The 56,168-nt window shown below is 60.4% G+C and carries 58 protein-coding genes (2 of these 58 cut by a window edge); 28 read left to right on the forward strand and 30 right to left on the reverse strand.

The window, feature by feature from the left end:
- Positions 1–407 carry the beginning of an EAL domain-containing protein gene (locus tag HZ993_RS01595; protein ID WP_371816958.1) on the reverse strand. The gene continues 2,332 nt to the left of window position 1, outside the view, so the window shows 407 of its 2,739 coding nt (coding positions 1–407); it begins with the start codon at positions 405–407; the stop codon falls past the left edge of the window.
- 5 nt (positions 408–412) lie between these two features.
- Positions 413–1,207: an ABC transporter substrate-binding protein gene (locus tag HZ993_RS01600; protein WP_209395532.1), complete on the reverse strand. Its 795-nt coding sequence runs from the start codon at positions 1,205–1,207 to the stop codon at positions 413–415.
- A 139-nt stretch (positions 1,208–1,346) separates the two neighbouring features.
- On the opposite strand from HZ993_RS01600, the gene HZ993_RS01605 reads away from it, so the two are divergent.
- Together HZ993_RS01605 and HZ993_RS01610 are read left to right on the forward strand one after the other, a co-directional pair.
- On the forward strand, positions 1,347–1,670 hold the full coding sequence (locus HZ993_RS01605; protein WP_209395534.1) for a cupin domain-containing protein: 324 nt from the start codon (positions 1,347–1,349) through the stop codon (positions 1,668–1,670).
- 11 nt (positions 1,671–1,681) lie between these two features.
- Positions 1,682–2,170, forward strand: a complete 489-nt coding sequence (locus HZ993_RS01610) for a YciI family protein (protein ID WP_209395535.1) — start codon at positions 1,682–1,684, stop codon at positions 2,168–2,170.
- Here HZ993_RS01610 and HZ993_RS01615 read toward each other — a convergent pair.
- Positions 2,167–2,586, reverse strand: coding sequence for a hypothetical protein (locus HZ993_RS01615; protein WP_209395536.1), 420 nt, complete (start codon positions 2,584–2,586; stop codon positions 2,167–2,169). The two genes, HZ993_RS01610 and HZ993_RS01615, sit on opposite strands and share 4 nt — an antisense overlap.
- Positions 2,587–2,767: 181 nt before the next feature.
- Here HZ993_RS01615 and HZ993_RS01620 point away from each other — a divergent pair, with 181 nt between their 5' ends.
- From HZ993_RS01620 to HZ993_RS24920, 3 genes are read left to right on the forward strand one after another with little or no spacing between them, the layout of a single operon-like run.
- Positions 2,768–3,271: a helix-turn-helix domain-containing protein gene (locus HZ993_RS01620; RefSeq protein WP_209395537.1), complete on the forward strand. Its 504-nt coding sequence runs from the start codon at positions 2,768–2,770 to the stop codon at positions 3,269–3,271.
- Complete coding sequence (locus tag HZ993_RS01625) at positions 3,229–3,447, forward strand: hypothetical protein (protein WP_256440985.1); 219 nt, start codon at positions 3,229–3,231, stop codon at positions 3,445–3,447. Before HZ993_RS01620 ends, HZ993_RS01625 begins: the two co-directional genes overlap by 43 nt.
- Positions 3,448–3,496: 49 nt before the next feature.
- Complete coding sequence (locus HZ993_RS24920) at positions 3,497–3,754, forward strand: IS30 family transposase (protein ID WP_371816959.1); 258 nt, start codon at positions 3,497–3,499, stop codon at positions 3,752–3,754.
- A 52-nt stretch (positions 3,755–3,806) separates the two neighbouring features.
- Here HZ993_RS24920 and HZ993_RS01635 read toward each other — a convergent pair whose 3' ends face one another.
- The 9 genes from HZ993_RS01635 to HZ993_RS01675 form a co-directional block, all read right to left on the reverse strand.
- Positions 3,807–4,190: a hypothetical protein gene (locus tag HZ993_RS01635; RefSeq protein WP_209395539.1), complete on the reverse strand. Its 384-nt coding sequence runs from the start codon at positions 4,188–4,190 to the stop codon at positions 3,807–3,809.
- 111 nt (positions 4,191–4,301) lie between these two features.
- Positions 4,302–5,099: a plasmid replication/partition related protein gene (locus tag HZ993_RS01640; RefSeq protein WP_209395540.1), complete on the reverse strand. Its 798-nt coding sequence runs from the start codon at positions 5,097–5,099 to the stop codon at positions 4,302–4,304.
- 100 nt (positions 5,100–5,199) lie between these two features.
- On the reverse strand, positions 5,200–6,135 hold the full coding sequence (locus HZ993_RS01645) for an acyltransferase (protein ID WP_209395541.1): 936 nt from the start codon (positions 6,133–6,135) through the stop codon (positions 5,200–5,202).
- Between the two features lie 56 nt (positions 6,136–6,191).
- On the reverse strand, positions 6,192–7,601 hold the full coding sequence (locus tag HZ993_RS01650; RefSeq protein ID WP_209395544.1) for a diguanylate cyclase domain-containing protein: 1,410 nt from the start codon (positions 7,599–7,601) through the stop codon (positions 6,192–6,194).
- Positions 7,602–7,620: 19 nt separating this feature from the next.
- A complete protein-coding gene (locus HZ993_RS01655; protein WP_209395545.1) occupies positions 7,621–8,397 on the reverse strand; it encodes an ABC transporter ATP-binding protein in 777 nt (258 codons plus the stop codon).
- A 7-nt stretch (positions 8,398–8,404) separates the two neighbouring features.
- Positions 8,405–9,538: a M14 family metallopeptidase gene (locus HZ993_RS01660; RefSeq protein WP_209395546.1), complete on the reverse strand. Its 1,134-nt coding sequence runs from the start codon at positions 9,536–9,538 to the stop codon at positions 8,405–8,407.
- Between the two features lie 50 nt (positions 9,539–9,588).
- Positions 9,589–10,302, reverse strand: a complete 714-nt coding sequence (locus tag HZ993_RS01665; protein ID WP_209395548.1) for an ABC transporter permease — start codon at positions 10,300–10,302, stop codon at positions 9,589–9,591.
- A complete protein-coding gene (locus tag HZ993_RS01670; protein WP_209395549.1) occupies positions 10,303–10,989 on the reverse strand; it encodes an ABC transporter permease in 687 nt (228 codons plus the stop codon). It lies immediately after the preceding gene.
- A gap of 4 nt (positions 10,990–10,993) precedes the next feature.
- On the reverse strand, positions 10,994–11,758 hold the full coding sequence (locus HZ993_RS01675; protein WP_209395550.1) for a transporter substrate-binding domain-containing protein: 765 nt from the start codon (positions 11,756–11,758) through the stop codon (positions 10,994–10,996).
- A 137-nt stretch (positions 11,759–11,895) separates the two neighbouring features.
- Here HZ993_RS01675 and HZ993_RS01680 point away from each other — a divergent pair, with 137 nt between their 5' ends.
- The gene (locus HZ993_RS01680) at positions 11,896–14,322 is read left to right on the forward strand and encodes a YgiQ family radical SAM protein (protein WP_209395551.1); all 2,427 of its coding nucleotides are present in this window, start codon (positions 11,896–11,898) and stop codon (positions 14,320–14,322) included.
- Positions 14,323–14,371: 49 nt separating this feature from the next.
- Positions 14,372–15,139, forward strand: a complete 768-nt coding sequence (locus tag HZ993_RS01685) for an ABC transporter substrate-binding protein (RefSeq protein ID WP_209395552.1) — start codon at positions 14,372–14,374, stop codon at positions 15,137–15,139.
- Here the strand turns inward: HZ993_RS01685 and HZ993_RS01690 are convergent.
- The 3 genes from HZ993_RS01690 to HZ993_RS01700 form a co-directional block, all read right to left on the reverse strand.
- Complete coding sequence (locus HZ993_RS01690) at positions 15,129–16,025, reverse strand: alpha/beta fold hydrolase (RefSeq protein ID WP_209395553.1); 897 nt, start codon at positions 16,023–16,025, stop codon at positions 15,129–15,131. The genes HZ993_RS01685 and HZ993_RS01690 overlap by 11 nt on opposite strands.
- Before the next feature lie 22 nt (positions 16,026–16,047).
- Entirely contained in the window at positions 16,048–16,668 is a 621-nt protein-coding gene (locus HZ993_RS01695; RefSeq protein WP_245213779.1) for a TetR/AcrR family transcriptional regulator, read from the reverse strand.
- A 100-nt stretch (positions 16,669–16,768) separates the two neighbouring features.
- Positions 16,769–17,692 (reverse strand): CoA transferase, encoded by a 924-nt coding sequence (locus HZ993_RS01700; protein ID WP_209395554.1) that lies wholly within the window; start codon positions 17,690–17,692, stop codon positions 16,769–16,771.
- Between the two features lie 181 nt (positions 17,693–17,873).
- Here HZ993_RS01700 and HZ993_RS01705 point away from each other — a divergent pair, with 181 nt between their 5' ends.
- The gene (locus HZ993_RS01705; protein WP_209395555.1) at positions 17,874–18,962 is read left to right on the forward strand and encodes a 3'-5' exonuclease; all 1,089 of its coding nucleotides are present in this window, start codon (positions 17,874–17,876) and stop codon (positions 18,960–18,962) included.
- Positions 18,963–18,976: 14 nt separating this feature from the next.
- On the forward strand, positions 18,977–19,567 hold the full coding sequence (locus tag HZ993_RS01710) for an MOSC domain-containing protein (RefSeq protein ID WP_245213780.1): 591 nt from the start codon (positions 18,977–18,979) through the stop codon (positions 19,565–19,567).
- A 36-nt stretch (positions 19,568–19,603) separates the two neighbouring features.
- On the opposite strand, the gene HZ993_RS01715 is transcribed toward HZ993_RS01710, so the two are convergent.
- The 14 genes from HZ993_RS01715 to HZ993_RS01780 all read right to left on the reverse strand — a co-directional run bounded on the left by HZ993_RS01715 (position 19,604) and on the right by HZ993_RS01780 (position 30,660).
- Positions 19,604–20,017 carry a hypothetical protein gene (locus tag HZ993_RS01715; protein WP_209395557.1) on the reverse strand — a complete coding sequence of 138 codons (414 nt, stop codon included), beginning with the start codon at positions 20,015–20,017 and terminating at the stop codon, positions 19,604–19,606.
- Positions 20,018–20,028: 11 nt separating this feature from the next.
- A complete protein-coding gene (locus HZ993_RS01720; RefSeq protein WP_209395558.1) occupies positions 20,029–20,397 on the reverse strand; it encodes a hypothetical protein in 369 nt (122 codons plus the stop codon).
- Positions 20,397–20,777: a VOC family protein gene (locus tag HZ993_RS01725; RefSeq protein ID WP_209395559.1), complete on the reverse strand. Its 381-nt coding sequence runs from the start codon at positions 20,775–20,777 to the stop codon at positions 20,397–20,399. Before HZ993_RS01725 ends, HZ993_RS01720 begins: the two co-directional genes overlap by 1 nt.
- A gap of 32 nt (positions 20,778–20,809) precedes the next feature.
- Positions 20,810–21,553 (reverse strand): GNAT family N-acetyltransferase, encoded by a 744-nt coding sequence (locus HZ993_RS01730; RefSeq protein ID WP_209395560.1) that lies wholly within the window; start codon positions 21,551–21,553, stop codon positions 20,810–20,812.
- A gap of 68 nt (positions 21,554–21,621) precedes the next feature.
- A complete protein-coding gene (locus tag HZ993_RS01735; RefSeq protein WP_209395562.1) occupies positions 21,622–21,900 on the reverse strand; it encodes a hypothetical protein in 279 nt (92 codons plus the stop codon).
- Positions 21,901–22,068: 168 nt separating this feature from the next.
- Complete coding sequence (locus tag HZ993_RS01740) at positions 22,069–24,102, reverse strand: U32 family peptidase (protein WP_209395564.1); 2,034 nt, start codon at positions 24,100–24,102, stop codon at positions 22,069–22,071.
- 129 nt (positions 24,103–24,231) lie between these two features.
- Entirely contained in the window at positions 24,232–25,086 is an 855-nt protein-coding gene (locus HZ993_RS01745) for a fumarylacetoacetate hydrolase family protein (protein WP_209395565.1), read from the reverse strand.
- A gap of 96 nt (positions 25,087–25,182) precedes the next feature.
- Positions 25,183–25,968, reverse strand: a complete 786-nt coding sequence (locus HZ993_RS01750) for a peptidylprolyl isomerase (protein WP_209395566.1) — start codon at positions 25,966–25,968, stop codon at positions 25,183–25,185.
- Between the two features lie 54 nt (positions 25,969–26,022).
- Positions 26,023–26,325, reverse strand: a complete 303-nt coding sequence (locus tag HZ993_RS01755) for a BolA family transcriptional regulator (protein ID WP_245213783.1) — start codon at positions 26,323–26,325, stop codon at positions 26,023–26,025.
- Entirely contained in the window at positions 26,322–26,885 is a 564-nt protein-coding gene (locus HZ993_RS01760; protein WP_209395567.1) for a septation protein A, read from the reverse strand. The genes HZ993_RS01755 and HZ993_RS01760 overlap by 4 nt, the downstream gene beginning before the upstream one ends.
- Positions 26,882–27,292, reverse strand: coding sequence for a peptide-methionine (R)-S-oxide reductase MsrB (msrB, locus tag HZ993_RS01765; protein ID WP_209395568.1), 411 nt, complete (start codon positions 27,290–27,292; stop codon positions 26,882–26,884). Before msrB ends, HZ993_RS01760 begins: the two co-directional genes overlap by 4 nt.
- Before the next feature lie 49 nt (positions 27,293–27,341).
- Positions 27,342–28,862, reverse strand: coding sequence for a YdiU family protein (locus HZ993_RS01770; RefSeq protein ID WP_209395569.1), 1,521 nt, complete (start codon positions 28,860–28,862; stop codon positions 27,342–27,344).
- 70 nt (positions 28,863–28,932) lie between these two features.
- Positions 28,933–29,610 carry a Crp/Fnr family transcriptional regulator gene (locus HZ993_RS01775; RefSeq protein WP_209395571.1) on the reverse strand — a complete coding sequence of 226 codons (678 nt, stop codon included), beginning with the start codon at positions 29,608–29,610 and terminating at the stop codon, positions 28,933–28,935.
- Between the two features lie 6 nt (positions 29,611–29,616).
- On the reverse strand, positions 29,617–30,660 hold the full coding sequence (locus HZ993_RS01780; protein ID WP_245213784.1) for an AraC family transcriptional regulator: 1,044 nt from the start codon (positions 30,658–30,660) through the stop codon (positions 29,617–29,619).
- A 169-nt stretch (positions 30,661–30,829) separates the two neighbouring features.
- On the opposite strand from HZ993_RS01780, the gene HZ993_RS01785 reads away from it, so the two are divergent.
- From HZ993_RS01785 to HZ993_RS01840, 12 genes are all read left to right on the forward strand, one after another.
- Positions 30,830–32,548, forward strand: a complete 1,719-nt coding sequence (locus HZ993_RS01785; protein WP_209395572.1) for a carboxylesterase/lipase family protein — start codon at positions 30,830–30,832, stop codon at positions 32,546–32,548.
- Positions 32,549–32,665: 117 nt separating this feature from the next.
- Complete coding sequence (locus tag HZ993_RS01790; protein WP_209395573.1) at positions 32,666–33,820, forward strand: ABC transporter substrate-binding protein; 1,155 nt, start codon at positions 32,666–32,668, stop codon at positions 33,818–33,820.
- A gap of 88 nt (positions 33,821–33,908) precedes the next feature.
- A complete protein-coding gene (locus HZ993_RS01795; RefSeq protein WP_209395574.1) occupies positions 33,909–35,537 on the forward strand; it encodes a 3-(methylthio)propionyl-CoA ligase in 1,629 nt (542 codons plus the stop codon).
- Positions 35,538–35,654: 117 nt separating this feature from the next.
- Positions 35,655–36,887, forward strand: a complete 1,233-nt coding sequence (locus HZ993_RS01800) for a branched-chain amino acid ABC transporter substrate-binding protein (protein ID WP_209395575.1) — start codon at positions 35,655–35,657, stop codon at positions 36,885–36,887.
- Positions 36,888–36,994: 107 nt separating this feature from the next.
- A complete protein-coding gene (locus HZ993_RS01805; RefSeq protein ID WP_209395576.1) occupies positions 36,995–38,029 on the forward strand; it encodes a branched-chain amino acid ABC transporter permease in 1,035 nt (344 codons plus the stop codon).
- A 4-nt stretch (positions 38,030–38,033) separates the two neighbouring features.
- Complete coding sequence (locus HZ993_RS01810) at positions 38,034–39,326, forward strand: branched-chain amino acid ABC transporter permease (protein WP_209395577.1); 1,293 nt, start codon at positions 38,034–38,036, stop codon at positions 39,324–39,326.
- A complete protein-coding gene (locus tag HZ993_RS01815; RefSeq protein WP_209395578.1) occupies positions 39,323–40,108 on the forward strand; it encodes an ABC transporter ATP-binding protein in 786 nt (261 codons plus the stop codon). Before HZ993_RS01810 ends, HZ993_RS01815 begins: the two co-directional genes overlap by 4 nt.
- A 90-nt stretch (positions 40,109–40,198) precedes the next feature.
- Positions 40,199–40,894, forward strand: a complete 696-nt coding sequence (locus tag HZ993_RS01820) for an ABC transporter ATP-binding protein (RefSeq protein WP_209395579.1) — start codon at positions 40,199–40,201, stop codon at positions 40,892–40,894.
- A gap of 206 nt (positions 40,895–41,100) precedes the next feature.
- Positions 41,101–43,200 carry a 3-hydroxyacyl-CoA dehydrogenase NAD-binding domain-containing protein gene (locus tag HZ993_RS01825; protein WP_209395580.1) on the forward strand — a complete coding sequence of 700 codons (2,100 nt, stop codon included), beginning with the start codon at positions 41,101–41,103 and terminating at the stop codon, positions 43,198–43,200.
- A 33-nt stretch (positions 43,201–43,233) separates the two neighbouring features.
- Positions 43,234–44,409, forward strand: coding sequence for an acetyl-CoA C-acyltransferase (locus HZ993_RS01830; RefSeq protein ID WP_209395581.1), 1,176 nt, complete (start codon positions 43,234–43,236; stop codon positions 44,407–44,409).
- A gap of 158 nt (positions 44,410–44,567) precedes the next feature.
- Positions 44,568–44,999, forward strand: coding sequence for a GNAT family N-acetyltransferase (locus HZ993_RS01835; protein WP_209395582.1), 432 nt, complete (start codon positions 44,568–44,570; stop codon positions 44,997–44,999).
- A 9-nt stretch (positions 45,000–45,008) separates the two neighbouring features.
- The gene (locus tag HZ993_RS01840) at positions 45,009–45,629 is read left to right on the forward strand and encodes a hypothetical protein (protein WP_209395583.1); all 621 of its coding nucleotides are present in this window, start codon (positions 45,009–45,011) and stop codon (positions 45,627–45,629) included.
- 29 nt (positions 45,630–45,658) lie between these two features.
- Here the strand turns inward: HZ993_RS01840 and HZ993_RS24820 are convergent, their stop codons facing one another.
- Positions 45,659–47,362 carry a methyl-accepting chemotaxis protein gene (locus tag HZ993_RS24820; protein ID WP_305847092.1) on the reverse strand — a complete coding sequence of 568 codons (1,704 nt, stop codon included), beginning with the start codon at positions 47,360–47,362 and terminating at the stop codon, positions 45,659–45,661.
- A gap of 169 nt (positions 47,363–47,531) precedes the next feature.
- On the opposite strand from HZ993_RS24820, the gene HZ993_RS01850 reads away from it, so the two are divergent.
- The 7 genes from HZ993_RS01850 to HZ993_RS01880 form a co-directional block, all read left to right on the forward strand.
- On the forward strand, positions 47,532–48,230 hold the full coding sequence (locus HZ993_RS01850) for a YceI family protein (protein WP_209395584.1): 699 nt from the start codon (positions 47,532–47,534) through the stop codon (positions 48,228–48,230).
- Positions 48,227–48,901, forward strand: coding sequence for a CatA-like O-acetyltransferase (locus HZ993_RS01855; RefSeq protein WP_209395585.1), 675 nt, complete (start codon positions 48,227–48,229; stop codon positions 48,899–48,901). The genes HZ993_RS01850 and HZ993_RS01855 overlap by 4 nt, the downstream gene beginning before the upstream one ends.
- 277 nt (positions 48,902–49,178) lie before the next feature.
- Positions 49,179–52,070 (forward strand): 2-oxoglutarate dehydrogenase E1 component, encoded by a 2,892-nt coding sequence (locus HZ993_RS01860; RefSeq protein WP_209395586.1) that lies wholly within the window; start codon positions 49,179–49,181, stop codon positions 52,068–52,070.
- Positions 52,071–52,115: 45 nt separating this feature from the next.
- Complete coding sequence (gene odhB / locus HZ993_RS01865) at positions 52,116–53,378, forward strand: 2-oxoglutarate dehydrogenase complex dihydrolipoyllysine-residue succinyltransferase (protein ID WP_209395587.1); 1,263 nt, start codon at positions 52,116–52,118, stop codon at positions 53,376–53,378.
- A gap of 120 nt (positions 53,379–53,498) precedes the next feature.
- Positions 53,499–54,926: a dihydrolipoyl dehydrogenase gene (gene lpdA, locus HZ993_RS01870; protein ID WP_209395588.1), complete on the forward strand. Its 1,428-nt coding sequence runs from the start codon at positions 53,499–53,501 to the stop codon at positions 54,924–54,926.
- Between the two features lie 83 nt (positions 54,927–55,009).
- Positions 55,010–56,110, forward strand: a complete 1,101-nt coding sequence (zapE, locus tag HZ993_RS01875) for a cell division protein ZapE (RefSeq protein WP_209395589.1) — start codon at positions 55,010–55,012, stop codon at positions 56,108–56,110.
- Positions 56,107–56,168, forward strand: the beginning of a protein-coding gene (locus HZ993_RS01880) for a hypothetical protein (RefSeq protein WP_209395590.1). The gene runs 550 nt beyond the window's last position; the window shows 62 of its 612 coding nt (coding positions 1–62); its start codon is at positions 56,107–56,109; its stop codon lies off the right edge, out of view. The genes zapE and HZ993_RS01880 overlap by 4 nt, the downstream gene beginning before the upstream one ends.

The raw sequence follows: 56,168 nt of genomic DNA on the forward strand, positions 1-56,168 counted from the left end.
TACACATCCCGCTGTCCGCTCGGCAGAATTTCATAACGTGGCCAGCCGTTTTGGCGCATGGCAGCCACATGCGCATGCTTGTTTTGCGCGGGTACGTGCTCTACAAAACCGATTACCCGAATCCCTGGAAAACTCGCACCAGCGGGCAGCATCTCCAGGTAGTCATGCAGGCGTGCACGATCCGGCGCCGCGGTGGAAAACAGTGCCTGCACCCCCCGCAACATTTGCTCATAACTGGCTACGCGTTGCTCGACACGGTTAACCGTCTCACGCAGTGCGAAATCGAACTGGGAATGCAGTTCTTTGCTGTTGGCCTGGCGCTCATGGTCAAACACCAGCCAGGTTGTGCTGAGTGCAGCGCCCAGCGTCAGCAGGGGAACCAGTAGCCAGCGCGCACTGTTCACCATGCTGCCTAGAAACTGACCAGCTTGGTGGCGAGGTCTGCTTTGAAATACTTTTCGAAGATACGCCCCACGGTCCCGTCGGCGCGCATGGTGTTCACAATCGCGCGCCACTTTTCCTGCTCAGTCGGCGAAATGGCTTTGTTCGACATGATGAGCCCGTGCGGCACAGGCGGGTCATTGAACTCAATGATGTTGGAGACCTCGCGGATAGCCCTCTCGTCCAGCGCCGGGTAGTCAAACGGCTCAATGATCATGCCCTGGATGCGGTTGAGCATCAGCGTCTGGTACAGCGGGTCCAGTCCGCCTGCCTGGCTTACCCGGTTGGCAAGCTGCAAGGTATCGACCAGCCGGTTGGCACTTTCGCTGTAGCGAAAGCTCCGAATGACACCCATTTTGAGTGCGGGGTTGCGCTCAAAATCGCCCAGACTGGTAACACCAGAATCCTTGCGTACCAACAGGTAGTATTTGTTGCTGAAATACCAGGCAAAGCCCGCAAAGCGCTCGCGTTGCGCATTGCTGATGCCCGAGGTGCTGAAATCCAGCGCACCAGACTCGATGAGTTGCCATATACGGGCCCTGGGAAGGAAGCTGACCGTTACTTTGCATCCACTTCGGCGGATCAGCTCATCCGCGAAATCCTTGTCAATGCCAGTGTCGGAGTTTGCCGAATACAGCAACCCATGGTCGTGCAGGGCCAAGGTGAAAGGCCGCGTGCACTCGGGCCCGGCGGCGGCCGCAGTGCCCGCACCCAAAGCCATGACTGCGAGCAAGAAGCCGATGCAAAACAAGCGTTGCGATTTCATCACTGGCATGTGTGGTACCAAAAGCTTTACGGTACACACACTATATGCCTTGTATGTCTGCCGTGGGTGGGACGATTCGCGCCATTGGCGCTATAGTGCCAAGCAAAGCATGCACCGCAGGCCCAGGAGGTAACCCACCATGGCTATCCAACACGCCGTATCCGGCGAACCCGTCAGTGTCCTTCCGCCCGCAAGCGACCGACAGACGGTCGCGCTCTTCAAAACCAGCGAACTCGAAGTGATGCGTGTGGTGCTGCCCAAGGGCAAATCCATGCCCCCGCACAAGGTGGCGGGTGACATCACCGTGCAGTGTCTGGAAGGCTCCATCCGTTTCAACAGCGATGGCAAGGACCAGGTGCTGGCCGCGGGTGACATGCTGTACCTGGCCGGTGGTGTGGTGCACAGCCTGACCGGTGTGGAAGATGCCTGTGCCTTGGTCCACATTGTGTTGCGCAAACCATGAGGGCGAAGGCTATGCCATCACCCTGGGTCCAGTCCGTGGCGGCCCTGCTTTTGGCTGCGTGCACATGCCATCTCTCGTATGCGCAGCAGCCCCCTGCGGTTGAAGCAGCACCTGCGGGTTTTGATGCCGAGTTGGCCCAACAACTAGGGGCTGACGAACGGGGCATGAGACCTTATGTGCTGGTGATTCTGAAAACCGGACCCAACAAGGTTCCCGCGGGTGCCGAGCGGGACGCCATGTTCAAAGGCCATTTCGCCAATATGGGCCGTCTCGCTGCCGAGAAAAAACTGGCGCTGGCCGGGCCTCTGGATAGTGTGGACGGCTGGCGTGGTCTGTTTGTACTGGCCGTTGCCAACATTGAAGAGGCCAAGGCCCTGGTCGCCACGGACCCGGTCATCATCCAGGGTGAAATGGTGGCCGAGTACCACAAGTACTACGGTTCGGCCGGCTTGATGATGGTTAACGACATCCACAAAAAAGTGGCCAAGAAAACCTTTTAGTTGGGCCGGGTACAACGCTGTGGAAAACGCTGCATAAAGTCACATTCTTTTGCGCGCATAAATTGTTGAATGGCCTGGGTGCGGGCCGAGCCTTCAGTCACCCCATAGTCAGACCGCGTGCAATAGGCCGGGTTGGTGGGGCAGACGCCGGTGTTGATGCCAATGGGCTGCTCGCCATCAGCACTGGCCGCAGCCTGCACCCGTGCGGTTTGCACCGACGCGGCAGGGCTGTGGTTGCCCTTCATCATCTTGACCGCGGTATCGCCCTTGTCGCACTTGCTGGCATCTGCGTATTTGATGCCGTCTGGCGTGGTGCAATTCCAGAAGAAATCTGCTGCGGCGAAGGCCGGCCAAGCAGGGACGCAGAGCAGCAGTGCGAGCGCGAGGTGGGAGGCGAGTCGGTGGGAGCGTGTCATGGTTGTTCCTGTTCAGGGGCAGCTACGGCGCACTATAGGGCATGAACCGCTCCGAGCTTGCTGCCAGCAACAGGCATACTGGTGGGCGGATTCAAGTACGAAGTGCAACGTTTTAGAAACGGGTTGGGCCAAGAGTGAATAGGATGCACTTTTGTGACCGGCCAGTCCCAAACGTTGCACCATGACCTATACACACTTGACCCAAGAAGAACGATACCAAATTCACAACCTCACGCGCCAAGGCATTCATCTGTCGCAAATTGCAGCAGAGCTTGGACGTAGCAGCTCGACGATCAGCCGCGAGCTCAGGCGCAATGCCAGTGCCCGGGGCTACCAACCTGCACTGGCCCAAGACAAAGCGACTCAGAGACAGACACAGCGTCGCAATGCCCGCCAGTTCGATCCAGAGCAGTGGCAACTCGTGGAGTTGTATCTGCGCCTGAGCTTGTCTCCCCAGCAAGTCAGTGACCGCCTGGCTTTAGAGGATCGTTTGTCGATTAGCACCGAAGCCATCTACCAATACGCCTATGCCAACAAAGCCCAGGGCGGTGATTTAGTCGGGTACTTGCGCTGTCAAAACTTCGTAGAAAGCGCTATGCCAGTGGTCGAGAGCGCCGTGGGGTACTCAAGAACCGGGTCGGAATTGAACATCGCCCCGCAGTGGTGGATAGCAAGAAGCGCATAGGCGACTGGGAGGGCGATACGGTGATCGGCGGGGGGCGCAAAGGCGTGTTGGTGACACTGGTGGAACGCAAGTCCCGCTATACCTTGGCGCATCCACTACGCTCCAAGCACAGTGCGGGGGTGACGCAGGCCATTGTCGATTTGCTGCGCCCCACAGACATGCCTGCAAGACACTGACCTTGACAACGGCAAGGAGTTCGCTGAGCACGAATTCATTGCAAGTTGTTTGAGGGCGAAGGTGTACTTTGCCAAGCCCTACTGCTCATGGCAGCGTGGGCTCAATGAGAACACCAACGGGCTGCTGCGACAGTTCTTTCCAAAGGGGTGCAGTTTGCTCAAGGTGACACAGGCTCAGGTCGATGAAGCTGTGTACTTACTCAATCATCGGCCTCGTAAGTGCCTGGGCTATCGCACACCGCATGAGGTCTTCTACAACCTACCCGTCAGACCTCTTACACTGCATTCCGTTGCGCTTTGTACTTGAATCCGCCGCGAAATGTGCCCCTAGTCCCCGAGAAATATCACTACTGCGCTACTTAATCTATAGCATTCTGGTTTGGGCCGACTAAGAGTTTGCAGTTCTTTTTCTTGGCCGCGGCTGCGATGGCTTCACGGTAGGCCGTGAGCTCGGCCAGGTTGGTCTTTGCGTCTGCCTGGTCGTCCCAGCTGAAAAACCCCAGCCCGAAAACAGCCAGTGTGGCGACGCCAACCACATTGCCAGCTGTGGTGTTGTTGCTGGTCTGGCGGATTTCCTCAGCCAGCTTTTTCTCGGCGGCTGCAAAATTGGCGTGCTCTTTGACGAGCTCTTCACAGCTCGCCGCATCAATCAACTTTTGGTCCTCCGGCGTAACGTTGGCCCAGGCGTTAGATCCGCACAGTGCAAGCGTCGCGGCGAGGATGAAGGTGGGGAGGGTGCGCATAGCCGTTGCCCTTCTGCAAACAGTGGATGGGGGAAATCCAAACGCTCGGCAATGAATCTAGCGCCGGCCCCGTGACCTGTCAATCAAGGGATTCTGGGGCCAAAGACCCCCTCAAGCGGCGAGGGCGGCCAATTCTTCGCGCAACCTGGCGTTCTCGGTTTCCAGCTCTCGGATGCGCAACTTCAGCGCTTCCACGCTGTCTTGCGCTGGTTCTGCGGACGTGTTGTTGTCGGCCGTGGCGCGCTTCTTGGTCTCGCGCACACGTTTGGCGGCTTGCCGCAGCTGTTCTTTGCCACCCAGCGCCGCAGCCACCTGTTCATCTTCTGGCAGGCTCGATACAGCGGCGGCGGCGTTGAGGGAAATGGCGCCGGACTTGACCGCGGCCACCACTTCGGCGGCTGCCTGTTTTTGAATTTTTTCGATCAGCACAACCTGGTTGCTGCTCAGGCGGGCGACCTTGGCAATGTCTTCGCGGCTCTTCAGCGGGTCTGCGGCCGTTGCGGTGGAGGCCGAAGCGGGCAGAGATTCCGCTTGAGCAGCGGAAGATGCGTCTGCTGCTTCGGTGGCCGAAGCAGACTGGAGCCGCCGGTCGTTCAAAATCTCGCGTTTGCGCAGCGCAAGCACGCCGCGCTGGAAGTCCGACACACTGCGCCGCCCCAGGTGCTGGTCAATCATCCACAGATGGACATCTTCCATGGTCTTGAACTGCTTGCTTTGCAGGGTCTGGAAGGCAATGCCATGTTTTTGGCAGATGCCATATCGGTTGTGACCATCCACCAGCACATCACCCCACAGTACCAGGGCATCGCGGCAGCCTTCGGCCAACAGGCTGCGCTCCAGCGCGTCGTGCTCGTCGGGGGTCAGGGGATCGATATAGGCTTTGAGGTCGGGGTTGACAACGATGTTCATGGCTGGGAGGAGGAGGCTGGATGCGGGCAAAGGGCGTGATTGTAGGTGGCACCAGCATGGCTATCCCAACGGGGCAGACCGCAGCGCCCAACTGCCAACATCACTGGTTTGCTTGTGCTGGACCCGTCCCAGTCGCCTTGTTCGCTTGCGTCAACAACGCCTCAATCTGCGCATCCTTCTCCCGCCAAAGCTGCTGCACCCACTGCGAAAACGCCTCGCGAAACGCAGGGTCTTGTGCATAGTCGCCAGACATCAAATGCTGCGGGATGGGCAGGCTGCGCACGCGCACAATGACGCGGCGCAGTTTGCCGCGCAGGAAGTCGGTGAAGCTGATGGGGCCGTCCGGGTAGACGATGGTCACGTCCAGAATCGCCTGGAACTTGTCCCCCATGGCGTTGAGCGCCATGGCCATGCCGCCGGCCTTGGGTTTGAGCAGATGGCGGTAGGGCGATTGTTGTTTGGCGTGTTTGGCGGGCGTGAAGCGTGTGCCTTCGAGAAAATTCATGACGCTGGTGGGGATCAGCGCGTATTTTTCGCAAGCCTTGCGTGTCGTTTCCTGGTCCTTGCCACGCATTTCGGGGTGTTTCTTCAGATATTCCTCAGTGTGGCGACGCATGAAGGGGAACTCCAGTGCCCACCAGGCCAGGCCCATGACCGGTACCCAGATCAACTGCTGCTTGAGGAAAAATTTCAGCAGTGGGATACGCCGGTTCAGCAAATGCTGCAGGACCAGAATGTCGACCCACGACTGGTGGTTGCTGTTGACCATGTACCAGCTGTGCGGGTCGAGGCCGTCCAGGCCCTGCACGTCCCAATGGGTGCGCTGGGTTAACGCCATCCAGGCGCTATTGCCCCAAATCCAGTTTTCGGCAATGCCCAACAGAATGGGGTCTATGCGCAGGCGCACGGCTTTGAACGGCAGTATCAGCTTCAGCGAAGAAAACACCAGCAGTATGGGCACCCAGAACAGCGCGTTGATTGCCATCAGCAAGGTCGCGATAGTGAAGGTTATGGGAGATGGCAGGAAGGAGAGCATGGTGGAATCGATGGTTGCTATAGATGTAGTAGCGAGATGTTGAATACCGACGGGGGCTAGAGGCCATTTTCTTTGAAGAAGCACATGGTATTGCGGCCTTTGGCCTTGGCTTCGTACATGGCCAGGTCGGCTTGTTTGAGCAGTTCGGCTCCGTCTAATGCATGGCCCATGAAGAGCGTAGCGCCAATGCTGGGCGTGATACGGTGCACCACATCCTTGAGCAGGTAGGGTTCGTTCAGGCTGGCCAGGATTTTGTGCCCCACCGTGCTGGCGTGTAATTTGGCATCGTCGACCGAGCCGCTCAGGTTCTGGATCAGCAGCACAAATTCATCTCCGCCCAGACGGGCCACCGTGTCCACGGCGCGTATGCAGTGGACCAGGCGCTGCGCGACCTCTTGCAGCATCAGGTCACCCACGTCGTGGCCAAAGGAATCATTTAGCGCCTTGAACTTGTCCAGGTCCAGAAACAGCAGGGCGCCATGGGTCTGGTTGCGTTGGCTGGCCGCCAGTGCGGTCTCCAGCCGGTCGATCAGCATGCGCCGGTTGGGCAGACCGGTCAGCGTGTCGTGGAAGGCCAGGTGTTCGATCGCTTTGAGCGTGGATTGCAACTCAGCCTGTGTGGCCAGCAGCTCGCCTTCTACCCGTTTGCGTTTGGAGATATCCATCAGCGTGCCCACCATGCGCAGGGGTTTGCCGCTGTCGCTGACCTGCACCACCTTGCCCCGGTTGCCCAGCCACACCCAATGGCCCGCCATGTGGCGTGCGCGGTACTCCGCTTCGTACGCTGGCAGATCGCCGCTCAGGTGCGCGCGCATGGCATCCAGCGTGCCGGGCAGGTCGTCGGGGTGTATCAGGTGGCCCCAAGCGCGCCCGTGTGTACTCTCGGCCGGCTCGCGGCCCAGCATGGCGCAGGAGCGCTCGTCCAGGTAGTAGCCTTTTTCCACGCTGAGGTCATGGTCCCAGCGGCCCAGGTCGGCGCCCATCAACGCCAGCTCCAGTTGTTCGGTGGCGTCGCGCAGTCGGGCTTCGGTGTCTTTGCGGGCCTGGATATTGCGGCCCATGCCCAGCACGCCAATGATGTTGCCGTTGGCGTCACGCATGGGGGTTTTGATGACCTCGTAAACGCTGGGGTCGTTATGCTGGGCGGATGGCATGGTGCCTTCCAGCGTCAGCGATTGCCCGGTCTGGATGACGATGCGGTCGGCTCTGAGGAATTCTTCCGCGAGTGCCTTGCCAAACCAATGGGCATCGTCGGTACCCACGATCTGCGCGGTGGTGGCACCCACGTGCTCCGCAAAGGCGGCGTTGCAGGCCAGGTGTATGCCGTGGGTGTCTTTGAGCCAGATGCGGTCGGGAATGGTCTCCAGCAGGTTGCGCAACAGGTTCTCGCTGAGCTGCAGCGCCAGGGTCGCAGCGTCGTTGTTGTGCAAGCGTTCCAGGGGCTGGGAAGGATCGTCGATGGCCATGTTGCGGACCCCGCGCCTCTTACTTGAGGCTGCCCGACAAAAACTGCTGCAGGCGTTCGCTCTTGGGTGCGGCCAGCACCGTGGCGGGGTGGCCCTGTTCCTCGATAAGGCCCTTGTGCAAAAAGATCAGGTGTTTGGAGACTTCCCGGGCAAAACCCATCTCGTGGGTGACCACGACCATGGTGCGGCCTTCCTGTGCCAGGTTTTGCATGACCTTGAGCACCTCGGACACCAGCTCGGGGTCCAGCGCGCTGGTGGGCTCGTCAAACAGCATCACCTCCGGCTCCATGGCCAGCGCCCTGGCAATCGCCACGCGTTGTTGCTGGCCGCCGCTCAGGTGGGCGGGGTAGCTGTCTTCCTTGCCGGGCAGGCCTACCTTGGCCAGGTATTTGCGCGCGGTTTCTATGGCCTGTTCCTTGGGCACACCCAGCACATGCACGGGCGCCTCGATGATGTTTTGCAACACCGTCATGTGGGCCCAGAGGTTGAAGTGCTGGAACACCATGGCCAATTTTGTGCGCAGGCGGGCCAGTTGCGTTGGGTCGGCCGCGCCCAGTTCGCCGTTGGATTGTTTGACCAGGTTCAGCGCTTCGCCCGCGACGGCAATGCTGCCTTCGTGCGGCTTTTCCAGCAGGTTGATGCAGCGCAAAAACGTGCTCTTGCCGGAGCCGGAGCTGCCAATGATGCTGATGACATCACCCGCGTGGGCCGAGAGTGATACGCCCTTGAGCACCTCGTTGGTGCCAAAACGCTTGTGGATGTTGTCGACGTGGAGTTTGAGTGCTGGAGGTGTCATAGAAAATTTAAGCGCCCAGCAGCTCGCCGGTCTTGAAGGCCTTAGCGCCGGCAATCTTGCCCAGCTCGCCACCGGCCGTTACATAACGATCACGCACACGCGCATACAGCGGGCCGGCTACACCGGCCAGTACACGCTGGCTGTGGTTGGCAATGGGGTCGATCACTTCAGCCACTAGGTCGCCGACTTGCAGGATTTGCCCCGGCTGCGCGGCAAACACCACAACGCCGGGCGAGGGTGCTACCAGGGTTTCGGACCCGGCCAAAGGTGTTGCCTGGCACCGCGCCGGCGGCACCACGGGCGGCTGCGCACAGGCAAGCACCTGCAGATGTTGCAGGTAGGACAACAGGGCCTGTGCATCGGTTTGCGCCAGTGCATGGCTGACATCGGTCTCGCCGCGCAGTTCAATGGTGGTGCTGCAGCAGCCTTGAGGCAACGGGGCGGGGTTGCCGGCTGAGGCCAGGTTGTCGGCCAACCGCCACCAGACCCCGGACAGGCACTCGTCAAACGGGCCACTTCCAGAATTCTTGGCCAGCAACACGGCCTGGCATTGCAAAAAGCGCGTCAGCGGCTCAAACCGCGGCCAGCAGGCTTCTTCGGTGTAGAAGTGCATGACGGACTCACAATCGCAGTGCAGGTCCAGCACAAAGTCGGCGTCATGGGACAGGCTCAGCAGGCGGTGGCGCAGGCTTTGCAGTTCAGTGTCGGGTTTCCAGTCCTGCTGGAGGTAATGGCCTATAGCGCTGCGCACGGTTTTCACGTTCGTTGCTGCGTCGGCAACCATAGTGTCTTGCACCACCGGCCAGACAACCTTGGCCAGGTCGGGGTAATGGCGGTTGAAGTTTTCCGACGTGTCCAGGTCGAAGCGGCCCATGGCTTTGTGGTCCACGCGCTGGGCCAGGCCAATGGGATTGGCCACGGGCACCAGCACGACTTCACCCAGCACTTGACCGGCGGCGTCTGCGGCTTCCAGTAGGGCGCGCAAATGGTGGGCGACCAGCATGCCCGGCAATTCTTCAGCATGCAGGCTGGCCTGGATGTAGACCTTGGGGCCGCGCCCCGGTGTTCCAAAGTGGAAGCTGGTCAGCGTCTTGTGGCTGCCCAGGCTGGGGGATAACAGAGGATGGTCTATGCGTTGCATTTCTAATCAGTTTGGGACAGAGCTGCGCTGCGGTCTGTCCCACAAGGTTATCAGTTTGTTCTTGGCGCCAGATAGGCCAGCAAATGCCGTTCACCCAGCTTGAACAGGCCAATCAGGCAGAACGAGGCCACCAGGTAGATAGCCGCGGCAGCCAGATAGGCTTCAAACGGCAGGTAGTACTGGGAATAAATACTGCTGGCCGCGGCGGTCACGTCTACTAATGACGGCACGGCGCTGGCCAGGCTGGTGGCGTGCAACATCATGACCACTTCGTTGCTGTAGGCGGGCAGGGTGCGGCGCAACGCGCTGGGCAAAACAATACGCAGCATGACCTGGAAGCGGCCCATGCCATAGGCCTGTGCGGCTTCTATCTCGCCCGCACTGGTTTCGCGGATGGCGCCTGCCAGCATCTCGGCGGTGTAAGCGGCCGTGTTGAGTGCAAAGGCCAGTAGCGCGCAAAAGAATGGTTCCTTGAAGTGTGTCCACGGCCACACGTCGTCCCAGCGCGCCTGGATCCATTCCAGTTGGCCCAACCCGTAGTAGATCAGGTAGACCTGAATCAGCAGTGGTGTGCCGCGTATCACATAGGTGTAAGAGGCCACCAGCCAGCGCAGCGGCGCCCAAGGCCCGGTCAACAGCAGCGCAAACACCAGCGCCAGCACCGAGCCCACAGCCAGCGACGCAAACAGCAGTGTCAGCGTGGTGGCAATGCCGGTGCCAAACAGCGCAAGGTTTTGCGCCTCAAAGATCACTGCAAAGTTCATTTACAGCGTCCCCCGCTTGGTGCCCAGGCTGAAGCGGGCATTGAGCCTGCGCAACACGAACAGCGAAACCGTGGTGTAGAGCAAAAACAGGCCCGCTGTGAACAAAAAGAACATAAACGGTGAGCGTGTTGCCGCGCTGGCTTGTTTGGCGGCGTAGGTCATCTCTTGCAGGCCGATCAGGCTGACCAATGCCGTGGCCTTGATCAGCACCAGCCAGTTGTTGGTAAAACCGGGCAGTGCGTAACGAACCATCTGCGGCGCGGTGATGCGAAAAAACGTCTGGGTGCGGCCCATGCCGAAGGCCCAGGCAGCTTCGGCCTGGCCTTTGGGGATGGACAACATCGCACCTCTAAAGGTCTCGGTCATGTAGGCGCCGTAGATAAAACCCAGCGTGAGCACACCGGCCACAAAGGGGTTGATGTCCACCGTGGCCTCGCTGCCCATCCACTCCAACGCATTGTTCAGGCCAATGGTGCCGCCGTAAAAGATCAGCAGCATCAGCACCAGGTCGGGTATGCCGCGGATGACGGTGGTGTAGGCCGTGGCCAGCCCCACCCAGACCGGTCGGCCCGATAACTTGGCACCGGCGCCCAGCAGGCCCAGCGCGATGGATACCAGCAGGGCCGCAACCGAAACCCCAACGGTCAGTACCGCGCCCTGCAAAATGGCCGAGACATAGGCGCTCATTCGCTCACTTGCCGTAGACGTCAAACTTGAAGTACTTGTCGTTGATCTTCTTGTAGACGCCGTTGCCACGTATGGTTTTGATGGCGGCGCTCAGCTCGGTCTTGAGTGCGTCCTGGCCCTTGCGCAGGCCAATACCGGCGCCCGCGCCAAAGTATTTGGGGATAAACAACTCGTCGCCCTTGAGCTCGTAGTCTTTGCCCTCGGGCTTGCCCAAAAAGCCGCCGGTCACTTCCACATGGTCGGCCACGGTGCCGTCCAGGCGACCGGCGCGGATGTCCAGGTAGACCTGGTCTTGCGCTTCGTAAGACACCACGTCCACACCCACGGTTTTGAGTTCACCCAGGGCGTATTTCTCTTGGGTGCTGGCCTTGAGTACGCCAATTTTCTTGCCCTTCAGGGACGCCGGGCCGGTGTAGTTGAAGGCCTTCTTGGTCACCACACGGCTGGGGGTGTTGTAGTACTTGTCGGTGAAGTCGATCTGCTTCATGCGGTCTTCGGTGATCGACATCGAGCTGATGATGACGTCGTACTTGCGGGCCATCAGGCCGGGAATCATGCTGTCCCAGCTTTGTTCCACAAACACACACTTGCGTTTGATCTGCTCACACAGCGCATTGGCAATGTCCACGTCAAAACCGGCGGGTTTGCCGTCTACCTTGTAGGTGAAGGGCTCGTAGGTGGGGTCGATGGCGACTTTGAGGTCTTTGCCTTGAGCAAAAGACACCGTGCCCAATGCACCCAAAACAACAGCCAGCAGTAGTTTCTTCATCGATTCATCCTCGAATAAGCAAAATTTCATTCTACGGGCTGTGCCCCACCCAATTTGCCGGGGTTTTCAGCAGGTGAACCTTTAGGGTGCGCTGTTGGGCATAAAACCTTAAAATAGGGGGTTACCCCGAAAGCACCATGAACGCCCCAGTCGACGTCTCCTTTTTCGCGCGCGCCGCAAAGCCGCTGACCAGCTACCGCAAGTACTGGGCCGCACGCTTCGGCACGGCACCCATTTTGCCCATGAGCCGGGCCGAAATGGAGAAGCTCGGCTGGGACAGCTGCGACATCGTTCTGGTCACCGGCGACGCCTATGTGGACCACCCCAGCTTTGGCATGGCGGTCATCGGCCGTATGCTGGAGGCCCAGGGTTTTCGGGTGGGCATCATCGCCCAGCCCGACTGGACCAGTGCCGAGGCCTTCAAGGCCCTGGGCAAGCCCAACCTGTTTTGGGGCGTGACCAGCGGCAACATGGATTCCATGATCAACCGCTACACCGCCGACCGCAAGATCCGCAGTGACGACGCCTACACCCCCGGTGACGTGGGCGGCAAACGCCCCGACCGCGCGGCCATTGTCTATAGCCAGCGTTGCCGCGAAGCGTTCAAGGACGTGCCGATTGTGCTGGGTGGCATTGAAGGCAGCCTGCGCCGCATCGCCCATTACGACTATTGGAGCGACAAAGTGCGCCGCTCTATCGTGGTGGACGCCAAATGTGACCTGCTGCTGTATGGCAATGCTGAACGCGCCATTGTCGAAATCGCCCACCGCCTGGCGGCCAAGGAGCCTGTCGAAAAAATCACCGATGTGCGCGGCACCGCCTTTGTGCGCCGCCCGGACGACGAGACCGGCAAGGGCTGGATCGAGATCAACTCCACCAGCGTGGACGCGCCGGGCCGGGTGGAATCCCACATCAACCCCTATATGACCACCTCCGAGCAGGCGGCAGAGCAGGGCAGCACCTGTGCCAAGGAAGATGCCGAAAAGGATGGTACTGCAAGTGCTATTAAAATAGTAACATCTGTGTCAACATCCGCGGGGGCTACAGGCCAAAATGGCTTAAATACTCCGCCGGTCAACGACAGCATCAAGCCGCTGACCTTTGTGCCCAACCCCAACCTCCAGCCCAAGCTGCACGGCCTGGGCAGCTACAAGGTTCCGCCCCGCGACCGCTCGGTCATCCGTCTGCCCAGCTATGAGCAGGTGCGCTCCGACCCCATCCTCTACGCCCACGCCAACCGCGTGCTGCACCTGGAGACCAACCCTGGCAATGCCCGCGCGCTGGTGCAGGCCCATGGCGAAGGCGTCACCGCACGCGACGTGTGGATCACGCCGCCACCCATCCCGCTGACCACGGCCGAAATGGACTTTGTGTTCGATTTGCCCTACGCCCGCAGTCCCCACCCCAGCTATGCGGACGAAAACGGCAGCCACGACCACGCGACCAAGATCCCGGCTTGGGAAATGATCCGGTTCAGCGTCAACATCATGCGCGGCTGCTTCGGCGGTTGCACCTTCTGCTCGATCACCGAGCATGAGGGCCGGATCATCCAGAGCCGCTCCGAAGAATCCATCATCAAGGAAGTGGAAGACATCCGCGACAAGGTCAAGGGTTTCACCGGCACCATTTCCGACCTGGGTGGCCCCACGGCCAATATGTACCGCCTGGGCTGCAAGAGCCCCGAGATTGAAGCCGCCTGCCGCAAGCCCAGCTGCGTCTACCCCGGTATCTGCCAGAACCTGACCACGGACCACGGCCCGCTGATCAAGATCTACCGCCGTGCCCGTGCGCTCAAAGGCGTCAAGAAAATCCTGATTGGCTCCGGCCTGCGCTACGACCTGGCGGTCAAGAGCCCCGAATACGTCAAGGAACTGGTGCAGCACCATGTGGGTGGCTACCTCAAGATTGCGCCTGAGCACACCGAGCAGGGCCCGCTGACCAAGATGATGAAGCCCGGCATCGGCAGCTATGACAAGTTCAAGACCCTGTTTGAAAAGTTCAGCGCCGAGGTTGGCAAGAAGCAGTTTTTGATTCCCTACTTCATCGCCGCCCACCCCGGCACCACGGATGAAGACATGATGAACCTGGCCATCTGGCTCAAGAAGAACGGTTTTCGCGCCGACCAGGTACAAACCTTCTACCCCAGCCCCATGGCCACGGCCACGGCGATGTACCACAGCGGACGCAACACCTTGCGCAAGGTGCACCGCACAGCCGAGAGTGATGACGAGACGGTGGACATCGTGCGCGGTGAAAAACGCCGCCGCCTGCACAAGGCGTTTTTGCGCTACCACGATCCCAACAACTGGCCGCTGTTGCGCGAGGCCTTGAAGGCCATGGGCCGTGCCGACCTGGTCGGTAACGGCAAGCACCACCTGATTCCCACCTTCCAGCCGCTGGGTGATGGGGGTTACCAGAGTGCGCGCAAGAAGAATTCGACCGTCGCGCCGGCCAAACCGGTTAAACCAACCAAGGGCCTGATATTGACCCGCCACACTGGCTTGCCGCCGCGGGTGACGGGCTCTGCAAAACCGTCCTCCAAGCCCGCACGTAAAGGCTCGTAGCGCTGGCGCGATTGCGCTAGGATGCGGTCTCCAACTGTTGGAGTACGCCGTGGCCAATCGCCGTTCCTTCCTACAGACCGCAGCGGCCCTTGGCCTGGGTGTGGCCTTGCCCGTGTATGCGGCGCCGCCTTTGCGGATGGCCTACTTTGAGACCTACAGCCCCTTGAGTTTTGGGCAGGACGGCCAACTGCGCGGAATCCTGCTGGACGTGATCCAGGAGGTGGCCGGGCGGCGCTTGGGCCTGGTGGTGGAACACACCGGCTACCCCTGGAACCGCGCCCAGGCCCTGGTTCAAACTGGTGAGCAGGACGCCATCTGCACCATCGCCACACCCGAGCGGCTGGAGTACGCGGTGGCCGCGCAAGAGCCCGTGGTGTCCGCACCCCGCCGAATCTTTGTGCACAAGGACAACACCTTGCTGGCCAAGCTGCAAAAGGTGCGCAATCTGGATGAACTGCACAAACTGAATCCGGTGGTTATTTCTTACCAGGGCAATGGCTGGGCCAAGGCCAACCTGGGGCACTTCAAGGTAGACAACGGCAGAAACTTTGACAGCGCCGTCAAGATGTTGTTGGCCAACCGTGGCGATGTGATGGTGGACAACGCGTTGACCATGCAGTACGCGCTGCAACAGGCACAGGGCAGTAGTGATGTGGTGATGCTGGGTGCGGATCTGGATGAATCCCACTTTCAGCTGCTGGTGGGCAAAAAATCGCCCCACGTGGGCATGCTGCCGGCATTCGATGCGGCGCTGCGCCAGTTCAAGCGCAGCCCAGATTACGCCAAGGTGCTGCAGAAATACGGGGTCAAGCTGTAGCCGCTGCTACGGGCTTTCGGTATTCCCCAAACCAGCCCAACGCGTCTTCCCACAGCGGTTGCGCCTGGCGGCGGAAGTAACCCATGTGGCCGATGGCGCCCAGGCCGCGGCCCTTGGGGTCAATGTCCACGGCCTGCATGTCGGTGTAGCGGTAGCCGGCCATGAAGGCATCACGTGAGGCGGGCGGTGCCCACAGGTCGTCCGTGGCATTGGCGGCGACGATGGGGGTGGTCACACCGTCAAACAGGTCTTGCACCTGCAGGCCCATGGCGGGGTCGTCAAAGAAGTAACGCGGGTAGCTGCACCAGTGTTTCCACTCCTGGTAAACGCCCAACGGCAGGTCTTCACCCATGCCCAGTTTGCTCCAGGGCAGATAACCCTTCCACCAGGTCATCAGCGGGCCGATGACGCCCCACATCAGTTTCACTTTCAACTGCTCTAGACCTGGCATCCAGCCATGCCAGCCGGCGCCCGTGGCAAAGGTGTAGAAGCGGGCGACACGTCGGTGGTTGGGCAGCAGGCCAAAGGCATGGCCGCCAAACGAGTGGCCAATCATGAACAGCGGCACCGAGTCACTGGCCATCACATCCACCGCGGCGCTCAGGTCCTGGCGCGCCCAGTCGAGGTAACGCATGCGAAAACCGCGCAAGGTTTTGGGTTTGGACAGCCCAATGCCGCGGTAATCCAGCGTCAACGTGGTGTAGCCTTGGGCTGCCGCAAAGGCTGCAAAGTTGCGGTAGAAACCTTGCGGCACGCCGGTAGCACCGGCGACGACCAGGTTGCCACGCAAGGGCGCCGTGGCCGCATACCGCAGGGCGGTGATGGCGTAACCGTCATCCGTCTGCAATATGAGGGTTTCGGGTTGGGATGTGTTGGGTTGGGTCATGGATGTTCTCCAGTGAAAGGGGTTAGGCGCTCTGCGCCCGAGGAGGAAGGCTCAAACGGACCAGGTCCAGCAAGGCCTGTGAGGTGGCCTGCATGGCATCGACATTGCCGGCCACGCGGGCCTGCACCAGTGCACCTTCGTAAGCGGATACGGTCAGCGCGGCCAGGCTGTGGGCACGGCTGGTTTCAATGCCGGCTTGTTGCAGCGTGTGGCCCAGGCGTTCACGAATGGCAGCAAAACCTTTGGCCAGGGTCTCGCGGATGGCGACATCATCTGGCGCGGATTCAAGTGCAATGGTGGCCAGCGGGCAGCCGCGTTCGTAGCCGCTGACGGCCAATGCCTTTTGTGCAGACGCCATCCAGGCCTCTAGTGCCTGCACCACGTCGGGGTAACGCTGCGTCAGTTTGTCCAGGCCAGTGGTGATCTGTGCGATGACGGCTTCGATGCTGGCCACGGCCAGCTCGGCCTTGCCGCCAGGGAAGTGGTGGTACAGCACGCCTTTGGGGGCCTGGGCCACGTCCAGAATTTCTTTCAGGCCCACGCCGTGGTAACCCTTGTGGCGCAGGGCGTCTTGCATGGCGGCGATCAGCCGCTCGCGGGTGGTGCGTGTGTCGTCGTCGGGAAAGGGAGGTGGTGCAGGCATGGCATGAAGTCTATAGACCGGTCGGTCTAGTGTCAAGCCCCAAAAAAACCGCCCGCGATGGACGGCAGGGTTTGGGTGATTCGGGCTTCGCCCCTGCGATCTAGGTCAGTGTGTGCAGCGGGATGTCATTGTCAGAGGCCAGCTGGTCCAGCTGCTGACGAGTATGCGTGAGCAGGAAGGCGGCAATTGCCGCATGGGTCTCAGGCGCAAACATGGCCATGATGTTGGACGCCTTCAGCCCCACTACAGCCGCCAGCGCGGCGGCAAAGTGGGGCTCCAGGGCGGCCACAGCCACACGCCCGTCTTTGCACGGGTAGACGCGGTAACCCGCATGGCCGCCGCCCACCGCGGCTCCGGGCGTGGTCAGCCCCCAGCTGCGCGGCAGGGCCAGATAGCCCGCGGCATCCGACAGAGCAATGTCCAGCCGCACACCTTTTCCCTTTTGCAGTTGCAACAGGCGTGCCTTGAGCACGGCCTCGGACGCCATCAGCGAGCCACCCATGTCGGCGTAGAGCGTGGGGGGTAGATCCAGCCCGTTCACCAGATGGTTCTCAGCCAGGTAGGTCAGGTCATGGCCGGGTTCTTCGGCCCGCGCGCCCGGGGCGCCGAAGATGGCGACCAGAGAGAGGGTGGGGTAAAGCTTGTGCAATGCCTTCCACTCCAGTCCCAGCTTTTGCAGGGCCGAGGGGCGGAAGGATGTGAGCAGCACATCGGCCTTGGCCAGCTCGCGGTGCAAGGCCTTTTGGCCTTTTTCAGATTTCAGATCAACCTGCGCTGTGCGCATGCCTTCGTGCAGCGTGGCATAGGCCTTGGGGTTGTACAAACCCATGGGGTCGCCCGATGTGCCCTTGGGCGCAGTGTGGTAGGCGGGTGGCTCCAGCTTGACGCAGGTTGCACCCATCTGCTGGCAGCGCATCAGTGCGGCGGGGCCGGGCAGGTTCAGCGCCAGGCTGAGGATGCGCACGCCTTTGAGCGGCAGCAGGGGTTTGGCGGTGGGTGGGGTGCTGGGGGTCTTGGTGGCCATGGGTAAATTAACTATGAAATTAATAGCGACTGAAGTCCATTTTACGGGGGCTACAGGCCATTTTGGCTTAAGCTGATCCGGGGAGCGGGGTGCCAGCCTGTAGGCCCATGATAATGGGCGCCTCAGCCAGTACTGATACCCGCCATCTCGGATGGCACAACAGACCGCACAGGGTAGCCCTTTGACACCAAACCAGCTTGACTTTGCCTTTGTGGCAGAGCTTCCCACCCTCGCGCCCGTGGCGAAAAAGCGCGCCCCACGCGGCAAGGCTGCGCCCGCCCCAGCGCCAGCGATGATGGAACGTACTGCTGCGCCGCCAGCGCCCGCAGTAGCCCAGCCACTTGCCGCCATACCGCCCGGGGGCTGCGACGACCTGGAGCCGCTGGCCATGACCCTGGAGGCACACCCCGACTACCGCGTTCTGCGCCGCCTCAAACCCCGCCTGCAATGGCCGTCCGCGACCGGCGACGGCATCTGCCGCGTGGTGGTGCTGGACACCGAAACCACGGGCCTGGACCACAGCCGCGACAAGATCATCGAACTGGCCCTGCTGCGGGTGGATATCGACCTGGCCACCGGCCTGCCCGTGGGTGAAGTGCAGGTGTATGACGAGCTGGAAGACCCCGGCATGCCCATCCCCAAGGAGGTGCAAGACATCACCGGCATCAACAACGCCATGGTGGCAGGCCAGCGCCTGGATGAGGCCGGTATTGCCACCCTGCTGGAGGGTGTTGACCTGGTGATCGCCCACAACGCCGGGTTCGATCGCCCCTTTTGCGAAGCGCGGCTGGCGGCCTTCAGCCACCTGGCCTGGGCCTGTTCCTTAGCCGACATTCCCTGGCGGGAGCAGGGCAAACGTTCATCCAAGCTGGAAAACTTGGCGCAGGACCTGGGCTGCTTCTACGACGCCCACCGGGCCGAAATGGATTGCCACGCGCTGCTCGCAGTGCTGGCCGCCAAGCTGCCTCTACTGCCGCACACCGGCCTGGCCCATGTGGTCGATCAGGCCCACAAACCCAGCTACCGCCTGATGGCAACCAACGCACCCTTTGACGCCAAAGACAAGCTCAAGGCGAGGGGCTACCGCTGGAGCGCCGAGCAAAAGGTGTGGAGCACCCGCATCGGCGACAGCAAGGCGCTGGAGGCCGAATTTGCCTGGCTCAAGGAAAACGCCTACCACCAGCGCGCTGTGGTGGTGCAGTTTGAGAAGCTGGACGCCCATGTGCGCTACTCCAGCCGCCCGGGCGAAATGTTGTACCACCAGCTGTAACGGGGAGCACCGCCGTGTCTGCCCATGTGTATTCCGTAGCCAGCGTCCAGGTGGGCCAGGCCCGCAAAGTTGCCATCGCCGGGCGCTCCATCCTGACCGCCATCCACAAGACCGCCGTGCAGGGCCCCGTCGGTGTTAAACCGCTGGGCCTGCAGGGCGATGAGCAAGCCGACCCGACGGTACACGGCGGCTTGGAGAAGGCAGTTTATGCCTACCCGGCCGAACACTACGCCTTCTGGGTTGAGGCCCGCCGCGCTGCGGGGGTGGCCGGTATCGACACCGCCTTGCCCCACGGCACGATGGGCGAAAACCTGACCCTCAATGGCCTGCTGGAAACCGACGTGTGGGTGGGCGATGTGCTGCGCTTTCCCCACTGCGTGTTGCGTGTGGTGCAGCCGCGCGAACCCTGCTACAAATTCAATGCCGCCATGGGTTTCAACACCGCGGTCAAGGCCATGGCGCAGAGCGGTTTTTGCGGTTTCTATCTGGCGGTGGACACCCCTGGCACCGTGCAGGCGGGGGAACCGTTTGAACTGCTGCCCGGGCCGCGGCATATGCGCATTCCAGAGCGATTCCAGGCCAAGATGTTCAAACACATGCGCTGAGCGCGCGTACGACGAATGGCCGGGTGGCCGCCTGCATCACTTGGGAAGTTTTTCGATGCGCGCGCGTTGTTCGTCCGTCAGGTCGTTGACAAGCTGTGTGCAGGTGTCGACCCTGCGCTTGTAGAAGTTTTCTAGCGCCGAATCGGTTTGTTCAATGGTTCCGAGCACGAGCTTGAGCGAAGACTTGGTGGCGCGCAACAATCGCTGCGCATCATCTTCGCCCGCCAGCGCTATGGCCGCTTGTTGGTGCAGGGCTTGCAGCTTTTCGGCCGTCACCTTGGCGTCCGGGTCTTTGTTGTCCTGCATGCGCTCCAGAATGGCGCTGTAGGTGTTGGCACAACCTGCATGTTTGCGCGCGGTGTCGCGGTCGGTGGTGGGTGTTTGCGCCGATGCCACAGCAGAGGCTCCGAGAATCAGCAGCGAGAGAAAAGTGTGAGTAGTGATTTTCATGGGGGCGTATCTTATTCGACGAGCTTGCCCCCAAAAGCCTGGCGGCCAGCCGCGGCCGCGGCGTACTGCACATGCACCCGTTCCGCGGGCCGCCCAACGCAGGCCGCAACCGCCTCGGTGACCGCCATCACTTCGGCGGCCAGGGCAGCACCCTGGGCCGGGTGCGCCTGTAGAACGGTGACAAAAACCGGGAGTTCGTGTGCACCGACCAGGGCCTCGTTCTCGGCGTACGCGGTACTGTCCAGCGTCTGAACGCGAACCCAGGTGCGTCCGGGTGCAGAGCCCAGGGCCCGACCCAGGACGTCAGCCAGTGCCTGTGTCGGGACGGGCGGGGTATCGTGCCCCTCTTGGCAGACCAGTTGGATGTCGACGATGGGCATTAACGGATGGCCTCGGGCGCGTGGCACACCGCCTCAATGTTGTGCCCGTCTGGATCCAAGACGAAGGCCGCATAGTAGTTCGCGTGGTATTGCGGACGCAGACCCGGTGGACCGTTGTCTGTGCCACCTGCCGCCAGTGCCGCGCGGTAGAAGGCATCCACTTGCTTGCGACTCTCCGCCACGAAGGCTATGTGCAGATGTGCCGGTTTTTCTTCGGTTTGGAACAGGCACAAGGAAACTGAACCCTGCGGCTGGCTAATCTCAACACCATTCGGCGGCCACTCCGTGACAACGGTTGCGCCAAGTGGTTCCAGGACCTTGAGATAAAACGCTTTGCTGACTGTGTATTTGCTGACGCCAAATTTCACGTGGTCGAACATGGGGTCTCCTCGGGGTTGGGGTTGTGCAGTCGCTAGCCCTTTGGTATCAGTACCGAGCGAACACCCGCAGCTACGTAACCGTATTTCTCGTACAAACCGAATGCTTCAACTTCCTGGCCGGGGGCGAGACAGGTATGGGTCGCGCCCAACGAGAGTGCCTTGCTTTCGATCGCAGCCAGGACGTCAGCGCAAAGGCCCTTATTGCGGTGCTCAGGTTTGGTAAACATGTCGGACACATAGGCAACAGAGCCGGAACAGTAGACCAGCTGTCCCTTGGCGAGCACTTCACCACTACTTGTGGCGAAGAAATTGTGGATGGATGCGTCTCGTGCCAAGCCCGGGTTCGAGATACCTGGGAGGGATGCGTAGCGCACCATGTCTGCCGACGATGCCACTTCATGGATTTCCGTACCGGTAACGTCAGGTTGGTTCCAACGACGGTCGAGGTCATGCCCGAGTAGCCTGCTCCGCCAAGCCTCCACATATCCCGCAGCCTCGAAATGCGGAACTTCGGCGTCCAGTTCTGCCGAGAAGAAATTGATGACGTGCTCTTCCGTGGTTGCTATCAGACTGCGGATTACTTGCAGACACTCGGTTGAAGATGCTTGCGAAAAGAACTCTCGCGTGTAGGTGAACTGGCGCGGCCAAGGCCATTCCATTGCCGAGGGGTATCGGATTTCCGCGGTTTCACCCGCGCTAGGTGTCGTGGCCCCAGCCTCGACTTGTTCTCTATGGGCAAGTGACTGGATGAAGGCGCGGACAATTTTGTGTTGCATCGTGTAGGGGATTGCGGTGTGTTGTGTTGGCTGTGCGATTGGGGAACACGCCGTATGGCCGCTTACGCTTACGGGAGACGGACGCTGCCTTGTCCCACTAGTTTGCCACCCTCGAACATGCCGAACTCCGGTTTGCTGCGTGCCACCTCCACAGGGGCGTCACAGGTTAGTGAAGCCTCGGTGGTTTGGCCGGGGTCGAGGGTTTGCGAACTGGCGGGTAAGGTGACCGCACAGGTGGTTTCCACCGCGCCGCGTGGGAACCGGACCTGGGGGCGGTAGTTGTTGCCGATGGGGCTGCTGCGGCCACGTTGCGCGTCCGCCTTGAGCAGTGTCAGGCTGACCGCCATGGGAGACTCCTTTGTAAAGGTAGAAACCTCTGGCGGCTTCTTGCTGCAGCCATTCACGGTGGTGAGTAGCGTGACGGAGGTGATGGTAAGTGCAGTGAGGCGAAGGATGTTTGTGGGCATTGGTAGCGTGCAGGGGGTTGCCTGGGATTTCCAGATTGGGGCGGAATGCTAATGCAAAGGTCGCACCTTGTGAAACGTCAGCGGCGCAGCCGCCACATCTCCCGCCGCCGCCTTGCTCAGCTGGTTCAACACACTGGTTTTCATCTTGCCCACCACATGCATCTCGCAGGGTTTGCAGTCAAAACGCAGCGTCAGTTTTTCCTTGCCGTTGATCAACTGCAGCGGCTCGGCCTTGACCTGGCCCTGCACACCGACCACACCCTTGGCCTGTTTGGGACACAGGCTGAGCGAAAAACGCACGCAATGTTTGGTGATCATCAGACTGACTTCGCCCAGTTCCTGGTTGTCCTCATACGCTGCGTAAATCACCTTGACGCCGTGTTTGGCGTAGAAGGCGTGGGCCGCCTGGTTGTGCACATTGGCCAGGTAACTCAGGCTGTCCTGCGGGTAGGGCACGGGGGGCTCCACCGGCGCTGCGCGTGGCAGGCGGTGCACGGCCAGGGCGCGTGCGGCTTCGAGGTCGGCTATGGCATCACGGCGCAGTGTGTTCAGCAATGATGCTTGAACAAATAGGCCACTAGCCCCCGTCAAATCTATCTCAAGCGCTTCAAAAATAGTAGCGCCCAGTTTGCCAACGTGGGTGCGGTTGTTGGTATCGGCGCTGGCGGGATCCTTGGCCTGTTCGTGGTCCAGCGCGGCCTGGGCTTGTCCCACGCAGCCGTCTTCGTCGGTGTAGGCCAGGGTGATGCCGTTGGCGGTGCGGGTCAGGGTGGCCCACACGCCTATGCGCCGGTCGCTGGATTTTTTGTCCAGCACACGCATCCAGTTCATATCGCGGTTGCGGTTGACCTGGGTGCCCTTGCGCAGGTCTTTGAGGCCGGCCATGTCGTCCTTGGGGAACACGCGCCAGCGCTGCTGTGTGCCGTCGGCCTTGGGTTTGCCCACGGCTTCGGCGCGGTTGATGGCCAGGCCCATCAGTTCCTTTTGCAGGTCGTAGTAACACAGGCCGTCACCGTTGTGCAGCACGGTGGTGGCGTCAGTGGTTTCCAGCTCCACCCAGTTGGGACCGACCTGGGTCACGTAGCCTATGGATTGACCGGGGTTCTTGGGCGAGTCGAAGGCGCCAATGTCTTCCTTGCGGCCCTGCACAAAGTAGTCGGTGAACTCGCGGTTGAAGTTCTGGTTGGGGTCGGGTGTGAAGGTAAAGGTGGTGCGGCCACTGCTGGCGCGGGAGAGTGGGAAGTGACCGGGTTGGTCTGAGTCCTGGCGGGCTTCAATCAGTTCATCCAGTAGCTTGCGGTAGTGGGCGGTGATGTTCTTCACATAGCCCATGTCCTTGTAACGGCCTTCGATCTTGAAGCTGCGAATGCCGGCGTCCACCAGGGCGGCGATGTTTTCGCTCTGGTTGTTGTCCTTCATGCTCAAGACATGTTTGTCGTGCGCCACGAATCGGCCCTTGTCGTCCACCACCTGGTAGGGCAGGCGGCAGGCCTGGCTGCATTCGCCGCGGTTGGCGCTGCGCCCGGTGTGGGCGTGGCTGATGTAACACTGGCCGCTGTAGGCCACACACAGGGCGCCGTGTACAAAAAATTCCAACGTGCAACGCTCGGTATCGGTCTGGGCGCGGATGGCGGCGATTTGTTTCAGCGTCAGCTCCCGCGCCAGCACGATCTGCGACAGCCCCGCGTCCTGCAGAAAGCGGGCTTTCTCGGGTGTGCGGATGTCGGTCTGCGTGCTGGCATGCAGCTGGATGGGCGGCATGTCGATTTCCAGCAAGCCCATGTCCTGGATGATGAGCGCATCCGCACCGGCCTCATACAGCTGCCAGGCCAGCTTGCGGGCACCCTCCAGTTCGTCATCCCGCAGGATGGTGTTCATCGTGACGAAGATGCGGCCGTTGAAGCGGTGGGCATGGCGCACAAGGCGGGCAATATCGGCCACGCTGTTGTCGGCGCTGGAGCGGGCGCCAAAGGAGGGGCCGCCGATGTAAACCGCGTCCGCACCGTGGTTGACGGCTTCGATGCCGATGTCGGCGTCGCGGGCGGGGGCCAGAAGTTCGAGTTGGTGGTCGAGCAAAGACATGGATGGCATTATCCCAGCAGGCGACCCAAGCCTGCGCCTAGCAGGCTGGACGCCAACGCGTTCTGCTCCGTGTCCCCCGGCCTTCGGCCTCCTCCTTTACCTGCGCAGAACGCGTTGGCGCCCAGCCCGCTAGGCTTGCACCACCGGTTGGGTCTGCGTTCCTAGTCCATCAATCCCCAGGTGCATGGTCTGGCCGGCGCGCAGGTAGACCGGCGGCTTTTGTCCCATGCCGACACCCGGCGGAGTACCGGTGGAGATCACGTCGCCGCTCTGCAAACTCATGAAGCGGCTCAGGTAGCTGATCAGGAAGGGCACCTGGTAGACCATGGTGGCGGTGGACCCGTTTTGGTAGCGCTTGCCATCCACCTCCAGCCACATGCCCAGCGCTTGCGGGTTGGGCACCTCATCGGCGGTGACCAACCAGGGTCCCAGGGGGCCGAAGGTGTCACAACCCTTGCCCTTGTCCCAGGTGCCGCTGCGCTCCAGCTGGTATTCGCGTTCGGACACGTCATTGACGATGCAGTAGCCCGCCACATGGGCCATCGCATCAGCCTCGCTGATGTAGCGGCCGCCCTGGCCTATGACCACACCGAGCTCGACCTCCCAGTCCGTCTTGGTGGAGCCGCGGGGGATCTGCACCGCGTCATCCGGGCCGCAGATGGCGCTGGTCCATTTGTTGAACACCACCGGCTCGGGCGGCACCTGCATACCGGCCTCGGTGGCGTGGTCGGAGTAGTTCAGGCCAATACAAATCAGCTTGCCGGTGTGTGCCACGCAGGGGCCCAGGCGCAGGTCTTGTTGGGGGATGCCGGGTACCAGGGGCAGGGTGTTGGTGTCCAGCGCCTGCAGCCTGGCCAGTTGCGCGGGCAAGAGCGCGTCGCCCGCCAGATCACTTATCACGGCGGAGAGGTCGCGTACGCGGCCTGCTGCGTCCAGTACACCGGGTTTCTCAAAGCCGACAGGGCCGTAGCGCAGGAGTTTCATACAGGTGTTGTTCCGAAAAAATGAAAAGTGGCAAACACAAAGCAAAAACGCGGCCGGGGCCGCGTTTTTGTACTGAAGCGTTACCGCAACCGGGTTTTACTCGATCTTGGCCTTGGCGCGCAGTTCTTCCTGGAACTTGGCAATCTTCTGCTGTTGCAGTTGCTGGCCGATCTGTGGCTTCACGTCTTCGAACTTGGGCAACTGGGCATCACGGATGTCGTCCAAACGGATGATGTGGTAGCCGAACTGGGTCTTGACGGGTGTGTCGGTCATCTTGCCTTTGGTCAGAGCAGACAGGGCTTCCGAGAATTCCTTCACGTAGTTGCTGGGGTTGGCCCAATCCAGGTCACCACCCTTGGCGCCCGAACCTGGGTCCTTGGAGTCTTTCTTGGCGATTTCGTCAAACTTGGCGCCTTTTTTGATGCGCGCGATGATGGCGCGGGCCTGGTCTTCGGTTTCCACCAGGATGTGGCGGGCCTTGAATTCCTTGCCAGAGTTTTGGGCGGCAAACTTGTCGTACTCGGCCTTCATCTCTTCGTCGGTGACGGGGTTCTTCTTCTGGAAGTCGCCGAACAGTTCGCGGATCAGGATGGCCTGGCGGGCCAGTTCGATCTGGGTCTTGAAGTCTTCAGTGGCATCCAGGCCGCGGTACTGGGCTTCCTGCATGAAGATTTCACGGGCGACGACTTCGTCTTTCAACTGACCGGCCATTTCGGGGGTCACGGGGCGGCCGGAGCGCTTCATTTGCTCTGCCAGCGCATCGACGCGGGCCTTGGGGATGGCCTTGCCATTCACGATGGCCACATTCTGGGCCATGGCCGCAGGCGCCAGTGCTGCCAGCAGGGTGGCAGTCGCGAATGCGGACAAAATTTGCTTCTTCATGCGATTTCCTTCAGGGATACAAATCAAAACAAGGGGTGCCAAAAATGGCGAGTGTCAAACGGGAGTGGTGTTTGGCGGATTTTCAGTCTCAATGGCCAGGGCATGCAGGCCCTGGGCAATGAAATCTTGCAGCGCATCATACACAAGCCGGTGGCAGGCCACCCGGCTCTTGCCTGTAAACACGTGTGAAGCGATGCGAACCCGGAAGTGGGTGCCAAAGCCGGTGTCGTTGGCGCCCACGTGTCCGGCGTGCTGGTAACTCTCGTCCAGCACCTCCAGCCGGGTGGGGGCCAGCCGCTCGCGCAGGCGGGTTTCCAACTGGGCGACGCTGGGGCCGGTACCGATGGCGTGGCTCACGGTGTGCCTTCTTTTTCGGCTACCTTGTCGGCATCGTCACCCTGGATGTGGGGGGCGATATAGATGCCCTGGCCTACCAGGAAAACGAGTGGGAAGGCGTAACCCCAGAGCTTGAAGCTTACCCAGGCCTCGGTGCTGAAGTTCAGCACCACATAACTGTTGATAGCCGCCATGAAGGCGGTATAGACCACCCAGGCCACGTTGAGGCGGTGCCAGACGGCGTCGGGCAGCTCTAACTGGCTACCCAGCAGCAGTTTGAGGAAGTTCTTGTGGAAAGCCCAGATGGCGATGGCCAGCGCAATGGACATGGCCGCGTACAACACCGTGGGTTTCCATTTGATAAACCGGTCGTCCTGCAGCACCAGGGTCAACGTGCCGAACAGCAAAATCAGCACCAGGGTGATCTTGTGCATGGCCTGCAATTTGCGGTCTATGCCGTAGATCAGTGCCATCTGCAGCACGGTGGCGCCCATCAGCACGGCGGTACCTACATAGATGTCGTAGACCTTGTAGGCGCCAAAAAAGAGCAGGATGGGGAAGAAGTCGATCAGGATTTTCATGCAGGGTTGAAGTGTAACGAGGCGGAGTTCATGCAATAACGCAGGCCGGTGTCGGTAGGGCCGTCCTCAAACAAATGGCCCAGGTGGGCGCCGCAGTGGCCACACAGGGCCTCGGTGCGAAGCATGCCGTGCGAGCGGTCCGAGCGGGTGGCCACGGCGCCGTCGGCAATCGCCTTGTCAAAGCTGGGCCAGCCGCAACCGGCGTCGAACTTGGTGTCGGAGGTGAACAGCGGTTTGTCGCAGCAGATGCAGTGGTAGCTGCCATCCTTGTAGTTGTCGGCATATTTGCCGGTGAAGGGGCGCTCGGTGGCGGCGTGGCGGGTGACTTCAAAGGCCACGGGCTCGGCCCCCTTGGCCTTGAGCAGGGCTTTCCATTCGTCGTCGGTTTTGGTGATGGGGTAGGTCATGGGGTGGTTCTCCTTGGATGGGAGTAAGAGGAACAAAGTGCATCAGGGGTCAGGAGCTGCAGCTGATCGAGATACCGCTGGCCCAGTCGGGCGGGAAGTCGGCAAAGGATGCAAACTGGGGCTGCTCGTCAAACGGGCGCTCCAGCGCCTGCTGCAATTGTGCTACCGCCGCAAAATCCTTGTTTTTGGCGGCCTGGATGGCCAATTCACCCAAATGGTTGCGCAGCACGTATTGCGGGTTGGTCTTCATCATCAAATTGGCCGCTAGCCCCCGTGGAATATCATTGAGGTGCTCTGAATACCGTAGCAACCAGGCGTCGATGCCGTCCCGGTCCAAAAACAGGTCGCGTACCGAATCGTCCTGTGTCCCGGCATTGTTCTCGCGGTTGTGGACCCAGTGGCTCAGGCGGCGCCAGAAGATGCTGTAGTCCACGCGGTCGGCGGCCAGCAGGCGCAGCCCGTCGTCGGCCAGTTCGCGCTGGCCCTGGCGAACCTCGGGGAAACCCAGCTTGGCCGCCATGCAGGCATCCACGGCTACGGGGTAAATCGTTTTGTAGGTTTCCAGCGCGGCAATGGTCAGGTCCTGGTCTTCTATCAAGGGCAGCAGGGCCTGGCCCAGGCAATACAGGTTCCAGTAGGCCACGTTGGGCTGTTTGTAGAAGGCGTAACGACCCTGGTTGTCGGAGTGGTTGCAGATATGGCCGGGGTCAAACGCGTCCAGGAACTGGAAGGGGCCGTAGTCAATCGTCAGGCCCAGGATGCTCATGTTGTCGGTGTTCATGACGCCATGGCAAAAACCCACGGCCTGCCACTGCGCCACCATCTTGGCGGTGCGTTCGGTCACGGCCTGCAGGAAGTTGGCGTAGGCATTGCCGTTCAGGGTGGTTGCCGTGTGGCACGCGGGGTAGAAACGGTCGATGACGTAGTCGGCCAGCTGGCGCAGTTGCGGGTGCAGGTTGTGGTGGCAAAAGTGCTCAAAATGCCCAAAACGGATGAAGCTGGGCGCCAACCGGGCCACCACGGCGGCGGTTTCGGGTTGCTCGCGGTAAACCGGGTGGTCCGCGCCAATGACGGACAGGGCCCGTGTGGTCGGAATACCCAGACCATGCATGGCCTCGCTGCACAGAAACTCGCGGATGCTGGAGCGCAGCACGGCCCGGCCGTCCCCCATGCGGGAGTAGGGCGTCAGCCCCGAGCCCTTGAGCTGCACCTCTTGCGCCACACCATGGTGGTCTGGCGGCGGTGTCAATTCGCCCAGCAGGGCCGCGCGGCCATCGCCCAACTGGCCCGCCCACACACCAAACTGGTGACCACTGTAGACGCTGGACAGGGGTTGTGAGCCCGGGGCCGTCTGGTTGCCAACCAGGATGTTCAGCCAATCTGGCGTTTGCAGTGCCTCGGGTGTCAGCCCTAGCAGCGTGGCCGCCGATGCGCTGACGCCCACCCAATGGGGTTGGGCCACAGCTTGGGTGGCCATGGGGGAGTAAAAATCGGTACCCAGGGTGGCAAAGCTGTTGGTCCAGCGCCAGCCAGGGGCCAGGCCGGTGCGGTCAGAGGGGGTATCGTGCATAGGGCTCTATTGTCCCGCAGGGGCGCCAAACCCCGCCCGGGCAAGGACAAGCCATAGTGCAGGGCGTCTGTCAGGCGTCCAGCAGCCGTGTCAGCGCGGTGTCGTCCAGAATCTTGATGCGGTTCATAGACAAGCTGATCACACCCTGCTCCTGCATCACATTGAGCACCCGGTTGGCCGTTTGGCGGGACATGCCGGCCAGACTGGCGAGCTCGTCCTGTGTCAGGTCCAACTGGCGGGTGCGGCTCCAGAACAGGCGGCTCAGCGACAGGGCGATGCGTTGCTCGGGGCTGCGCGTGCGCCCGGCTTCGATCATGGCCATGGATTGGGACAGGCGCAGGTTCAGGCCCGACACCAGGCATTGGTTAAACGCGAGGCTGGTGGCCTGCAGGTGCCGGAAGTTGGCCAGGGGCAGGCACAACAATTCGCTGTCACGCAGGGCCACCACCTGGTAGCGGCGGACTTCATCCTTTAACGCCGAGCCTTCGCCAAACCATTCTCCTGCTGCCACACCCAGAAAGTCGGAGCGACGCCCAACGTGAGCAGGCGCGGAAATGATGACCAGGCCGCGCAACACGCCATACCAGCCCTGAGTGCGTTCGTTGGCTTGCAGCAGTGTCTGACCACGCTCTGCAGTCAGCGTGAAAACTTCGGTTTCTATGGTGTCCTGTTGTTCGAGTGGTAGGGCCTTGAACCAGGTCTGGGCTTGAAGAAAGTTGCGGGCTGGACTCAGAGTGGTGGGGAACATGCTTATCTAGTGCATTGCCAGCGCAGATGCGCCGGTATTGGTGGTCAGTGCCCTGCGGTATTCACCGGGCGGCACACCAAACCAGCGTTTGCAAGCACGGAAGAAATTGCTCTGGTCGCCGAACCCCAACAGGTCTGCCATGGCAGACAGCGGCAGTTTGTCTTGCGCCAGGTACTTGCGTGCCAACTCGCTGCGAACCTCGTCGAGCAGTTGCTGGTACGACGTGCCCTCGGCGCGCAGGCGGCGTTGCAGTGTTCGGTCGGTGAGTGCCAGCAAGGCGGCTATATCTTCGCGGCGCGGCTCACCCTGGCCCAGGCGCTGCATGACGTGTTCACGCACCTTGTTGCTGACGGTGGTGCTGCCCAGGTGGCTGAGCTGTTCATCCATGATGCGTTCATGCAGGGCCAGCATGGCGGGGCTGCGCGAGGGCAGGGGGGTTGCCAGATCGGTGCCGGCCAGCAGCAGGCGTGTTACGGGCTGCCCAAAACGCAGCGGGCAGTCAAACGCCTTACGGTAGGGCAACTCACATTCCGGTTGCGGAAAGATGAACTCGGCCGCCAATGGGCGCACATCGCGGCGTGTCAGCCAACTGCACAGGATCTGCAAGGTAAGGATGGCGTGCTCCTGGCGCTGCCGGGGCAGGCGCAAGGTGTTGCCGATGTGGCCGATGACGAGCCAGCTGTGTGGGCCAGCGTGGACGTCGTCCACGAGCTCAATGGTCGTGGCATCGGATATCAGGGCCAGGTACCGCGACAGGCTTTCCAGGCCACTGCGCAGGTCGGGGCTGGACATCATGGCATGGCCCACCACATCGAAATTCACAAAACGCGCCACCAGCTCGCGGTCTATGCCCAGAGCCGGATTGCCCGATGCCTGGATCGCTAGGTCCCACAGGCGAATCACGGCATCGGCGCCAACACGGGCTCCGGCTTGATCAAGTGCACTGCTGTCGATGCCGGCTCCCAGCATCAGGCGCTGCACATCCAGCCCCTGAGACGCAAACATATCCAGAACGCCCTTGATCCAAGTTGAAGAACTGGTTCGGTTCATTGAAAAAATGGCTCTCCAAAGTCACTAGATTGGATGCGTTGGGACAGTAATTTCACCAGACACGATTTTTAGAATTCTTGCACCGCACCAAGGCCATGCGAGCGGGCAATTTCAATGGATTTTGCGCCAGTTTGCAAGCTGCGGCTTACCCTATAAGGAGACAAAGAGAATGAAAGTAGCAAGCAGAATTCTGTGGGCACCGTGTGTGGCCATTGCAGCGTTGGTGGGTGCCTGTGGCGGCACAGGCAATGGGGTGGACCCGGCGCTGAGCCGCAGCACCAGCTACGGTGTTGTTGTGGGTAGTGACGACGCAGCGGGCTCTGGGACCTACGCCTGGAAAGGCATTCCCTTTGCCAAGGCCCCCGTGGGTGCGCTGCGCTGGAAAGCCCCGGTGGAGCCCGATGCATGGCAGGGCCAGCTGGTCACCAAGGCCTTTGGCAACGCCTGTCTGCAAAATGGCCGCATCTACGGCCCGGGTGCCAACAACCGCTACGACAGCACAATTGCCAGCACGCTCAATACCCCGGTGGGGCATGAGGACTGTTTGACGCTCAACGTCTGGCGGCCCGCCAATGACAGCGCCAACTTGCCGGTCATCGTGTTTGTTTATGGCGGCAGCAATATTTCGGGCTACACGGCGGACCCGGTGTACGACGGTGCAGCCCTGGCAAAAGCCGCCAATGCGGTGGTGGTAACGACCAACTACCGGCTGGGCATTTTGGGCTTCATGAACCTGCCGCAGTTGAAGACCGGTACCGATGCCGCATCGGACTCTGGCAATTTTGCGTTGCTGGACATTGTGCAAGCGCTGAAGTTTGTGAAGAAAAATGCAGCCGCCTTTGGCGGTGCGGCAGACAACGTGACCCTGATGGGACAGTCGGCAGGCGCCATCAATACCTGGGCGCTGATGGCGTCGCCATTGGCGGCAGGCTTGTTCCATAAAGTTGTACCCATCAGCGGTGGTATTTCACTGGCCAGCAATTTGCCAGCCGGCATGTTGCCCACACTGAACCCCGCGAGCACCTATTTGGCGCAGGGCAATGGTCTATTGGTCAAATTGCTGGTCGCCGATGGCAAGGCTGTGGATGCAGCTGCGGCCGCGGCCTACATCGCGACACAAAGCAGCGCACAGATTGCCGACTACCTGCGCGCCAAGTCGGGCGCCAGCATTTTGTCCACGCTATTGGCCAATGGCTTGACCGGCTCAGGGCCTATTCCCGATGGGGTGGTGGTGCCCACGGATCCGATTGCAGCCATGGCCGCAGGCCGATACAACAAGGTGCCGGTGCTGGCGGGCAACACGGCTGATGAAGGCAAACTGTTTGCGCCATTCCTGACCCTGCTGGGTGGCAAACCAGGCCACAAAATCAGCGACGCCGAACGCTTTGCGCTGATGGCGAATTTCAACCCGGATGCCCCCACCACGCTGACAGCAGCCGACATACTGGATGCGTCTTATCTGCCCGTGACAACGCCGGTCACCGGATTCAATGCGAAGACTGCATTGCTCGGCAATGTGTTTACCGCGCCCAGCCGCGACAACGTGCTCAACACGCTGGCCACGCAGCAAGCGGGTTCGGTGTGGCACTACCAGTTCAACTGGGCGCAAGAGCCAGCGCCGTGGAACGCGGTGTACGGCGCGGCCCATGCCTTTGATCTGCCGTTTTTGTTTGGCAACTTTGGTCCTTCGGTGTTCTCGAATGCCGTCAATAGCAGTGCCAACAAAGCGGGTCGTGTGGCACTGTCGAGCGCCATGATGGCGAGCCTGGGCAACTTCGTGCGTACCGGCAATCCGAATGCCGCGCCCCTGGGGACGACCTGGCAACCCTGGCCCAAGAAACTGGTCTTTGATGCCACGCTGAACCAGGCCCTTATTTCATCGCAGTAGTGGTTGCGGGCGAGGGTGTTGTCGTCCAGACGACACCGTTTGCATGTGGTCTGGTGTGCAAGCACACTCTCGCCGGTCGTTGGTAACAAACGAACAAACATAAAAAAGGAGACAGCCATGGTGAAAGCAATGGGGTTTTGGACAAAGCTGGTGGGCGTTGTGTTGTGTGTATGTCTGCAGCATGCACACGCGGGTGAAGCCGGTGTCACCGACACGGAAATTCTGTTGGGGCAGCCCGCGGGTATCACCGGACCTCTGGCTGAAATGGCGCCCGATATTCTGAATGCCACCAAGGTCTACTTGGACAACGTCAACGAAAAAGGCGGTGTACACGGGCGCAAGATCCGAACCCTGACCATGGATGACGGTTACAAGGTGGACAACACGGTCAAGGTGGTGGGCCACATGATCGACAAGGAGCCCGTGTTTGCATTGATGAATATGACCGGCACCTCCAACGTGGCGGCCATCTTGCCATTGCTGGAAAAGGCGACGCCTCCACTACCGCTGATCGCACCCTTTACCGGTGCCGATTTGATGCGTGTGCCAGCCATCAACCACGTATTCAACATCCGGGCCAGTTATGGTGACGAGGCGGAAAAAATCGTCCAGCACCTCACCACCCTGGGTACACAGCGCATTGCCGTGCTGTGGAGCAACAATGGCTTTGGCAAAGACGGTCTGGCCGGTGTACAAAAGGCACTCGAAAAGCGTGGCAAGAAGGTTTACGCCGATGCGCCCATCGAGCAGAACGCATCGGATACGGACAAGGCCGTCGCTGCCTTGCACGATACGCGGCCCGAGGTCATCATCATGATCACGGCGGGTGCGCCCACGGTGACTTTTATCAAGGCCTACAACAAGGTTCGCAAGGGCATGCAGTTTTACACCCTGTCGGTCATGGGCAACCAGGCGACCCTGCGTGCCCTGGGCGCGGATGGCGTGGGTGTGGTGCTGACGACCGTGGTGCCGTTCCCCTGGGACATGACCCATCCCTTGGCACGGGAGTACCGTGCGGCCATGCTCAAGGCTGGTTACAGCAGCAATGTGTCCTTTCTGGGCTTTGAGAGTTATATCAACGCCAAGGTGCTGGTGGAGGCATTGCGTATGGGCGGCCGAGACATCACCCGAAAGAAGTTTGTGGATGCACTGGCCAACACCCGGCGACTCGATCTCGGTGGCTTCACCGTTGGCTTCAGCAAGGACTCGCGGCAGGGCTCGCGGTATGTGGGCTTGGCAATCGTCAGCCCCGGCGAAAAGTTCACAAAATAAACAGGGTCTCCTAGGCTACAACCCGTCTATTATTTTTGCCACAAACTACTATGATGATTTTCAGTGTCCATCGTCTCAAGGAGTATCCATGTTAGGGTTAATGCAAAGCCAGCAACTGCTGATTTCATCGCTGATCGAGTTCGCAGAGCGCCACCATGCTGAAGCGGAAGTGGTGTCGCGCAGGGTAGAGGGTGACATCCACCGCTGCACCTACAAGGACATTGCGGTGCGCTCCCGCCAGGTGGCCAATGCGCTGGACAATATGCAGCTTGCCTTCAGTGACCGTGTGGCCACGCTGGCCTGGAATGGTTATCGGCACCTGGAGCTGTATTTTGGTGTCAGCGGCTCCGGCCGCGTGTTGCATACCCTGAACCCGCGCCTGCATCCTGAGCAAATTGCCTGGATTGCCAACCACGCCGAAGACCAGGTTCTGTGTTTTGACTTGTCGTTCCTGCCTATCATCAAGGCCATCCACGGGCACTGCAAAACGGTCAAACACTACATCGCCTTGTGTGATGCCGACAAGCTGCCTGCGGACTCTGGCATCCCCGGCCTGCAGAGCTACGAAGCCTGGATAGGCGCGCAGCCCACTAGCTACACCTGGCCCGAGTTTGACGAGAACTCTGCCTCCAGCATGTGTTACACCAGCGGCACCACCGGCAACCCCAAGGCGGCCCTGTACAGCCACCGCTCGACCATGTTGCATGCCCTGGCCGGTGCGTTGCCTGACGCGCTGAGCATGAGTGCGCGCGACTGTGTGTTGCCCGTGGTGCCCATGTTCCACGTCAACGCCTGGGGCCTGCCGTATTCGGCCGCCATGACCGGCGCCAAGCTGGTGTTCCCTGGCCCGGCAATGGATGGCAAGTCGATCTTTGAGTTGATCGAGTCCGAAAAGGTGAGTTTTGCGGCGGGTGTACCCACCGTCTGGCAAATGATGCTGGCCCACATGCAAGCAGGTGATTTGCGCTTCTCCACACTCAAGCGCACGGTCATTGGTGGCTCGGCATGCCCACCGGCCATGATCACTGCCTTCAACGACGTGTATGGTGTGGAGGTGTTGCACGCTTGGGGCATGACCGAGATGTCGCCACTGGGCACCGTCTGCACGCTGAAGAACAAACATTTGCCTTTGGACTCTGCCGACAAGATGAAGGTGCGGCTCAAACAGGGGCGTGGCATCTTCGGCGTGGACATGAAAATTGTGGACGACGCTGGCAAACAACTGCCATGGGATGGCAAGGCCTATGGCGACTTGCTGGTCAAAGGCCCCTGGGTTATCAGCGAGTATTTCAAAGGCGAGGGCGGCTCACCCCTGGTGGACGGCTGGTTCCCCACCGGTGACGTGGCCACCATCGACCCCGATGGCTACATGCAGATCACCGACCGTAGCAAAGACGTCATCAAGTCGGGTGGCGAGTGGATCAGCTCCATCGATGTCGAAAACGTGGCCATGGCCCACCCGGCGGTGGCGATGGCGGCCTGCATTGGCATGAAACACCCCAAGTGGGACGAACGCCCCATCATCGCCGTGGTCAAGAAGCCTGGACAAGAAGTAACCCGCGATGAACTGATTGCGTTTTATGACGGCAAGACCGCCAAGTGGCAAATTCCCGATGACGTGGTCTTTGTGGATGCCATTCCCTTGGGCGGCACCGGAAAGATGCAGAAGACCAAGTTGCGCGAGCTGCTGAAAGACTACCAATTGCCCGGCATCTGAGTCGCATGCACTTTACACGGGCCCAGTCACCAAGGTGATACGGTCTAGGGGAAACCCTCGTGTTGCGGTGCAATGCTTCCAGTACGCTCACTACAGTATTTTTCCAAGGAGACACTTATGAAGTTTGGTTTGAAGTTCGTTGCAGCTTCGGTTGCGCTGGTGTGTGCCCAAGGCGCTTTTGCGCAAAGCGGCGAGACGGTTAAATTGGTCCGTATTGATCCGCTGACAGGCCTACTCGGTCCCGTCGGTGTCAACCAGGACAAGAGCTACAAGTTCTTTGCGGAAAAATTCAGTGGCGCGGGCAACCCTGCGGGCGTCAAGTTCGAGTTCACAACGATTGATAACAAGCTCAGCCCTACCGAGAGCTTGAATGCGCTCAAGGCAGCGATTGACCAGGGTGCGCGTTACATCATCCAAGGCAATGGTTCTTCTGTTGCGCTGGCCCTGTCCGATGCGGTGACCAAATACAACGAACGTAACCCCGGCAAAGAGGTGATTTACCTCAACGACTCTGCCGTGGACCCTGACCTGACTAACAGCAAGTGCAGCTTCTGGCACTTCCGTTTTGATGCCGACACCTCCATGAAAATGGAAGCCATGTCCAGCTTCATGAAGGACCAGAAAGACATCCAGAAGGTGTACATCCTGGGCCAAAACTACTCCCACGGTGTGCAGGTTGCCAAGTTCGCCAAAGAGACATTGGCCCGCAAGCGCCCCGACATCCAGATCGTGGGTGAAGACCTGCACCCACTGGCACAGGTGCGAGACTTCGCGCCCTACATCGCCAAGATCAAGGCATCGGGTGCTGACACGGTGATCACCGGCAACTGGGGTTCTGACCTGTCCCTGCTGATCAAGGCTGCCAACGAAGGTGGCTACACCGGCAAGTTCTTTACCTACTACGCTGGTGTGACCGGCACACCAACCGCTCTGGGTACCAATGGTGCCGGCCGCGTCTACCAGATTGCCTACAACCACTACAACATGGGTGGCCAAATGGACAAGTGGATGACCGAGTTCAAGACCAAGTACAACGATGACTTCTTCACAGGCTCCGTCATCCGTGTTTACCAAACTCTTGGTGCAGCCATGGCAAAGGCCAAGTCGACCGATCCGGTCAAAGTGGCACAGGCCATGGAAGGTTTGAAGTTCACCAGCTTCAACGGCGAAGTAGAAATGCGCAAGACCGACCACCAGTTGCAACAGCCGCTGTACATGTCGGTCTGGCAAAAGGCGGACAAGAAGTACCCCTACAGCCCCGAGAACACAGGCATGACTTTGGCGCCGGTTAAAGAATTCGCCAACTACGTGTCCAGCACGCCGACCAGCTGTGCGATGAAACGCCCATAAACCTCGGCCTTGGGGGCAAGCCCTTGGGGCGCTAAGACATCAGGAGCCCGAGCGGGTTTGCCGCATCGGGCTCTTTTTCATTCAACGACGATAAAGGCTTGTCGATTATGGAGTTCTTCATCATCTCAATGCTCAATGGGCTGAGTTATGGCCTGTTGCTGTTCATGCTGAGCTCAGGGCTCACGCTGATCTTCAGCATGATGGGCGTATTAAATTTTGCGCATGCCAGCTTCTACATGCTGGGTGCTTATGTGGGTTACACGGTGTCACGTTTTGTGGGTTTTTGGCCTGCGTTGGTGATCGCCCCCTTGGTGGTTGGTGCATTGGGTGCGCTGTTTGAGCGCCTGTGCCTGCGCAAGGTGCACAAGTTCGGTCACGTGCCCGAGTTGATGATTACCTTTGGCCTGTCGTATGTGATCCTGGAACTGGTGCAGTTGATCTGGGGCCGCATCGCGCTGGAGTTTCAGCCGCCCGCAGCGCTGCAGGGACCGGCCTTCACGCTCATCAACCATTCCATCAATGGGTTGAGCCTGTTGTGGGGCGCCGCACCCGCTGAGATGTGCAGTGCTGCCGATGCCGCCATACGGGTGGTTTGCTCACCATTCCCGGCTACCCGGGGCTTCATGATGTTGGTTGCATTGGTGATGTTGCTGAGCGTGTGGCTGCTGCTGACACGCACGCGTATTGGTCTGGTCATTCAGTCGGCGTTGACCCACCCGGATGCGGTGGAGGCCCTGGGCCACAACGTGCCCCGGATTTTTATGCTCGTGTTTGGCGCGGGTGCCGCACTGGCTGGTTTGGCCGGTGTGATTGGTGGCAGCACCTACCTGACGGAACCAGCGATGGCGGCAACCGTGGGTTCGGTGATCTTTGTGGTGGTGGTGGTCGGCGGCATGGGCTCGCTGTCTGGCGCGTTCCTGGCCTCCGTACTGATTGGTGTCATCCAGACCTTTGCGATTGCATTTGACTATTCGGTGGCTACCCTGGCACAACAATTGGGTCTTCAACTGAGCGCGGGTACGCTCAACAACACCTTCGTCAAATTGACACTGTCACAGGTCGCGCCCATCTTGCCGTACCTGTTTTTGGTGTTGATTCTGATCTTCCGGCCCAAAGGTCTCTTGGGTACACGGGAGGGATAAGAGCATGCGCAACAACAACACACAATCCAAACCCTTCAATACCGGGCGTTGGCTGGTCTGGGGCCTGTTTGCCCTGGCCTTGGCCGTGGCACCCATGCTGTTTACTGGCGGCCTGGGCCTGACCGTCTTGTCGCAAATGGGCATTGCCATCATCGCCTGCCTGTCCTACAACATGTTGTTGGGGCAGGGCGGCATGCTGAGTTTTGGCCACGCGGTGTACACCGGCCTGGGGGCTTTTGTGGCCATCCACGCGCTCAATTCGGTTGCCGGGGGCTCTTTGCCCATACCTGTTTCCACCGTACCTTTGGTAGGTGGTCTTGCGGGCATGGGCTTTGCAGCGCTGTTTGGTTATGTCACCACCCGCAAGTCGGGGACCACGTTCGCGATGATCACCTTGGGCCTGGGTGAACTGGTGTTTGCCATGTCGCTGATGATCCCCGAGTTCTTTGGGGGCGAGGGTGGCGTGTCGGGCAATCGCGTCATTGGCAGTCCGTTCATGGGCATCACCTATGGCCCCGCGATCCAGGTCTACTACCTGATTGCGGTCTACACCTTCATTTCGGTGGTGGCCATGTTTGCCTTTACGGCCACACCGCTGGGTCGGATGCTGAACGCCGTACGGGACAACCCTGAGCGTGTGGAGTTCGTGGGTTACAACACGCAGCGCATACGCTACACGGCCTTCATCATTGCCGGATTTTTTGCCGGTATATCGGGTGGCTTGGGCGCCTTGAACTTCGAGATCGTGACTGCAGAAGTGGTGCATGCTGCGCGCTCCGGTGCCTACCTGCTGTTCACCTTCCTGGGTGGTGCAACCTTCTTCTTCGGTCCCATCATTGGCGCCGTCTTGATGGTGCTGGCCTTTGTGCTGTTCAGCGAGTTCACCCAGGCCTGGTTGTTGTACCTGGGGCTGATTTTCCTGTTCATGGTGATGTATGCCCCTGGCGGTATTGCCAGCCTGATCATGATGAACCTGCGGGTCGCCATGTTTGGCAAGCTGCGTGGATTGGCCTTGAACTACCTGGCCCTGGCCGTTACGGGCCTGATCGCCCTGACGGGCGCTGCTGCCATGATCGAGATGACCTACCACCTGCAGCTCAGTGCGTCACAGGGTCCAGACATCGCGTTTATGGGTTTGACGCTGAATACGACTGGTGTGCAAGCCTGGTTGGGTGCGTCGGTGGTCCTTGCCATTGGGTTTGTGCTGTTTGAAATGGCCCGCCGTCGGTTTGCGCTGAAATGGGAGGCAATCCAAGCCTTCATTGAAAAACAAGTGAACAAGGAGGATGCGCAATGACGGCAACAACGGATACCTTTGCGCTGGAACTGAAGGATTTGCGCAAGAGTTTTGGCAAAACCGAGATCATTCGCGGTGTCAACCTGGCCGTGCGCCACGGTGAGCGTGTGGCCGTTATCGGCCCCAATGGCGCGGGCAAGTCCACACTGTTCAACTTGATCAGTGGCCGCTTTGGGGCCAGCAGTGGTGACGTGTTGCTCAACGGCACGGTGATCAACGGTATGAAGCCCTACGAGATCAACCGCCTGGGGCTGTCGCGCAGCTTCCAGATCACCAACATCTTCCCCAAGCTGAGTGTGTTTGAGAACCTGCGCTGCAGTGTGTTGTGGAGCATGGGCTACAAGTACAGCTTCTTCCGTTTTCTCTCCAGCCTGCACGACGCCAACGCACGTGCCAACGAACTGCTGCACATGATCCAGCTGGACAAAAAACATGACGTGCTGGCCATGAACCTGACCTATGCCGAGCAGCGTGCACTGGAGATCGGCATCACCATCGGCGGCGGTGCCAATGTGATTCTGCTGGACGAGCCCACCGCCGGCATGAGCCGCAGCGAAACCACCCGTTTCATCGCCCTGATCAAACAGGTCACCGAGGGCAAGACCCTGCTGACGGTGGAGCACGACATGGGCGTGGTGTTCGGCCTGGCCGACAAGATTGCCGTGGTGGTCTACGGTGAGGTGATTGCCTTCGATACACCCGACGCGGTGCGGGCCAATGCCCGTGTGCAGGAAGCCTACCTGGGCTCTGCCGTTGCCGACGCACAAGCAGGAGGACACTGAGACCATGTGCCCCCACGTTCGTCACTTTGTGTACTCACTGCCCCCCATGGGGGCTCAGCCCTCCTTGGGGCGGCCCTACGGAGGTCTGTCATGCTAAAGGTATCCAATTTACACGCCTACTACGGCAAGAGCCATGTGCTGCATGGTGTGGACATGCATGTCAAAGAGGGCGAGATTGTGGCCCTGCTGGGGCGCAATGGTTCGGGCCGCTCCACCACCGCCAAGGCCATCATGGGTCTGGTGGATTGCCAGGGCTCTGCCTTGTGGAAGGGCAAGGAAGCCCTTGGCAAAAAGACCTTTGAGATCGCCCACCTGGGCCTGGGCTACGTGCCGGAGAGCCGCGATATTTTCCCCAAGCTCACGGTGTACCAAAACCTGTTGCTGGGGCAAAAACGCGGCCAAAAGAATCCGCGCTGGTCGTTTGACGACATGTACAAGATGTTCCCCCGCCTCAAGGAGCGTGAACATACCGAGGCGGGAGTGCTGTCTGGTGGCGAGCAGCAGATGCTGACGCTGTGCCGCACATTGATGGGTGACCCGGACCTCATCATCATTGATGAACCCACCGAAGGCTTGGCGCCCAAGATAGTGGAACTGGTGGCGGAGTACCTGAAAGAGCTGCGCAAACGGGGTGTCTCGGTTTTGCTGATCGAGCAGAAGCTGACGATTGCGATGCAGATTTCGGATCGTTGTTTTGTGATGGGCCACGGCAGCATCGTCTTCGAGGGCACACCCGAGGAACTGCGCAACAACAGCGAAATCCGCAAGGAATGGCTGGAAGTATGACCCCCACAGTCGCCCACTGCGTGTGGCTCCTTGCCCCCCGAGGGGGCCGCGTTTCAGCTTGCGGCGGCCCGGCGCTGAAACATCGCCCGCCTCTTTTGTCCCAACAGTGACAAGTCCGCTTTCAACGTCCGTAAAAACCCCTACAATTTAAAACGAACGATCGTTCTATTTTGAATGTTCCACTACTTACCCTGAGGAATGCAAGCATGACCGCCCAATACCAAGTCCAAGGTGACGTCGCCATCATCACGCTCGACAACCCGCCCGTCAACGGCCTGGGTTTGTCCACCCGACAGGGCATAACCGATGGCATGGCCAAGGCCAATGCCGACGCGGCGGTCAAGTCCATCATCATTACCGGCGCGGGCAAGGCCTTCAGCGGCGGTGCGGACATCAAGGAATTTGGTAAACCCACGGCCCTGCAAGAGCCCAACCTGATCAGCGTGATCGGTGTGCTGGAAAACTCCACCAAACCCGTGGTCGCTGCCATCCACACGGTTGCCATGGGCGGCGGTCTGGAGCTGGCCCTGGGTTGCCACTACCGCATCGCGGCACCCGGCACCAGTGTGGCCCTGCCCGAAGTCAAACTGGGCCTGCTGCCTGGCGCCGGTGGCACGCAGCGTCTGCCCCGCGTGCTGGGTGTGGAAGCTGCACTGAATATCATCGTCAGCGGCGAACCCATTAAGAGCGAAATGCTGGCCATGCTGCCCGGTCAAAAGTTGTTCGACAAGATGGCAACATCTGCGGAAAGCCTGGCCGAAGAGGCGCTGGCATTTGCCCGCTCCGTGGCCGATGTGCGCCCGTTGCCCTTGGTGCGCGACATGAAGTGCAAACACCCACAGGGTGATGCCTACTTCCAGTTTGCCCGCAACATGGTCAAGGGCATGTCCAAGAACTTCCCGGCCCCGGCCAAGTGTGTGGATGCCGTTGAAGCCGCTACCAAGAAGAAGTTTGACGAAGGCATGGCGGTGGAGCGCGAGATCTTCATCAACCTGATGTGGACCGCCGAAAGCAAGTCCCTGCGCCACTTGTTCCTGGCCGAGCGTGCTGCATCAAAAATACCCGATGTCCCCGCGGATACTGCACAGCGTGCTATCAACTCCGTAGCGGTCATCGGTGCTGGCACCATGGGTGGCGGCATTGCCATGAACTTCCTGAACGCCGGTATCCCCGTCAAGATGCTGGAAATGAAGCAAGAAGCCCTGGACCGTGGCGTGGCCACTATCCGCAAGAACTACGAAGCCCAGGTCAAGAAGGGCAAGCTCAAGCAAGACAAGTACGACCAGCGCATGAGCCTGCTGACCACCACATTGAGCTACGACGACCTGAACGGCACCGACATGGTCATCGAAGCCGTGTTCGAAGAAATTGGTGTGAAGGAAGCCGTGTTCAAGGAACTGGACCGCGTCATGAAGCAGGGCGCGATTCTGGCCTCCAACACTTCCACACTGGACGTGGACAAGATTGCTTCCTTCACCAAGCGCCCGCAAGACGTGGTGGGCCTGCATTTCTTCAGCCCCGCCAACGTCATGAAGCTGCTGGAAGTGGTGCGCGGCAAAGAAACCGCCAAGGACGTCATGGCCACTGTGATGTCGGTCGCCAAGAAGATCCGCAAGACGGCGGTGGTTTCCGGCGTGTGCGACGGCTTTATCGGCAACCGCATGATCGAACAGTATGGCCGCCAGGGCGGCTTCCTACTGGACGAAGGCTGCACCCCAGCCCAGGTCGACAAGGCCATGGAGAAATTCGGCATGGCCATGGGCCCGTTCCGCATGGGCGACCTGGCCGGCAACGACATCGGCTGGGCCATCCGCAAGCGCCGCTACACCGAAAAGCCCGACATGAAGTACAGCAAAACCGCTGACCTTCTGTGCGAAAAAGGTCGCTTTGGCCAGAAGGTAGGCAAGGGCTGGTACGACTATGTTGAAGGTAAACGCGACGCCATCCCCAATGCCGAAGTGGTGACCATGATCGAAGAGCACCGCAAGGCGCTGGGCATCACGCCCCGCAAAATTTCGGACGAAGAAATTGTGCAGCGCCTGGTGTTCAGCCTGGTGAATGAGGCGGCCCACATTCTGGAAGAAGGTATTGCCAACAAGGCCAGCGATATCGACATCGTTTACATCTTTGGCTACGGCTTCCCCGCACACCGCGGCGGCCCCATGAACTACGCCGACCAGGTGGGCTTGTTCAATGTGGTGCAGGCCATGAACCGCTTTGCCCAGAACCCGCTGGATGACGCCAAGTTCTGGAAGCCAGCCCCTCTGTTGGCCAAGTTTGCAGCCGAAGGCAAGAGCTTCAACTAAGCGATCAGGCTTTTTACCGAATAAGGAATCACCATGACATCCGCAGTTATTGTTTCTACCGCCCGCACCCCCCTGGCCAAGAGCTGGAAGGGTTCCTTCAACATGACCCACGGCGCCACACTGGGTGGCCACGCGGTCGAGCACGCCATCAAACGCGCTGGTATTGAAGCCGGTGAGGTGGACGACGTCATCATGGGCTGCGCCACACCCGAAGGCGCCACCGGCGCCAACATCGCGCGCCAGGCCGCTCTGCGTGCGGGTTGCCCCGTCACCGTGTCGGGCATGACCATCAACCGCTTCTGTTCGTCGGGTTTGCAGACCATTGCAACCGCAGCACAGCGCATCATTTCCAACGAAGGCGACATTTATGTGGCCGGTGGTGTGGAAGCGATCTCATGTGTGCAACAAGAGATGAACACCCACATGATGGCCGACCCCTGGTTGGTCAAGAACAAGCCAGAGATCTACTGGAACATGTTGCAGACCGCTGAAAACGTGGCCAAGCGTTACAACATCAGCCGCGAAGCCATGGACGAATACGGTGCCGCCAGCCAGCAAAAGGCCAGCGCCGCGCTGGAAGCCGGCCTGTTCAAGGCCGAAATCGCCCCCATCACCGTCACCATGGGAGTGGCCGACAAGGTCATGGGCCTGATGACCAAACAGGTCACGGTCAGCGATGACGAAGGCATCCGCGCTGGCACCACGTACGACGGTATCAAGGGCCTGCGCTCTGCCGTGCCCGGTGGCCTGGTCACCGCCGGTAACGCCAGCCAGTTCTCCGATGGTGGCGGCGCCGTGGTGGTGATGCACGAAAAAATTGCCGAGCAAAAAGGCCTCAAACCCCTGGGCCGTTTCCTGGGCTTTGCAGTGGCCGGTTGCGAGCCAGACGAAATGGGCATTGGCCCCGTGTTCGCCATCCCCAAAGTGCTGGCACGCCTGGGCCTGAAGGTTAGCGACATCGATCTGTGGGAACTGAACGAAGCCTTCGCCGTGCAGGTCTTGTACTGCCGCGACAAGCTGGGCATCCCGGCGGACCGTTTGAACGTGAATGGCGGCGCCATTGCCGTCGGCCACCCCTATGGTGTGTCCGGCCAACGCCTGACCGGCCACGCCCTGATCGAAGGCAAACGCCGCGGCGCCAAACGCGTCTGCGTGACCATGTGTATTGGTGGCGGCATGGGCGCAGCGGGCGTGTTTGAAGTGCTGTAAACCAGCGGCGGGTCACTGACCCGTTTGAATTTACCGAGAGGGGAAAGGTCTACAGAGGGCCTTTCCCCTCTTTTTCTTTTTTGGTAGCTATCTGGTTCACCCGACAAGTCCGCGTGGCACGTCCTTTACCATCGCCGATCCACACCAAATGGGATGTTATGAACCACACCTACGAAATAACAACGGACCCAAGCCGCATGGACGTTACCGCGATCCATGCCTTCTTGTCCCAAAGCTATTGGTCCCCCGGTATTCAGCTGGCCCTGGTGCAACGCGCCATGGCCAACTCGCTGTGTTTTGGCGCGCTGCTCAACGGTGAGCAGGTCGGCTTTGCGCGGCTGATTACCGACCGGGCCACGTTTGCATATTTGGCCGATGTGTACGTGCTGGAAGCGCACCGCGGTAAAGGTTTGTCGCGGCGCATCATGGACCATGTGGTGGCCCACCCCGATCTGCAGGGGCTGCGGCGTATGCTGTTGGCGACCCGCGATGCCCATGCGCTGTACGCCAAGTACGGCTTCAAGCCTTTGGCCTCGCCAGCCAGCATGATGGAGGTGCACCAACCCCATGTCTACGCTGGCATGGCCTAGACGAACAGCATGACAACTACTCTGCGCACACTCCACCGCACGTCCGCCATGGTGATTGTGGCCTTTGTGTGTTTGCACCTGGCGAATCACATGGTCTCCCTGCAGGGCGTTGCGGTCCACATTGCTTTCATGAAAGCCGCACGGGCCGTGTACCGGCAGCCGGTGGTTGAAGCGCTGCTGTTGGCCTGTGTGGCATTCCAGGTGTACAGCGGGTTGCGCCTGGCCTTGCGCGGCTGGCGGCAGCGCCGCGGCCTGATGCCGTGGCTGCAAGCACTGTCTGGCGTCTACCTGGCGGTGTTTTTGTCGGTGCATGTGGGGGCGGTTATGTTTGGCAGGGCAGTGTTGAACCTGGACACCAACTTCTATTTTTCTGCGGCAGGTTTCCACGTGCCGCCTTACCCGATGCTGTTTGCACCGTATTACTTCATGGGTGTGTTTGCTTTGTTCACCCATCTGGGGTGTGCGGCCTATTGGTATGTGCCACCAACGTCGCGCGTGGCACGCATACTGGCGGTGGCGTTGCCCATGGTGGTGGGTGCCGTGTTGGCGTTGCTGCTGGTGCTGTCGCTGGCGGGCATGATCCAGCCGGTTGACGTGCCGGCCGAGTACAAGGCAACCTACGGGGGCTAAGTAGCTAGGCCAGGGCGCCAGCCCGTGCCTCAGGCCCTGAGTTTGGATGCAAGTGCCAGGCGGGGCAGGGTGACAACCGTGGAGGGTTTTACAAACGCTGCCTTGACCCGACTGGTATCCGCCGTGGGTGTTTTGACCTTGCCTTGCAACACGTCGCCTTCCAGCTTGAAGATGGCCACGATGTCCACCAGCTCGTTGGCCTGGCTCTTGAGGCTGCTGGCGGCGGCAGCCATTTCTTCGACCAGGGCTGCATTTTTTTGCGTGGCCTGGTCCATCTGTGTCATGGCTTCGCCAACCTGCGCAAAACCTGCCGCCTGACCATGGCTTGCGGCATTGATCTCTGCCATGGTGTCGGTTACGCAGCGGATGCTGCGTACCACTTCGTCCATCGTTGTGCCTGCTTTGTCGACCAGGGCAGAGCCCTTGTCGACCCGCTCCACGCTGGCACTGATCAGTGCCTTGATTTCCTTGGCGGCGTCGGCCGAGCGCCCGGCCAAGGAACGCACCTCGCTGGCTACCACCGCAAAGCCCCGACCCTGCTCACCTGCGCGTGCGGCTTCCACAGCAGCATTGAGCGCCAGTATGTTGGTCTGGAATGCAATGCCATCGATGACACCGATGATGGCCGCAATCTTGTGTGATGCGTCGTTGATGCCTTTCATGGTGTCCACCACCTGCGCTACCACTTCACCGCCTTCCATGGCCACTTTGGACGCATTCAGAGCCAACTGGTTGGCCTTCTCGGAGCTCTGCGCGTTCTGTTTAACAACGGACACCAGTTCTTCCATGGCGGCAGTGGTTTCTTCCAGTGCGCTGGCTTGCTGTTCGGTGCGTGAGCTCAGATGGTGGTTGCCCTGGGCAATCTCGGCACTGGCGGTGGCCACTTCGTCCGCACCCTGGCGTACGCTGCCCACTACTGCCGCCAAACGGGTCTGCATTTCCTTGAGGGCGGCCACAATGCTGCGCTGATCACCCATCAACATGGGAATATTGATGGACAAATTGCCTTGTGCCACATGGCGGGCAACCTGTGCGGCGACCAGGGGTTCGCCTCCCACGTCGGACCACACCGAGCGTCGAATCCAGAACCCGACACCAACCAACAACACGGCCGCCACGGCTAGCCCCATGCCTTGCATCCAACGCATGGTCTGGGTGGTGGCGCTGTAGTGGGCGATGGATTGGTCGGCAAAGGCCATGGACTCCTTGACCGTGGTGTCCACACCCGCCCGGTGGGCGAGGTAGGTACCGTGGGCGGCTTTGAGGGAAGCCTGCACGGCGTCTGGGGCAGCACCAGACGCCAGCAAGCCAAGGGTCTTGTTGGCCAGGCCAATGAAAGCCAGACCCTCCTGGTGCTGCGCGCCCAGCAAGCGGCTTTCCAGTCCGTACGGTGGGTTGGCGCGCCAGAATGCAGCGCGGTCTTCGTATTCGGTCTGCAGGCGTTTGAGCTCGGACTTGGCCACCTCGATACCCATATTGCCTTCCACCGCCTGCGACAGAACCAGCCGCATTTCAATGAGGTACATGGGTGGGGGAAGTATGTCGGCCGTGACGTCTTTGGCCACAAACGATTTGCTGGCCGCGTTGCCGCTGGCCTGTGACCCCCAGAACGACAACCCGCTGATGGCAAGCGCCGCTACCAGCGCAATGCCCGTCAAAGTGTTGAGCATGGCCCGCAGGCCCATGCGGTGGTCGGAATCATGAACCAAGGAACCGGAGGAACTTTTCGGCATGGCAGACACCTGTGGAGTGAATGGCAAACTCTAGCGACCCAACGCCCGCTGCACCATCCCATATTCAGGTGAGTTTGTTGATTTTCCACCGATACCGGTGGGTACACTGCGCGGTCACTGTGCCAAAAGGGAATCCATGGCTTCGCGACTGATAACACTCCTGCTCGTAATGTGTCTGTTTGCCTGTTCCAGCGCGCCCGCCGTGCGGGAGCTTGGGCCGGCAGAAACTGTGGGCATTGGCCCATCCGCCGAAGACCTCCAGAGTGTGTACGCCGCGTTGGCGCAGCCGGGTGGGCGGGTGTTCCGGTTGAATCCCAATACTTCCAATATCCGTGTGCTGGCCTTCAGGGCCGGGCGGGCCGCCCGGTTTGGCCACAACCATGTGTTGTCCGCGCCGGTGTTTGACGGGTTTTTTTACCTGGCGCCAGACGGTACGGCGGCCTCCCGGTTTGACCTGGCCTTCCGCCTGGACCAGCTGGTGTTTGACCTACCAGAGCACCGCGCCGAGCTGGGCCCGGCGTTTGCGTCGACCATTTCCGCAGAAGACATTGCCAGCACCCGCAACAACATGCTGGGCGACAACAGCTTCCAGGCGGCGCGGTTTCCATGGTTGCGCATCCAGTCTTTGCAGATCGTTGGTGAGGCGCCCAAGTTTGCCGTCAGGGTGGCCATAACCCTGCACGGGCAAACGCGTGAAATATGGACGCCACTCACCGTGACCGGCCTGCCAGAGCAGCTCAAGGCACAGGGTGCCCTGGTGTTCAAACAATCGGACTTTGGCATCAAGCCGTTTTCGGTGTTTGGCGGCATACTGGCCGTGCACGATGAAGTGGTCGTCGAATTCAGCCTTGCCGCAGACACGCCATGAGCACCAACGACCCCAACCCGCAGTACCTGGATCTGGACAGCTGGCACCGGCGTTCGGCTTTTGATTTCTTCCGCGGTTTTGACATCCCGACCTTCAACCTGTGTGCGCGGCTGGATGTTGCGTTGTTACGCCAGGCGGTGAAAGACCTGGGTGTGGGCAGCCTGTCGCTGGCCTACCACTTCATTGCCATACAGCTGGCCAATGACATCGAACCCTTTCGCTACCGGCTGGAGGGGGACCGTGTACGTGTGTACGACACCGTACATGGCAGTACCACCGTGTTGCGCGAGGACGATTCCTTTGGTTTTGCCACGCTGGAATACAACCGCAATTTCGCGGCCTTCTGTGCCCAGGGCGCGCAAGCCCTTGCCAGAGGCCGCCTGCGCGACGCGCCGTTCGAGCCCTCCAAGCACCAGACCGCAACACTGCACATGACAACCTTGCCCTGGGTGCACTTCAGCAGTTACTCCAATGCCCGCCAGTGGGGTGCACACGACTCCATACCTACCTTTGCCTTTGGCCGCATAGAGACGGACGGTGCACGCCAGTGGATGCCGCTGTCAGTCGAGGTGCACCACGCCCTGATGGACGGCTTGCACGTTGGACGTTACTTCCAGGGATTTGAGGCTGCATTGCGTGCACCTGAAACCTGGCTGCGCGACAGGGCGTAGACCTGCTGAATCCGGGGTGGTTTCTTGATGCTACCAAATGCATAGCAATACAGCTATATTTCACGGGGGCTAGAGGCATAAAACACTCAGAACGATCTGACCGGCCCGCAGACTGCGGTTGGCCCAAACCCAAAACGGTGGCACAATCCGCTCCGTAACTAGGCCCTTCCCACGCCACAGTCGCATCCGCCAAACGGTTCAGCCGTGCCGCGGAAGGTTAATCAAAACAGCTTTAACCAGCTAATGTTTCCTGAAGGGAAACGGAGGTCAGCGGAATATGAGTGAAACAACGTCGCAGAAGACGAGCCCAGCGTCTGTCTATAGCGCTTACGCAAGCAATACGTACCTTTTCGGTGGCAATGCGCCATACGTCGAAGAGATGTACGAAAACTATCTTTCCAACCCCGGCAGCGTGCCCGATTCTTGGCGCGACTACTTTGATGCGCTGCAGCACGTGCCAGCGGTCGACGGCACCAATGCCCGCGACGTACCACACCTGCCGGTCATCAACGCCTTTGCCGAGCGCGCCAAACAGGGCGGCACCCAGGTGGTGCTGGCCACCGGCGCAGACTCCGAAATGGGCCGCAAGCGCACCGCGGTGCAGCAGCTGATTGCCGCCTACCGCAACGTGGGCGCACGCTGGGCCAATCTGGACCCGCTGAAGCGCCAGGAGCGCGACAACATCCCTGAGCTGGAACTGTCGTTTTACGGCTTCAGCGACGCGGACCAGGAAACGGTTTTCAACACCAGCAACACCTTCTTCGGCCGCGACTCCATGAGCCTGCGCGACCTGATGAACGCGCTGCACGAAACCTACTGCGGCACCATTGGCGCCGAGTACATGTACACCACGGACCAGAACCAGAAGCGCTGGTGGCAACAAAAACTGGAAACCATCCGCAGCAAACCCCAGTTCAGCGCCGAGAAGAAGAAACAGATCCTGGACCGCCTGACCGCGGCCGAGGGCCTGGAGCGTTTCCTGCACACCAAATACGTGGGGCAGAAGCGTTTCTCGCTGGAAGGTGGTGAGAGCTTCATCGCCGCCATGGACGAGCTGATCCAGCAGGCCGGCGCCAAGGGCGTGCAGGAAATCGTGATCGGTATGGCCCACCGCGGCCGCCTGAACGTGCTGGTCAACACCCTGGGCAAGATGCCCAGCGACCTGTTCGCCGAGTTTGACCACACCGCCCCCGAAGAGCTGACCGCCGGCGACGTGAAGTACCACCAGGGCTTCAGTTCGGATGTGTCTACGCCTGGCGGCCCGGTTCACCTGTCCCTGGCGTTTAACCCCTCGCACCTGGAAATCGTCAACCCCGTGGTTGAAGGCTCGGTGCGCGCCCGCATGGACCGCCGTGGCGACCCGTTGGGCAACCAGGTGCTGCCCGTGCTGGTGCACGGTGATGCCGCATTCGGTGGCCAGGGCGTCAACCAGGAAACCCTGTGCCTGGCCCAGACCCGAGGCTACACCACCGGCGGTACGGTGCACATCATCATTAACAACCAGATCGGTTTCACCACCTCTGACCCGCGCGACATGCGCTCCAGCGCCTTCTGTACCGACATCGTCAAGATGGTTGAGTCGCCCGTGCTGCACGTCAACGGTGATGACCCCGAAGCCGTGGTGCTGGCCACCCAGCTGGCGCTGGAGTACCGCCTGGAATTCCGCCAGGACGTGGTGGTGGACATCACTTGCTTCCGCAAGCTGGGCCACAACGAGCAGGACACACCGGCGCTGACCCAGCCGCTGATGTACAAGAAGATCGCCGCCCACCCCGGTACCCGCAAGCTGTACGCCGACAAGCTGGCCGCGCAAGGCCTGGGCGAAACCCTGGGCGAGGACATGGTCAAGGCCTACCGTGCCGCCATGGACGCCGGCAAACACACGGTCGATCCCGTGCTGACCAATTTCAAGAGCAAATACGCCGTGGATTGGGCACCCTTCCTGGGCAAGAAGTGGACCGATGCCGGCGACACCGCCATCCCGCTGACCGAATGGAAACGCCTGGTTGAAAGGCTGACCACGCTGCCCGCCACCATCGCACCCCACTCGCTGGTCAAAAAGGTGTACGACGACCGTGCGGCCATGGGCCGTGGCGATATCAATGTGGATTGGGGCATGGGCGAAAGCATGGCCTTCGCGTCGCTGGTCGCCAGCGGCTACCCGGTGCGTTTGTCGGGCGAAGACAGTGGCCGCGGCACGTTTACCCACCGCCACGCGGTGATCCACGACCAGGCCCGTGAGAAGTGGGACGCCGGCACCTATGTGCCCCTGTCCAATGTGGCCGACAACCAGGCTCCCTTTGTTGTCATCGACTCCATCCTGTCTGAAGAGGCTGTGCTGGCCTACGAATACGGCTATGCGTCGAATGACCCCAACACACTGGTGATCTGGGAAGCCCAGTTCGGCGACTTTGCCAATGGCGCCCAGGTGGTCATCGACCAGTTCATCGCGTCCGGCGAAGTGAAGTGGGGCCGTGTCAACGGCATCACGCTGATGCTGCCGCACGGCTACGAGGGCCAGGGTCCTGAGCACAGCTCGGCACGCCTGGAGCGCTTCATGCAGTTGGCGGCCGATGCCAACATGCAGATCGTGCAGCCCACCACAGCGGCCCAGATCTTCCACGTGTTGCGCCGCCAGATGGTGCGCAACCTGCGCAAACCGCTGATCATCTTCACACCCAAATCCTTGCTGCGCAACAAGGATGCGACATCGCCGCTGAACGAGTTCACCAAGGGCAGCTTCCAGACCGTGCTGGGCGAGAGCGCGACGCTGAAGGCCGACAAGGTCAAGCGTGTGGTGGCCTGCTCGGGCAAGGTGTACTACGACCTGGTCAAGAAGCGCGAAGAAAAGGGTCTGGAAGACGTGGCCATCATCCGTGTGGAGCAGCTCTATCCTTTCCCACACAAGGCATTTGCGACTGAGTTGAAGAAGTACCCCAATGCGACCGACATCGTGTGGTGCCAGGACGAGCCACAGAACCAGGGGGCCTGGTTCTTCATCCAGCACAACATCCACGAAAACATGGCCGATGGCCAGCGCCTGGGTTACTCCGGCCGCGCCGCGTCGGCTTCGCCGGCAGTGGGTTATGCCCACCTGCACCAGGAACAGCAAAAGGCTTTGGTAGAGGGCGCGTTTGGCAAGCTCAAGGGCTTCATCCTGACCAAATAACGCAGCAGCACCCCTACCCAATCAAACCCAAACGGAAAGAACAAAATGGCAATCGTAGAAGTAAAAGTTCCCCAGCTGTCTGAGTCGGTGGCTGAAGCCACCCTGTTGCAGTGGAAGAAAAAAGTCGGCGACTCGGTGTCGGTGGACGAGATCCTGATCGAAGTGGAAACCGACAAGGTTGTCTTGGAAGTGCCCGCGCCCAGCGCTGGCGTCATCGTGGAGCTGGTCGCAGGCGACGGCGCCACCGTAGCGGCGGAGCAGTTGATTGCCCGCATCGACACCGAAGGCAAAGCGGGCGCCGTAGCGGCCCCCGCCGCCGCGCCTGCCGCCGCCGTTGCATCTGCACCCGCAGCGCCTGCCGCTGCCACGGGCGGTTCCAAGGGTGATGTGGCCATGCCCGCAGCCGCCAAGCTTTTGGCGGACAACAACTTGGCGGTGGGTGCCGTAGCCGGCACCGGCAAAGACGGCCGTGTCACCAAGGGTGATGTACTGGGCGCTGTGGCAGCCGGTGCTTCTGCTCCTAAAACAGTAGCGGCAGTGGCAATCCCCACGGGGGCTCCCACCAAATCTTTGCCACAGGTTGCGGCTCCTAGCGTGCACCTGGGTGACCGCCCCGAGCAGCGTGTGCCCATGAGCCGCCTGCGCGCACGTGTGGCCGAGCGTCTGCTGCAATCCCAAAGCACCAACGCCATCCTGACCACCTTCAACGAAATCAACATGGCGCCGGTCATGGAGATGCGCAAACGCATGCAGGAGCGTTTCGAGAAGGAACACGGCGTCAAGCTGGGCTTTATGAGCTTTTTCGTCAAGGCTGCTGTGCACGCCCTGAAGAAATTCCCGGTGCTGAACGCGTCGGTGGACGGCAACGACATCGTTTACCACGGCTACTTTGACATCGGTATTGCGGTGGGCTCGCCCCGCGGTCTGGTGGTGCCCATCTTGCGCAATGCGGACCAGATGAGTTTTGCCGAGATTGAGAAAAAGATCGCTGAGTTTGGCCAGAAAGCCAAGGACGGCAAGCTGGGTATTGAAGACATGACCGGCGGTACCTTTTCCATCTCCAACGGTGGCACCTTCGGCTCCATGATGTCCACCCCCATCATCAACCCGCCACAGTCGGCCATCCTGGGTGTGCACGCTACCAAGGACCGCGCCATGGTGGAAAACGGTGTGGTGGTGGTGCGCCCCATGAACTACTTCGCCATGTCCTACGACCACCGCATTATCGACGGCCGCGAAGCCGTGCTGGGCCTGGTGGCGATGAAAGACGCGCTGGAAGATCCTGCACGTCTGTTGTTTGATATCTAAAACCTTGAGGGATTGACCCGGAGTCTGGGCCGCAGAGGGCTCTGCTCCGTGTCCCCCGCCCTACGGGCTCCTCCTTTACCTGCGCAGAACCCTCTGCAGCCCAGAATCCTAGGAAAATGTATGAGTAAACAATTCGACGTGATCGTCATTGGCGGTGGCCCCGGTGGTTATATCGCCGCCATCCGCGCCGCCCAGTTGGGCTTCAACGTAGCCTGTATCGATGAGTGGAAGAACGAGAAGGGTGGCCCAGCCCCCGGCGGTACTTGCACCAATGTGGGCTGTATTCCGTCTAAGGCCTTGCTGCAGTCGTCTGAGCACTTCCACCACGCCAACCACCACTTTGCCGAACACGGCATTTCGGCTACGGGTGTGAGCATGGATGTGGCCAAGATGCTGGCCCGCAAGAACACCGTGGTGAAACAGAACAACGACGGCATCCTGTACCTGTTCAAGAAGAACAAGATTGCCTTCTTCCACGGCCGTGGTTCGTTCGTCAAGGCCTCCGACGGTGGCTATGAGATCAAGGTGGCAGGCGCTGCCGAAGAAACCCTCACCGGCAAACAAATCATCATCGCCACCGGCTCCAATGCCCGTGCGCTGCCCGGCACTCCGTTTGATGAAGTTAATGTGTTGTCCAACGACGGCGCCTTGAACATCGGCGCCGTACCCAAAAAGCTGGGCCTGATCGGCTCCGGCGTAATCGGCCTGGAAATGGGCTCGGTCTGGAAGCGCCTGGGTGCAGACGTCACCATCCTCGAAGGCCTGCCCACTTTCCTGGGCGCGGTGGACGAAGGCGTGGCCAAGGAGGCGTTCAAGGCCTTCACCAAGCAGGGTCTGAAGATTGAGCTGGGCGTCAAGGTCGGCGAGATCAAGAACGGCAAAAAAGGCGTGTCCGTGGCCTACACCAATGCCAAGGGTGAAGCACAGACGCTGGACGTCGACAAACTCATCATCTCCATCGGCCGTGTGCCCAACACCATCGGTCTGAATACCGAAGCGGTGGGCCTGGCGCTGGACGAGCGCGGTGCCATCGTGGTGGACGCCGACTGCAAGACCAATCTGCCCGGCGTATGGGCGGTGGGCGATGTGGTGCGTGGCCCCATGCTGGCGCACAAGGCGGAGGAAGAGGGCGTTGCCGTGGCGGAGCGTATTGCTGGCCAGCACGGGCACGTCAACTTCAACACCGTGCCCTGGGTGATCTACACCAGCCCCGAAATTGCGTGGGTGGGCCGTACCGAGCAGCAGCTCAAGGCGGATGGCGTGGCCTACAAGGCTGGGCAGTTCCCCTTCCTGGCCAACGGCCGCGCACGTGCGTTGGGCGACACCACCGGGTTTGTCAAGTTTCTGGCTGATGCCACGACCGACGAAATCCTGGGTGTACACATCGTGGGTCCGCAGGCATCTGAATTGATCTCCGAAGCCGTGGTGGCCATGGAATTCAAGGCCAGTGCCGAGGACATCGCCCGCATTTGCCATGCCCACCCGTCCTTGAGTGAGGCGACCAAGGAAGCCGCATTGGCGGTGGACAAGCGGACATTGAATTTCTAATTGACTTCTTGGTCAAATAGCTTGTTAGCCCCCGTGAAATATGGTCCGTTAGCTATTAAATTAATAGTGTTCGGAGGGGCTTCATGGTGAGCGTCAAACAAACCTACGAGGCCGAGCTGGCCAGCCGTGGTTATGTGGCCGACCCCGCGCAGTTGCGCGCGGTCGATGCGCTGGAGCGCTGTGCACGCGAGTGGGCAGACTTCAAGGAGCAGCGCTCCAACGCCTTCAAGAAGCTGATCAACCGCCCCGATGTCCCCCGCGGGGTCTACCTGTACGGTGGCGTGGGGCGGGGCAAGAGTTTTTTGATGGACTGCTTCTACAACGCGGTCCCCCTCAAACGCAAGACACGTCTGCACTTCCACGAGTTCATGCGCGAGGTGCACCGCGAACTATCGGACCTGCAGGGCACGGTCAATCCCTTGGACGAGCTGGGAAAACGCATAGCCAAGCGTTTCCGCCTGATCTGTTTTGACGAATTCCATGTGGCGGACATAACCGACGCGATGATCCTGCACCGCTTGTTGTCGGCGCTGTTCGAGAACGGTGTGGGTTTTGTCACCACGTCCAACTTCAAGCCCGACGAACTGTACCCGGGCGGACTGCACCGCGACCGCATCCTGCCCGCCATTGCGCTGCTAAACGAGCGCCTGGAGGTGCTCAACGTGGACAACGGCACCGACTACCGCAAGCGCACGATGGACTCGCTGAAGCTGTACCACATGCCCAACGGACCGGCCGCAGATGCGGCCATGGAGCAGGCCTTCAACGCGCTAGAAGAAACCCACGACGAAGAGCCGGTGCTGAACATTGAGTCGCGCAAGATCTGGGTGCGCCGCAAGGCAGGCGGGGTGGTGTGGTTTGATTTCAAATCGTTGTGTGGCGGGCCGCGTTCGCAGAACGACTACCTGGAAATCGCCACCCAGTTCCACACGATTTTTCTGAGTGACGTGCCCCATATGCCCTTGCGCATGGCGTCCGAGGCGCGGCGGTTTACCTGGTTGATTGATGTCCTGTATGACAGACGTGTCAAGCTGATCATGTCGGCCGAGGTGGCGCCGATTGACCTGTACACCGATGGGCCCATGGCCCACGAGTTTCCGCGCACCGTGTCGCGCCTGAGCGAAATGCAGTCGCAGGAATACCTCTCGCAGGAGCGGCGTGTGGTGGATACAGGCCTGACATGATGCGCCGCTGGTGGGTGGTGTTATGGCTCGCAGGCCTGGGCACCGCGGTTTGGAGCCA

The sequence above is a fragment of the Rhodoferax sp. AJA081-3 genome (genome assembly GCF_017798165.1).
Taxonomy (GTDB): Bacteria; Pseudomonadota; Gammaproteobacteria; order Burkholderiales; family Burkholderiaceae_C; genus Allorhodoferax.

Coding starts and splice junctions, on each gene's coding strand:
- HZ993_RS01745 (WP_209395565.1), bottom strand. CDS start 25,086: ATGAAACTCCTGCGCTACGGCCCTGTCGGCTTTGAGAAACCCGGTGTA.
- HZ993_RS01770 (WP_209395569.1), bottom strand. CDS start 28,862: ATGCACGATACCCCCTCTGACCGCACCGGCCTGGCCCCTGGCTGGCGC.
- HZ993_RS01825 (WP_209395580.1), top strand. CDS start 41,101: ATGACCGCCCAATACCAAGTCCAAGGTGACGTCGCCATCATCACGCTC.
- HZ993_RS01615 (WP_209395536.1), bottom strand. CDS start 2,586: ATGACACGCTCCCACCGACTCGCCTCCCACCTCGCGCTCGCACTGCTG.
- HZ993_RS01820 (WP_209395579.1), top strand. CDS start 40,199: ATGCTAAAGGTATCCAATTTACACGCCTACTACGGCAAGAGCCATGTG.
- HZ993_RS01805 (WP_209395576.1), top strand. CDS start 36,995: ATGGAGTTCTTCATCATCTCAATGCTCAATGGGCTGAGTTATGGCCTG.
- HZ993_RS24820 (WP_305847092.1), bottom strand. CDS start 47,362: ATGCCGAAAAGTTCCTCCGGTTCCTTGGTTCATGATTCCGACCACCGC.
- HZ993_RS01775 (WP_209395571.1), bottom strand. CDS start 29,610: ATGTTCCCCACCACTCTGAGTCCAGCCCGCAACTTTCTTCAAGCCCAG.
- HZ993_RS01860 (WP_209395586.1), top strand. CDS start 49,179: ATGAGTGAAACAACGTCGCAGAAGACGAGCCCAGCGTCTGTCTATAGC.
- HZ993_RS01665 (WP_209395548.1), bottom strand. CDS start 10,302: ATGAACTTTGCAGTGATCTTTGAGGCGCAAAACCTTGCGCTGTTTGGC.
- HZ993_RS01645 (WP_209395541.1), bottom strand. CDS start 6,135: ATGCTCTCCTTCCTGCCATCTCCCATAACCTTCACTATCGCGACCTTG.
- HZ993_RS01855 (WP_209395585.1), top strand. CDS start 48,227: ATGAGCACCAACGACCCCAACCCGCAGTACCTGGATCTGGACAGCTGG.
- HZ993_RS01700 (WP_209395554.1), bottom strand. CDS start 17,692: ATGGCCACCAAGACCCCCAGCACCCCACCCACCGCCAAACCCCTGCTG.
- HZ993_RS01670 (WP_209395549.1), bottom strand. CDS start 10,989: ATGAGCGCCTATGTCTCGGCCATTTTGCAGGGCGCGGTACTGACCGTT.
- HZ993_RS01620 (WP_209395537.1), top strand. CDS start 2,768: ATGACCTATACACACTTGACCCAAGAAGAACGATACCAAATTCACAAC.
- HZ993_RS01635 (WP_209395539.1), bottom strand. CDS start 4,190: ATGCGCACCCTCCCCACCTTCATCCTCGCCGCGACGCTTGCACTGTGC.
- HZ993_RS01780 (WP_245213784.1), bottom strand. CDS start 30,660: ATGAACCGAACCAGTTCTTCAACTTGGATCAAGGGCGTTCTGGATATG.
- HZ993_RS01850 (WP_209395584.1), top strand. CDS start 47,532: ATGTGTCTGTTTGCCTGTTCCAGCGCGCCCGCCGTGCGGGAGCTTGGG.
- HZ993_RS01835 (WP_209395582.1), top strand. CDS start 44,568: ATGAACCACACCTACGAAATAACAACGGACCCAAGCCGCATGGACGTT.
- HZ993_RS01695 (WP_245213779.1), bottom strand. CDS start 16,668: ATGCCTGCACCACCTCCCTTTCCCGACGACGACACACGCACCACCCGC.
- lpdA (WP_209395588.1), top strand. CDS start 53,499: ATGAGTAAACAATTCGACGTGATCGTCATTGGCGGTGGCCCCGGTGGT.
- HZ993_RS01720 (WP_209395558.1), bottom strand. CDS start 20,397: ATGCCCATCGTCGACATCCAACTGGTCTGCCAAGAGGGGCACGATACC.
- HZ993_RS01800 (WP_209395575.1), top strand. CDS start 35,655: ATGAAGTTTGGTTTGAAGTTCGTTGCAGCTTCGGTTGCGCTGGTGTGT.
- HZ993_RS01600 (WP_209395532.1), bottom strand. CDS start 1,207: ATGAAATCGCAACGCTTGTTTTGCATCGGCTTCTTGCTCGCAGTCATG.
- HZ993_RS01650 (WP_209395544.1), bottom strand. CDS start 7,601: ATGGCCATCGACGATCCTTCCCAGCCCCTGGAACGCTTGCACAACAAC.
- HZ993_RS01740 (WP_209395564.1), bottom strand. CDS start 24,102: ATGTCTTTGCTCGACCACCAACTCGAACTTCTGGCCCCCGCCCGCGAC.
- HZ993_RS01750 (WP_209395566.1), bottom strand. CDS start 25,968: ATGAAGAAGCAAATTTTGTCCGCATTCGCGACTGCCACCCTGCTGGCA.
- HZ993_RS01735 (WP_209395562.1), bottom strand. CDS start 21,900: ATGGCGGTCAGCCTGACACTGCTCAAGGCGGACGCGCAACGTGGCCGC.
- HZ993_RS01730 (WP_209395560.1), bottom strand. CDS start 21,553: ATGCAACACAAAATTGTCCGCGCCTTCATCCAGTCACTTGCCCATAGA.
- HZ993_RS01640 (WP_209395540.1), bottom strand. CDS start 5,099: ATGAACATCGTTGTCAACCCCGACCTCAAAGCCTATATCGATCCCCTG.
- HZ993_RS01790 (WP_209395573.1), top strand. CDS start 32,666: ATGGTGAAAGCAATGGGGTTTTGGACAAAGCTGGTGGGCGTTGTGTTG.
- HZ993_RS01660 (WP_209395546.1), bottom strand. CDS start 9,538: ATGCAACGCATAGACCATCCTCTGTTATCCCCCAGCCTGGGCAGCCAC.
- HZ993_RS01815 (WP_209395578.1), top strand. CDS start 39,323: ATGACGGCAACAACGGATACCTTTGCGCTGGAACTGAAGGATTTGCGC.
- HZ993_RS01785 (WP_209395572.1), top strand. CDS start 30,830: ATGAAAGTAGCAAGCAGAATTCTGTGGGCACCGTGTGTGGCCATTGCA.
- HZ993_RS01680 (WP_209395551.1), top strand. CDS start 11,896: ATGAACGCCCCAGTCGACGTCTCCTTTTTCGCGCGCGCCGCAAAGCCG.
- HZ993_RS01840 (WP_209395583.1), top strand. CDS start 45,009: ATGACAACTACTCTGCGCACACTCCACCGCACGTCCGCCATGGTGATT.
- HZ993_RS01610 (WP_209395535.1), top strand. CDS start 1,682: ATGCCATCACCCTGGGTCCAGTCCGTGGCGGCCCTGCTTTTGGCTGCG.
- HZ993_RS01725 (WP_209395559.1), bottom strand. CDS start 20,777: ATGTTCGACCACGTGAAATTTGGCGTCAGCAAATACACAGTCAGCAAA.
- HZ993_RS01655 (WP_209395545.1), bottom strand. CDS start 8,397: ATGACACCTCCAGCACTCAAACTCCACGTCGACAACATCCACAAGCGT.
- HZ993_RS01605 (WP_209395534.1), top strand. CDS start 1,347: ATGGCTATCCAACACGCCGTATCCGGCGAACCCGTCAGTGTCCTTCCG.
- zapE (WP_209395589.1), top strand. CDS start 55,010: ATGGTGAGCGTCAAACAAACCTACGAGGCCGAGCTGGCCAGCCGTGGT.
- HZ993_RS01690 (WP_209395553.1), bottom strand. CDS start 16,025: ATGACCCAACCCAACACATCCCAACCCGAAACCCTCATATTGCAGACG.
- HZ993_RS01675 (WP_209395550.1), bottom strand. CDS start 11,758: ATGAAGAAACTACTGCTGGCTGTTGTTTTGGGTGCATTGGGCACGGTG.
- odhB (WP_209395587.1), top strand. CDS start 52,116: ATGGCAATCGTAGAAGTAAAAGTTCCCCAGCTGTCTGAGTCGGTGGCT.
- HZ993_RS01760 (WP_209395567.1), bottom strand. CDS start 26,885: ATGAAAATCCTGATCGACTTCTTCCCCATCCTGCTCTTTTTTGGCGCC.
- HZ993_RS01830 (WP_209395581.1), top strand. CDS start 43,234: ATGACATCCGCAGTTATTGTTTCTACCGCCCGCACCCCCCTGGCCAAG.
- HZ993_RS01795 (WP_209395574.1), top strand. CDS start 33,909: ATGTTAGGGTTAATGCAAAGCCAGCAACTGCTGATTTCATCGCTGATC.
- HZ993_RS01810 (WP_209395577.1), top strand. CDS start 38,034: ATGCGCAACAACAACACACAATCCAAACCCTTCAATACCGGGCGTTGG.
- msrB (WP_209395568.1), bottom strand. CDS start 27,292: ATGACCTACCCCATCACCAAAACCGACGACGAATGGAAAGCCCTGCTC.
- HZ993_RS01715 (WP_209395557.1), bottom strand. CDS start 20,017: ATGAAAATCACTACTCACACTTTTCTCTCGCTGCTGATTCTCGGAGCC.